40 protein-coding genes are annotated in these 49,648 nt (G+C 36.7%); 8 read left to right on the forward strand and 32 right to left on the reverse strand.

The features are described 5' to 3' along the window. Positions 1–534: 534 nt before the first annotated feature. A complete protein-coding gene (locus ACE1OF_RS14065; protein WP_448895277.1) occupies positions 535–1,080 on the forward strand; it encodes a gamma carbonic anhydrase family protein in 546 nt (181 codons plus the stop codon). Between the two features lie 51 nt (positions 1,081–1,131). On the opposite strand, the gene ACE1OF_RS14070 is transcribed toward ACE1OF_RS14065, so the two are convergent. From ACE1OF_RS14070 to ACE1OF_RS14110, 9 genes are all read right to left on the reverse strand, one after another. Next, positions 1,132–1,362 (reverse strand): hypothetical protein, encoded by a 231-nt coding sequence (locus ACE1OF_RS14070; protein ID WP_448895278.1) that lies wholly within the window; start codon positions 1,360–1,362, stop codon positions 1,132–1,134. Positions 1,363–1,374: 12 nt separating this feature from the next. After that, positions 1,375–2,184, reverse strand: a complete 810-nt coding sequence (gene aroE / locus ACE1OF_RS14075; protein ID WP_448895279.1) for a shikimate dehydrogenase — start codon at positions 2,182–2,184, stop codon at positions 1,375–1,377. 115 nt (positions 2,185–2,299) lie between these two features. Continuing rightward, positions 2,300–2,971: an OmpW/AlkL family protein gene (locus ACE1OF_RS14080; protein WP_448895280.1), complete on the reverse strand. Its 672-nt coding sequence runs from the start codon at positions 2,969–2,971 to the stop codon at positions 2,300–2,302. A gap of 195 nt (positions 2,972–3,166) precedes the next feature. Further along, on the reverse strand, positions 3,167–3,721 hold the full coding sequence (locus ACE1OF_RS14085; protein WP_448895314.1) for a Sua5/YciO/YrdC/YwlC family protein: 555 nt from the start codon (positions 3,719–3,721) through the stop codon (positions 3,167–3,169). Positions 3,722–3,815: 94 nt separating this feature from the next. Further along, positions 3,816–4,319 carry a 5-(carboxyamino)imidazole ribonucleotide mutase gene (gene purE, locus ACE1OF_RS14090; protein WP_448895281.1) on the reverse strand — a complete coding sequence of 168 codons (504 nt, stop codon included), beginning with the start codon at positions 4,317–4,319 and terminating at the stop codon, positions 3,816–3,818. A gap of 58 nt (positions 4,320–4,377) precedes the next feature. Beyond that, a complete protein-coding gene (locus ACE1OF_RS14095) occupies positions 4,378–4,968 on the reverse strand; it encodes a DNA topoisomerase family protein (RefSeq protein ID WP_448895315.1) in 591 nt (196 codons plus the stop codon). A gap of 103 nt (positions 4,969–5,071) precedes the next feature. Then, complete coding sequence (locus tag ACE1OF_RS14100) at positions 5,072–5,545, reverse strand: DUF494 family protein (RefSeq protein WP_448895282.1); 474 nt, start codon at positions 5,543–5,545, stop codon at positions 5,072–5,074. Positions 5,546–5,576: 31 nt separating this feature from the next. Further along, entirely contained in the window at positions 5,577–6,695 is a 1,119-nt protein-coding gene (gene dprA / locus ACE1OF_RS14105; RefSeq protein ID WP_448895283.1) for a DNA-processing protein DprA, read from the reverse strand. A 45-nt stretch (positions 6,696–6,740) separates the two neighbouring features. Beyond that, positions 6,741–7,844 carry a LysM peptidoglycan-binding domain-containing protein gene (locus ACE1OF_RS14110; RefSeq protein ID WP_448895284.1) on the reverse strand — a complete coding sequence of 368 codons (1,104 nt, stop codon included), beginning with the start codon at positions 7,842–7,844 and terminating at the stop codon, positions 6,741–6,743. A 127-nt stretch (positions 7,845–7,971) separates the two neighbouring features. Here ACE1OF_RS14110 and def point away from each other — a divergent pair, with 127 nt between their 5' ends. The 4 genes from def to trkA are packed head-to-tail and all read left to right on the forward strand — an operon-like array spanning position 7,972 to position 12,281. Then, the gene (def, locus tag ACE1OF_RS14115) at positions 7,972–8,487 is read left to right on the forward strand and encodes a peptide deformylase (protein WP_448895285.1); all 516 of its coding nucleotides are present in this window, start codon (positions 7,972–7,974) and stop codon (positions 8,485–8,487) included. A gap of 23 nt (positions 8,488–8,510) precedes the next feature. After that, entirely contained in the window at positions 8,511–9,506 is a 996-nt protein-coding gene (gene fmt / locus ACE1OF_RS14120; RefSeq protein WP_448895286.1) for a methionyl-tRNA formyltransferase, read from the forward strand. Continuing rightward, entirely contained in the window at positions 9,507–10,856 is a 1,350-nt protein-coding gene (gene rsmB / locus ACE1OF_RS14125) for a 16S rRNA (cytosine(967)-C(5))-methyltransferase RsmB (protein WP_448895287.1), read from the forward strand. 48 nt (positions 10,857–10,904) lie between these two features. Further along, on the forward strand, positions 10,905–12,281 hold the full coding sequence (gene trkA, locus ACE1OF_RS14130) for a Trk system potassium transporter TrkA (RefSeq protein ID WP_448895288.1): 1,377 nt from the start codon (positions 10,905–10,907) through the stop codon (positions 12,279–12,281). Between the two features lie 45 nt (positions 12,282–12,326). Here the strand turns inward: trkA and ACE1OF_RS14135 are convergent, their stop codons facing one another. From ACE1OF_RS14135 to ACE1OF_RS14150, 4 genes are all read right to left on the reverse strand, one after another. Next, positions 12,327–13,778 carry a TrkH family potassium uptake protein gene (locus ACE1OF_RS14135; protein WP_448895289.1) on the reverse strand — a complete coding sequence of 484 codons (1,452 nt, stop codon included), beginning with the start codon at positions 13,776–13,778 and terminating at the stop codon, positions 12,327–12,329. A 41-nt stretch (positions 13,779–13,819) separates the two neighbouring features. Further along, on the reverse strand, positions 13,820–14,440 hold the full coding sequence (locus ACE1OF_RS14140; protein WP_448895290.1) for a YigZ family protein: 621 nt from the start codon (positions 14,438–14,440) through the stop codon (positions 13,820–13,822). A gap of 5 nt (positions 14,441–14,445) precedes the next feature. Next, positions 14,446–15,777 (reverse strand): Xaa-Pro dipeptidase, encoded by a 1,332-nt coding sequence (gene pepQ, locus ACE1OF_RS14145; protein WP_448895291.1) that lies wholly within the window; start codon positions 15,775–15,777, stop codon positions 14,446–14,448. A 129-nt stretch (positions 15,778–15,906) separates the two neighbouring features. Continuing rightward, positions 15,907–17,841, reverse strand: a complete 1,935-nt coding sequence (locus tag ACE1OF_RS14150) for a transglycosylase SLT domain-containing protein (RefSeq protein ID WP_448895292.1) — start codon at positions 17,839–17,841, stop codon at positions 15,907–15,909. A gap of 101 nt (positions 17,842–17,942) precedes the next feature. Between ACE1OF_RS14150 and tusA the strand changes: the two genes are divergently transcribed. Next, positions 17,943–18,188 (forward strand): sulfurtransferase TusA, encoded by a 246-nt coding sequence (gene tusA, locus ACE1OF_RS14155; RefSeq protein WP_448895316.1) that lies wholly within the window; start codon positions 17,943–17,945, stop codon positions 18,186–18,188. 42 nt (positions 18,189–18,230) lie between these two features. Here the strand turns inward: tusA and ACE1OF_RS14160 are convergent, their stop codons facing one another. Further along, positions 18,231–18,482 (reverse strand): YdcH family protein, encoded by a 252-nt coding sequence (locus ACE1OF_RS14160; protein ID WP_448895293.1) that lies wholly within the window; start codon positions 18,480–18,482, stop codon positions 18,231–18,233. A gap of 227 nt (positions 18,483–18,709) precedes the next feature. On the opposite strand from ACE1OF_RS14160, the gene lepB reads away from it, so the two are divergent. Further along, the gene (lepB, locus tag ACE1OF_RS14165) at positions 18,710–19,381 is read left to right on the forward strand and encodes a signal peptidase I (protein ID WP_448895294.1); all 672 of its coding nucleotides are present in this window, start codon (positions 18,710–18,712) and stop codon (positions 19,379–19,381) included. A gap of 65 nt (positions 19,382–19,446) precedes the next feature. Here the strand turns inward: lepB and glyS are convergent, their stop codons facing one another. The 7 genes from glyS to ACE1OF_RS14200 form a co-directional block, all read right to left on the reverse strand. After that, entirely contained in the window at positions 19,447–21,510 is a 2,064-nt protein-coding gene (gene glyS, locus ACE1OF_RS14170) for a glycine--tRNA ligase subunit beta (protein ID WP_448895295.1), read from the reverse strand. After that, positions 21,510–22,460 (reverse strand): glycine--tRNA ligase subunit alpha, encoded by a 951-nt coding sequence (gene glyQ, locus ACE1OF_RS14175; RefSeq protein ID WP_448895296.1) that lies wholly within the window; start codon positions 22,458–22,460, stop codon positions 21,510–21,512. The genes glyS and glyQ overlap by 1 nt, the downstream gene beginning before the upstream one ends. A gap of 379 nt (positions 22,461–22,839) precedes the next feature. Continuing rightward, positions 22,840–23,217: a hypothetical protein gene (locus ACE1OF_RS14180; RefSeq protein WP_448895297.1), complete on the reverse strand. Its 378-nt coding sequence runs from the start codon at positions 23,215–23,217 to the stop codon at positions 22,840–22,842. 276 nt (positions 23,218–23,493) lie between these two features. Beyond that, positions 23,494–24,258, reverse strand: coding sequence for a metallophosphoesterase (locus ACE1OF_RS14185; protein WP_448895298.1), 765 nt, complete (start codon positions 24,256–24,258; stop codon positions 23,494–23,496). 132 nt (positions 24,259–24,390) lie between these two features. After that, the gene (locus ACE1OF_RS14190; RefSeq protein WP_448895299.1) at positions 24,391–24,621 is read right to left on the reverse strand and encodes a hypothetical protein; all 231 of its coding nucleotides are present in this window, start codon (positions 24,619–24,621) and stop codon (positions 24,391–24,393) included. A gap of 97 nt (positions 24,622–24,718) precedes the next feature. Further along, entirely contained in the window at positions 24,719–25,105 is a 387-nt protein-coding gene (locus ACE1OF_RS14195; RefSeq protein ID WP_448895300.1) for an exonuclease domain-containing protein, read from the reverse strand. Between the two features lie 462 nt (positions 25,106–25,567). Next, positions 25,568–25,873 (reverse strand): antitoxin Xre/MbcA/ParS toxin-binding domain-containing protein, encoded by a 306-nt coding sequence (locus tag ACE1OF_RS14200; RefSeq protein ID WP_448895301.1) that lies wholly within the window; start codon positions 25,871–25,873, stop codon positions 25,568–25,570. A gap of 762 nt (positions 25,874–26,635) precedes the next feature. On the opposite strand from ACE1OF_RS14200, the gene ACE1OF_RS14205 reads away from it, so the two are divergent. Next, positions 26,636–26,947, forward strand: coding sequence for a DUF6957 family protein (locus ACE1OF_RS14205; protein ID WP_448895302.1), 312 nt, complete (start codon positions 26,636–26,638; stop codon positions 26,945–26,947). Between the two features lie 34 nt (positions 26,948–26,981). On the opposite strand, the gene ACE1OF_RS14210 is transcribed toward ACE1OF_RS14205, so the two are convergent. The 11 genes from ACE1OF_RS14210 to ACE1OF_RS14260 all read right to left on the reverse strand — a co-directional run bounded on the left by ACE1OF_RS14210 (position 26,982) and on the right by ACE1OF_RS14260 (position 49,563). Beyond that, entirely contained in the window at positions 26,982–27,314 is a 333-nt protein-coding gene (locus tag ACE1OF_RS14210) for a hypothetical protein (RefSeq protein ID WP_448895303.1), read from the reverse strand. Between the two features lie 267 nt (positions 27,315–27,581). After that, a complete protein-coding gene (locus ACE1OF_RS14215; RefSeq protein WP_448895304.1) occupies positions 27,582–28,241 on the reverse strand; it encodes a hypothetical protein in 660 nt (219 codons plus the stop codon). 230 nt (positions 28,242–28,471) lie between these two features. Further along, positions 28,472–29,014, reverse strand: coding sequence for a hypothetical protein (locus ACE1OF_RS14220; protein WP_448895305.1), 543 nt, complete (start codon positions 29,012–29,014; stop codon positions 28,472–28,474). Positions 29,015–29,035: 21 nt separating this feature from the next. Continuing rightward, the gene (locus ACE1OF_RS14225; protein WP_448895306.1) at positions 29,036–34,414 is read right to left on the reverse strand and encodes an RHS repeat-associated core domain-containing protein; all 5,379 of its coding nucleotides are present in this window, start codon (positions 34,412–34,414) and stop codon (positions 29,036–29,038) included. Beyond that, on the reverse strand, positions 34,411–35,415 hold the full coding sequence (locus tag ACE1OF_RS14230) for a hypothetical protein (RefSeq protein ID WP_448895307.1): 1,005 nt from the start codon (positions 35,413–35,415) through the stop codon (positions 34,411–34,413). The genes ACE1OF_RS14225 and ACE1OF_RS14230 overlap by 4 nt, the downstream gene beginning before the upstream one ends. A 118-nt stretch (positions 35,416–35,533) precedes the next feature. Continuing rightward, positions 35,534–38,323 (reverse strand): hypothetical protein, encoded by a 2,790-nt coding sequence (locus tag ACE1OF_RS14235; RefSeq protein WP_448895308.1) that lies wholly within the window; start codon positions 38,321–38,323, stop codon positions 35,534–35,536. A 154-nt stretch (positions 38,324–38,477) separates the two neighbouring features. Beyond that, positions 38,478–41,294: a hypothetical protein gene (locus ACE1OF_RS14240; RefSeq protein WP_448895309.1), complete on the reverse strand. Its 2,817-nt coding sequence runs from the start codon at positions 41,292–41,294 to the stop codon at positions 38,478–38,480. A 357-nt stretch (positions 41,295–41,651) separates the two neighbouring features. Beyond that, entirely contained in the window at positions 41,652–44,603 is a 2,952-nt protein-coding gene (locus ACE1OF_RS14245) for a chitinase N-terminal domain-containing protein (protein WP_448895310.1), read from the reverse strand. 386 nt (positions 44,604–44,989) lie between these two features. Next, the gene (locus ACE1OF_RS14250) at positions 44,990–46,849 is read right to left on the reverse strand and encodes a hypothetical protein (protein ID WP_448895311.1); all 1,860 of its coding nucleotides are present in this window, start codon (positions 46,847–46,849) and stop codon (positions 44,990–44,992) included. A 40-nt stretch (positions 46,850–46,889) separates the two neighbouring features. Next, positions 46,890–47,903: a fibrinogen-like YCDxxxxGGGW domain-containing protein gene (locus ACE1OF_RS14255; protein ID WP_448895312.1), complete on the reverse strand. Its 1,014-nt coding sequence runs from the start codon at positions 47,901–47,903 to the stop codon at positions 46,890–46,892. 115 nt (positions 47,904–48,018) lie between these two features. Then, positions 48,019–49,563, reverse strand: coding sequence for an Ig-like domain-containing protein (locus tag ACE1OF_RS14260; RefSeq protein ID WP_448895313.1), 1,545 nt, complete (start codon positions 49,561–49,563; stop codon positions 48,019–48,021). Positions 49,564–49,648 lie beyond the last annotated feature (85 nt).

Below are 49,648 nucleotides of genomic sequence, written 5' to 3' on the forward strand. Positions count from 1 at the left end.
ACCTTCTAAAGAAGGCAAGTAAGAATCGCATTCGTTCGTTACTTCGGCATTAACCTTGACTTCGTTGCTGTAGCCCCGAAGCAGGATGCGTATCATACGCTTCCGAGTTTTGATGTCAACGTTTTTTTGAATATATTTGAAAGTTTTTTTCAAACTCCCACGTTTTTCATTTTGAAACGTTAAGTTAGCTTATCTACTTAAATAAGTAGCGATATAACTTATCAAAACATCCAGTTGATTAAGCTTTTTGGCTGAACCCCTTGGAACTGGAGCGCATTGTAGAGATTTATATGCTGTCGTCAACTCTTTTTTATAAAAAAAACGTAATATTTGTTTAATTGCTTAGCATTCATACAAACCTTATCGTTATTGCCGTTTAATCAGGCTATTTCCCTAACGTTTCATGCTTTTCTTTTGTTTTAATACATAGTAATTATTAATAAGATTCTTGCTGTTAATTATAATTCTTCTTATATAATGGTATTTTCATCACAGTTCTTTTAGTTTTTATTTAAAATTTGAGCAAGGTATTTTATGGAAGTTGCTAATTTAAGAAAATATAATGATATATATCCTACTTTAGGAAAAGCTACCTATGTTGATATATCTTCAGTACTCATAGGTGATATAACATTGGATGATGATGTCAGCATTTGGCCTTTTGTTGCAGCTAGGGGTGATGTTAATACTATTACTATAGGCGCGGGAACTAATGTTCAAGATGGTACTGTTTTACACGTAACACGTAAAAGTACCAACAACCCTTCAGGAAACCCTTTAATTATTGGTGCAGATGTAACAATTGGCCATAAATGCATGTTGCATGGTTGTACGCTAGGCGATCGAATTCTCGTTGGCATGGGGGCTATTATTATGGATGGCTCTATTGTTGAGAATGATGTATTCATTGGCGCAGGAAGTTTAGTTCCACCCAATAAAACACTCATTAGTGGTTATTTGTATGTTGGTAACCCTGTAAAACAAGTAAGAAAACTAAAAGAAAGTGAGGTAGCATTTTTAAAACAATCTGCAATAAATTACATTGATCTAAAAAATGATTACCTAAATCAAAACGATTAAACCATATGCTAACTTATGATGATTCCACGCTTATTACTTTGTGTCGAATCATCACGTTTTTATATGAATAACATTACTTTCCAATTCGTTATTTTCTAACCAAATCTCGACAGTTTCTTCTAAGTCAAACTTAGTGAAACTATCAATGCTCGTTAGTTTGTTTAATTGTTCTGAATGAAAATAAATCGTAATAAGCTGCCCTGATATCAGTGCAGTAAAACACCAAGCATTTTGTTGTGCATCAAAAGTTAAATCTTCATTAAATAGTATTGCTTGGTTCAAACTTTTTCCCTATCAAAATGACGACTTTAATTTCAATATTACAGAGTCAACATTTGGTTTTATACCTCTCCAAATATAAAAACTTTCGGCGGCTTGTCCAACAAGCATACCTAGCCCATCAATAACTTTTTTAGCATTTAATGCTTTTGCTTTTTGCAAAAACGGGGTTAGGTCTTTGCCATAAGTCATATCATAACAAATACTATTAGTAGTAATAAGGCTTTCAGCAATAGGTAAACCTTTTCCTGTTAAACCAGCAGAAGTCGCGTTAATAATTATATCAAATACCTGTTCATTAGCCTCATCAAATGAGCAGGCTGAAAGCGGTTTATTTGTGTATTGCTCAACTATCGATTGTGCTTTAGAAACAGTTCTGTTGGCAATAGTTATAGATTCGGGGTTTTGATCTAATAAAGGCAAAACTACACCTTTGGATGCACCACCCGCCCCGAGTAATAATATTCGCTTGTTTTCAAGCTTAACGTTATTAGCAAGTAGGTCATTTACTAAACCCACACCATCTGTCGTGTCGCCATATATTTTTCCATCTTTAAACGTTAGTGTATTGACCGCGCCAGAAAACTTAGCATGCGCAGTTAATTCATCACACATAGCCATGGCTTGCTCTTTAAAAGGTGCAGTAACATTAGCACCCTTACCACCTTGGTTAATAAATTTTGCTACAGCCTGATTAAAACCATCTAATTCAGCAAACTGCGTTTCATAATTTAGTAATTGACTTGTTTCTTCAGCAAAACATTGATGAATAAATGGGGAACGTGATTGTTTTATAGGGTTACCAAAAACACGATATTGATCCATAAAATTTACCTAAGATTATTATTAATTGTAGATTAACTGAATTGACGATTTAAGGACATAAAAAAAGCAGTAAATAATTACTGCTTTTTAATCTGAATTATACTTTAAAATTGTATTAGAACTTATAACCAACCATTAGAGAGTAAACCATAGGATCTACATCTACTGTTGCTTTACCAATATTATCACCCGCTACATCAAATGTTGCATCTGTAGAAATATCTATATATCTAGCAGAGAAATTCACCGACCAATTTTTATTAATTTCATAGTCAGCACCTAGTTGAACGGCAAGCCCAAATGAACCATCTAACTTTAAGTTAGTTAATCCTAAACTTTTTGGTGCTGCCTCAAATTCTTCTTCAAAAAAGACTGTGTAATTAATACCCACACCCACATAAGGTTTAAACGCCGAATTTGTGTCAATGTAGTAAAGAGCGCTTAGTGTAGGCGGTAAATGCGTTACTTCTGCAAGCTTAGCACCATCAACACCTAATACTGCATTTGGATCGTGAATAGTAACTTCATGTGTAAAGGGCGTTGCTGCTAATAGTTCTACAGCCCAATTACTGTCATAAAAATAGACAAGGTTTAAACCAAGTTGAGTATTATCATCAACAGAAAGTGACATTGTAGAATCAGCACCAGAAAGTAAAACGGCTGTGTTTTCACTATCAGGATTAACCGATGTTGCTCCACCTCGGACTAAAATATCACCAGCTTGATGAGCAAAAGCAGCTGTTGAAAGAGTAGATAATAATGCAATTGTTAGTAATGATTTTTTCATAATAATTATATCCCTAGAAAATTTGTGGATATAATAAGCTTATTAGCGTTGAAAAACTTGATTTAGCGCAATGTTTTCAAGTTAGTTAATTAGCGAACGTTGTAATATTGATTTAAATCAACTTATTTCAATCTTTACTAGCCGTCCTATTAAAAAAGACCTTAATATTTTGATATTTATCACAAATATCATTAATTAACATCGTAATATTTTTCCTGTTAGACCATTGATAATTTTTGAAGGTTTTAGCAAACCAGACGTTTTACCTTTAATAATAAAGTCTACTTTGTCTCCAAGCTGTGATTTAACTTCCTGCCATGTTTTAGCTGGACTTTGACCTGCTAGATTAGCGCTGGTTGAAACAATAGGTTTGTTGGTTTGTTGGCATAGTGACACAACATCTACGTGGTCAGTAATACGCACGGCAATAGAATTAAAATCACCACGAAGTAAAGGTGAAGTGCCTTTTATAACAGGTAACACCTGAGTAATTGCATTAGGCCAACGTGAAAGAATAATTTGTCTTTGAGTTTGACTCAAAGCAGCATCATTAATATAAGGAAGAAGTTGTGAGTAGTCTGCAGCTAATAGAATTAACCCTTTATAAGCTGGTCTTTGCTTTATCGTTAATAAGTTTTGAAGTGCTAAATCATTATCTGGATCACAACCTAGACCAAAAACAGCCTCAGTTGGATAAGCAATAATACCGCCCCGATAAAAAACTTCTGCAGCAGTGTGAATTGTTGAGATAAGTGTCATGAAAATTCCATTTCAAAAAATAATAAATATAAAGTGAGTATTCAAGTTGATAAAATCCATGAATACTCACCTAAAATAATAATGATTACTTTAATTTAGCTTGCATTGCTTCGTCTTTAGCTAATAAAGCTTCAGCATTTGATACTCGCTCTGCTTTAACCTTATCGGCCATGATTTGATCTGCTACACCTAAAATTTGAGCGGCTAAATAGCCCGCATTTTTAGCGCCTGCTTTACCAATTGCTACTGTTGCCACAGGAATACCACCTGGCATCATAACCGTTGAAAGCAACGCATCATGCCCTTGTAGAGGCCCACAATCAACAGGAACGCCAATAACAGGTCTTGTCGTCATACCAGCAACAGCACCGGCTAAATGTGCGGCTAAACCTGCAGCACAAATAAACACTTTACAGCCACGTTCTTCTGCATCTTTAACATAAGCTTTAGCAGCGTCAGGGGTTCTATGAGCTGAACGAACTCGCACTTCATGTGTAATATCAAACTGCTTTAAAATATCAATAGTCGCTTGCATTACAGGTAGGTCTGAATCAGAACCCATTAAAATGGCAACAAATGGTGAAGTCATAATATTTCTCTTTCTGTAGGTTTAAGAATAAAAGGTTAAAATTAAATTAGAATAATATTTATAGTATTTTATGTTTATAATCGCATTGTTTTTGTGGGCAGCTCAACACTTCGCCACTTGCCATAATACGTTTAACTAATACGGGCCATTGACACTGTGGGCAAACATGATCTACAGGTTGGTAATTTAAAACATATTTGCATTTAGGGTATTGATCACAAGAATAAAAGGTTTTTCCGAAGCGGTTAGTTTTTTCTTGTAATTGACCAATATTACCTTTGCTTTGACAAGCAGGACAGCTTACATCTAGCTTCTCATGCGGTTGACCTTCTTCTATATGATGACACTCAGGATAATTAGTGCATCCAATAAACATGCCGTATCGGCCTTGTTTTACTGCTAATTCGTGCCCACACAAGGGGCATACACTTCCAGATAAAGGCGTATCCTCTACCCTTTCGTGTTCAACAACTGATCGAGTATATTGGCAGTTAGGATAGTTGGAACAACTAAAAAAGGCACCTGTTTTTCCACGTTTTATTGTGAGCTCAGAACCACAATCAGGGCAAATTTCATAAGCTTTTTCTAGCGCATGCTCATGCCGAGTAAATAGAGGCTTCCCTTTATTGGGATCAAATGAATCTGACATTAGTTGTACAAAAGCACGAATAAGTTGTGACATATTATGCCACAACTTACCTTTAAAAAACTAGTACCTAAATTTTGAGCTTCAGAAAACTTAAATGCATAACTTAATGTAGCAACCCTTCTTGCTCATCAAAAATAAGCTCTTCCATTTGAGAATAAGCATTTTCTTGCCCTGGAACATTAAATAGTACCATTAAAATAACCCACTTTAGATCATCTAGTGAGAAATGATTGGTATCTAGCTCCATAATTCTGTCAATCACCATTTCACGCGTAGTAAAATCTAGCACATTTATTTGCTCTAAGAATAAAATAAAGCCTCGACTTTGAGTGTCAAGCAACTGCATTTCATTTTCAGTATAAATGCGAAAAGATTTGTTACCAACACGAGTCAAATAAGGATAAGCATCAGAATCTTGTAGTGCACTTAGCTTCTCTAACCAACTCAGTGCTTTGTATATTTCATCTTGATGAAAACCTGCCCGTGTTAACTCATCAGTTAAGATGTCATGATCAACCATAACCTCAGCTTCACTATGTATATAATTTTCAAATAAATACATTAATATATCGAACATAACTAGCCCCTCATTCACCTTGGATATGTTACTATAACCTAAGGTAGCCTCCTGGTACTGCAGCTACCAAACCATTCAATTCCAATATTGTAAGCCGAGTGAGCACTTCTTGAATTGGAAGTTTACTTCTCAGAACAACAGTATCTACGGGTGTGATTTCAAACCCCACACTATCCAACAATTCATCATCACACAAGTCCTTATTTAAGCTTTCTTCATCAATTTCTTTATTTATGCCCGATTGAGCTTTTTTCTGTTGTGTTAAGTGTAGACCAGAATTATCTAAAAAAATTAACTCTTCTATTATATCGGCAGGTTCTTCAACAAGTTTAGCACCTTGTTTAATTAACCAATGACATCCCTTTGCTTGTAAGTTACCGATACCACTTGGTATTGCAAAAACATCACGATTTTGTTCTAGCGCACAGCGGGCTGTTATGAGTGAACCACTTTGCAAGGCTGCTTCGACTACCAATACACCAGCACTTAATCCACTAATTATTCTATTTCTTTTTGGAAAATGCCCTGCTTTTGGTGAAGTACCAGGCAAAAATTCACTGATGATAGCGCCATCTTTTTCAATAATATTTTTAGCTAAAGTTTGGTGTCTTGCTGGGTATACTTTATCTAGCCCTGTCGCTACGACTGCAATAGTACTAGCATTACAAGTTAATGCTCCTTTATGCGCAGCAGCATCAATACCTAACGCTAAACCACTGGTTATCACTAACCCTACATCAACTAATTGCTGAGCAATATGAAAAGCTGCCTCTCTACCATTAATACTCGCAGATCGGCTACCAACAATCGCTAATTGATTTTGATTCAATAAACTCTTGTTACCTTGTACAAATAGCACCAAAGGCGGATCATAAATCTGTTTGAGCATAAGCGGATAATCTACATCATCAAAACCAATAATTTCACTATGACATCGTTTACTATTGTTAATTATTTCATCAATTGCTTGCCAATTAGGTTGATTAATGGCTAACACTTGTTTTGCGGTTAAATTATTTACTGAGGTTAATTTATTAGAAGAAAAAAGCGTCGTTAAACCATAATGTTCAACTAATGCTAATTTTTTATGAATGGCTAACCGTGGAACAAGCTTCAAGGCTAACCAATAATGAATGTTACTTTTTTGCACTTGTCTTCTCCCTAAGACAGGCTCTTTAATAATGTGGTCTAACGCTTATTCTGGGGCAGCAACCAAATCATGTAATCGCGCTGGTTTTTCTGTTTTTAATATCAACGCCATACTGGCTTTTGGGTAAACTTTGAAAACCACCAATTCACCTAAATATTCTTCTGGCATTTTATAATCTGATCCTTCAGTACTTAACATACGATACCACCTAGAGGCTTCGTTGGTATACTTTGGTCCAGTACTGGTTTCAACTACACTAGGACTCAAACGTTTAATTGACATAACATCACCAGCTGTGACTTGATGTTCAATACCACGGTTAAGCATCACAATCTCTAATTTGCCAAATTCGCGCCCTTCACTAACCGCTTTTATAATTGTGCCACGAAATGTTTTATCAACGGCTTTCATGCTGAAAATTGATGGTAGTAATTGTCCTTCATGTACAGGAACAACATAATCACCTGAATGTATTTCACGTTTTGCTGTACTAATTTTAAGCGTTGCTGGCTCATTACTCTCCATTTTTCCAGCTTTAATAGCTTGACCTGTGGCCACAATATCAACATAAAAACCTATCGACTCTTCTGTTTCGGGGTCAATAATTTCTTCGCCCTTATTATAGATCGCATACGTTTTAGATAATTCTAGGTTTTTATTAACATAAACTTTAAACCCTGTAATACTTGATCTATAACCTTCATCACTTCCAATAACATAAGGTAATTGTTCAAGTTGTTCGGCGCTAAACAAATGATCGTATTTAATGAATGGCGCGATCACCTCTAAAGGTAATAATTTTATTGCAGAATCTTCTTTATTTTTTTGACGAATTTTAGGTGACCATTTATAGCTAGGCTTTGTTTTAACCGATTCAAGTTCCAACATTGGTATGCCATTTTTATCATAAACTAGTGATATAATATCACCTGGATAAATTAAATGAGGATTATGAATGTTAGGGTTTAAACGCCATAGCTTAGGCCAAAGCCAAGGTTGATTTAAAAAAACTGATGATATATCCCAAAGGGTATCACCTTTAACAACGACATATTTTTTAGGTGCATCATCATTTATTTTAAGTTGATCAGCCAACGAAATAGTAGAACACACCAATAAAGAGAGTGTTAACAATATTTTTTTTAGCATGTGTCTAGTTCCTTTACGATGGTTTTTCATGCTTTTATAGAAATGCTGCGTTATAAGTTGCTATAATGACAAACATAACACTCTAAAAGCATTATCGCTAATTCTTTTATCAAACATTTATAAGATTATGACTATTTTAACTGTATTGCGTTTTCCAGATCCTCGTTTAAAAACAATAGCTAACCCTGTTACTGAAATTACAGAGGCAACATTAACAATTATAAATGATATGTTGTCAACCATGTACGAAGAAAAAGGAGTTGGTCTAGCTGCCACTCAAGTTAATATTCATCAACGCATAGTGGTGATGGACGTATCAGAAAATGGTGACCAACCTATTGTGCTAATAAACCCAGAAATTATTGCTAAAAGTGACGAAACGGTAATCAATGAAGAAGGTTGTTTGTCGGTGCCTGGGATTTATGCAAAAGTTGACCGCCACACTAGTTGTACAGTCAAGGCTCTTGATAAAAATGGCAAAGAATTTACATTAGACGGTGAAGGATTATTAAGTATATGTATTCAGCACGAACTCGACCATTTAAATGGCGTGTTATTTGTCGACTATTTATCGCCACTAAAACGTCAACGTATTAAAACCAAATTAGAAAAAGAAGCACGTTTAGATCAAGACAACAATTAGTACTTACTTTTAGGATAGCTCTTTTGTCAAAACCATTAAATATTATCTTTGCTGGCACGCCTGATTTTGCCGCCCAACATTTGGCCGCCCTTATTAATAGTCAACACAATATTGTTGCTGTTTATTGTCCTCCTGATAAACCTGCAGGGCGAGGGAAAAAACTCACTGCATGTGCCACCAAATTATTAGCCATTGAACATGATTTACCTGTAGAGCAACCCATTAACTTTAAAAATCAGAACGACCAAGCACAATTAACGCAATACAAAGCTGATCTCATGATTGTGGTTGCTTATGGTCTATTACTTCCTGAAGTAATACTCAGTGCACCGCGTTTAGGGTGTATTAATGTTCATGGTTCTCTGTTACCCAAATGGCGAGGGGCTGCTCCTATTCAACGTGCGTTAGAAGCTGGCGATCAAAAAACTGGCGTAACTATTATGCAAATGGATAGAGGGCTTGATACGGGAGATATGATTTTAACGGCTGAATGCCCCATTGAAACTACTGACACAAGTGCTAGTCTTTATGAGAAACTCGCTCAACTCGGCCCAAAAGCATTAATCGACTCCTTAGCATTAATAGCAAAAGAAAATTATAGTGCAACCAAGCAAAATAATAATTTTGCTACTTATGCGCACAAACTTGATAAAACTGAGGCTGAAATAAATTGGCAGCTAACGGCTAATGAAATAGATCAAAAAATTAGAGCTTATAATCCTTGGCCAATAGCACAGTTTACATTTACAGAAGATACTCAACATAAAAAACAACATAGAATCCGCATTTGGCAAGCCTCAATTATCAAAACAAACAGTACAGAACCTGTTGGTACAATTATATCGGTAGACAAAGACGGTATTGTTGTTACCACTTCAAACGGTGCTATTTGTTTAGAAATTTTACAATTACCAAGCAAAAAAGCATTACCTGTGCAAGATATATTAAATGGACGGTCAGAGTGGTTTTCTCTCGGTGGTAATATTAATGGTGCTTTTATCAAGAGTGATGCTAGCTAAATGACAACTGTAACTTTTCAAAACAACAACCAAAAGCAAATTAATGTTCGAGCATTAGCTGCTAAATGTTGCTACAGCGTAATAGATCAAGGACGCAGTCTAGGTGATGAATTACCAAAACAACAAGATAAAGCTTCAACAAAAGACAAAGGATTATTACAAGAAATTTGTTACGGTGTTTTACGTTTTTTACCTGAATTAGAACATGACGTTCGCAGTTTAATTCAAAAACCCTTAACAGGAAAACAACGCGTATTTCACTTTCTATTATTGGTTGGTGTATACCAAATTAAATATATGCGTATTCCTGACCATGCTGCCGTAAGTGAAACTGTCGGTGCTACAGGAGTACTTAAAAACAGTCATATGAAAGCGCTAATTAATGGTGTACTCCGAAATTTTTTACGCGCTAAAGAAAACGCTATAAAAAACCCCAAACCTACATCTTACTTACCTCTTTCAATACAATATAATCATCCCAGTTGGTTTATCAAAGAAATACAGCAAAGCTATCCCGAACAATGGCAACAAATACTCAATGAAAATCAACTCAAACCACCAATGTGGTTAAGGGTTAATCAACAACATCATAGTGTAAATGATTATAAAAAACTGCTCGATACTGCTAAAATACCAATTAGTTCTGTCGATCCATTAAGTCAGGCTATTGAATTAACACACCCAACAGATGTATTAAACTTACCTGGTTTTGAACAAGGTTGGGTATCAATTCAAGATGGTGCTGCACAACAAGCCGCTCGCCTTCTAAATTGCCAAAAAAATGATGTTGTGCTTGATTGCTGCGCAGCACCTGGTGGCAAAACCTGCCATATTTTAGAGCTAACGCCTAATATTAAATCAATGACAGCTATTGATATTGAAGCAAAGCGCTTAGAAAGAGTAGAAGAAAATTTAAAACGTTTAGGCTTAAAAGCAACCGTAATAGCTGCTGATGCAACCAATGCAAAAACTTGGTGGCAAGGGCAACACTTTGACCGTATTTTACTTGATATTCCATGTTCAGGCACAGGTGTAATTCGCCGTCATCCCGATATAAAATGGTTACGTAAAGCCTCTGATATAGAGGCGCTAATTATTTTACAGCAGCAAATAATAAAAGAGATGTGGTCTTTGCTTAAACCTGGTGGTACTTTACTTTATGCTACCTGTAGTATTTTGCCACAAGAAAATAGTGAGCAAATAGCGCATTTTATAGAACATAATTCTGATGCACAGTTGTTACCTATTGATAATGTTAAGCATGATAATACTATTGGTTGGCAACTATTACCTGGTAAAAATAACATGGATGGTTTTTATTACGCTAAGCTATTAAAAATAGAAACTTAATATGCAATTCAAGATGTACACACAGAACTTGAGAACAAAAATAACAAAATGAAAATAATCATAGTCGGTGCAGGCCAAGTAGGCGGGACATTAGCAGAAAACCTTGTTGGTGAAAATAATGAAATATCTGTTGTGGATATTGACGGAGAAAAACTACGTGAATTACAAGACAGAATGGATCTTCAAGTAGTTACAGGCCAAGGTTGTTATCCAGATGTGCTAAAAAAAGCGGGTGCTGAAGATGCAGATATGGTGATTGCAGTTACCTCAGATGATGCAACGAACATGATTACTTGCCAAATTTGCTCTTCTTTATTTAATACGCATAAAAAAATTGCTCGTATTCGTTCAAACCAAATTTTAAAATATTCAGAGCCCTTATTTCATAAAAACCAAATTCCTATTGACCACGTTATTGCACCTGAAGAGCTAGTTACTCGCGACATAGCACGACTTATTGACTACCCAGGAGCACTTCAAGTATTAGAGTTTGCTAACGGTAGTGTTAGTTTAGTGGCAGTAAAAGCCTATTATGGTGGCTTGTTAGTTGGTCATGCTTTATCTACTTTAAGAGATCATATTCCTAATGTAGATACACGTGTAGCCGCTATTTACCGTAATGGAAAGCCTATTAGGCCATTAGGTACAACAGTGATAGAAGCAGATGATGAAGTATTTTTCATTGCTGCTAGTATTCATATTCGTGCCGTCATGAATGAATTACAAAAATTAGAGGCTGCTTATAAACGTATTATGATTGTTGGTGGAGGTAACATAGGTGCTGGGCTAGCACGTATGTTAGAAAATAATCATCAAGTCAAATTAATAGAACGATCTCCTGAACGGGCAACTCAACTCACCTCTGAGTTAAATAATACCTTGGTTTTCAATGGAGACTCTTCTGATATAGAGTTATTAACAGAAGAAAACATTGAACAATTTGATGTGTTTATTGCCGTTACCAATGACGATGAAGCCAATATTATGTCATCATTACTTGCTAAAAAGCTTGGTGTTCGCAAAACTATGGTGCTTATTCAACGAGATGCATATATTGAATTAGTGCATGGTGGCACTATTGATATTGCAATATCTCCTCAACAAGCCACAATTTCAGCGCTGTTAACTCACGTAAGACGAGGAACAATAGATAATGTTTATAGTTTGCGTGGTGGTGCAGCTGAAGCAATTGAAATTGTTGCTAAAGGTGATGAGAAGTCTTCAAAAGTGGTTGGTCGAGCCATCAAAGATATTAAGCTACCACCAGGCACAACAATTGGAGCGGTAGTTCGTGGCACAGAAGTATTAATCGCTCACTCTAATACCTTAATCGTTGAAGAAGACCATGTTATTTTATTCTTAGTTAATAAGCGTTATATCAACGATGTTGAAAAATTATTTCAAGTCAGTGCTATTTATTTTTAGTTTTTTTTAAATACGATAAACCTGATATAAATCATTAAAATTTAATCAGGTACGCCAGAATCCAGGAGTAAACAACACTAACAAGGTAAATATTTCTAATCGACCAAATAACATTGCCATAATTAACACCCACTTACTATCATCACCAATATTTGAGAAATTAGCAGCAACTTCACCTAAGCCTGGCCCAAGGTTATTAATTGAGGCGGCTACCGCAGTAAAAGCAGTAATATCATCTATACCTGTAGCTAAAAGCAATAACATGCAAATAACAAACACCGCGGCATAGGCAGAGAAGAACCCCCAAACAGCTTCAACAACACGATCTGGTAGCACTTTTTTTCCAATTTTTATACTAAATATAGCTTTAGGATGAACTAATTTATTTAACTCACGGATACCTTGCAAGTAAAGCAACAGCACACGAACAACTTTCATTCCACCCGCAGTACTTGCCGCACACCCACCAATAAAACTAGAAAAAATCAATAATATAGGTAACAACGTAGGCCAATCAGCAAATGAGGTAGTTGTAAAGCCAGCAGTGGTGCTTATCGATACAGATTGAAATAATGCCTGATCAAAGGCTTTATCAGAATCTTGATAGGTACCTGAAGTCATCAATACCGTAAAGCAAATCAGTGTTAGCATGAGCTGAATTGCGATAAAAACTTTAAATTCAGGATCATAAAAATAATTTTTGAGGGATTTACTTTGTACCACAGCATAATGCAATGCAAAATTAACACCCGAAATAATCAAGAAAAATACACAAATAAAGTTAATAGCTGGGCTATTAAAATACCCCATACTGGCATCGTGGGTAGAAAAGCCACCAATAGCTATTGTGGAAAAAGAATGACAAATAGCATCAAAGCCTGACATTCCCGCTAGCCAATAAGCTGTAGCACAGGCAATAGTTAATGATAAATAAATGTACCATAAATGCTTAGCCGTATCGGCTATTCTCGGTGTCATTTTTGAATCTTTAACAGGCCCAGGGATTTCTGCACGATATAACTGCATACCACCAATACCCAACATGGGCAAAACAGCAACAGCTAAGACAATAATCCCCATACCCCCTAACCACTGTAATTGTTGACGATACCACAATACTGCATGAGGCAAACCTTCAATATGTGTTAAAATAGTAGCGCCAGTGGTTGTTAATCCAGAGAATGATTCAAAAAAAGCATCTGTTATAGATAACGAAGGTTGCTCAAGAAGAATAAGAGGAATAGCAGAAAAACTGGCTAATACTAACCAAAATAGCACAACAATCAAAAAGCCTTCTCGGGCTCTTAAATCTGTTTTTTGATTTCTATTCGGGTACCAAGCTAAAAAACCTGTGAATAGACACCATAAAAACCCCATTAAAAATGGTACCCCACCGCCATCACGGTAAATAAGAGAAACTAAAGCAGGCGGTAACATAGTGACACTGAGTAATGCCACTAATAAACCTAAAATTCGAATAATGTTTTTATATTGCACGTTTTATTTTCATTGTTATTTTATTTCAGCTACAAACCAAGTTACAAATTATCCGACGGGGTTAACGATAGCTCTCCTGCTGATAATGTTTGCAGCTTATACTCTATCCAAATCAACTTTGCTTCAGGTAAAGAAAGCTTAAATTGCACTTGCTGTAAATATTCTTGCTCAATAACCTGCCCATCTACTTGGCTAATTATGTGTAATACATCATCAACTTGGTTATATTGACATGCTAAAGTTTTTGTCGCCATCGCTATTTTAGTTTTCGATTGCAGAAAAACTAAAGCTTGGCGAACACTGTCACCATAAGCTCGCTGTAAACCACCTGTACCTAACTTGATCCCTCCAAAATACCGTACAACAACAGCACAAACCTGCCCAATTTCTCCGCCTTGTAAAACGGCTAACATAGGCTTACCCGCTGTACCACTAGGTTCACCATCATCAGAATAACCATAACCTAAACTATTATCAGCAGCCTTTGTTAAAAAAGCATAACAATAATGGCTTGCTTGCGGGTGTAAAAGCTGACATTGCTTTACTTGTTCTTTAGCTTCTTCAATACTCTCACAAGGCTCTAAGTAACAAATAAAGCGACTTCGGTTGACAATAGTTTCATGTTCAACTTTATTAACAGCTATCTGATAAGGTGTAATCATTACAGTTAATCTAACCCTAGGTCACGAGTCATATTTTCATTATGAGATTGATGAACGATGATATTATCTTCAATACGAATGCCACCATAATCACGCATTTCATCTACTTTAGGCCAATTAATTTGGTCACTATAAGCTGATTCTTTTAATGTTCTCAATAAAGAATCAATAAAATATAAGCCAGGTTCAATCGTAAACACCTGACCAGCTTCAACGGTTCTTGAAGTACGTAAAAATGGGTGATTATCTGGTGCATTTATATGGGTACCTCGTTCATCCGCCATAAATCCCCCCATATCATGCACCTGCAGACCTAAATGATGTCCTAGTCCATGAGGAAAGAAAGTACTAACAATACCTGACTCTACTGCCGTTTCAGCACTCACAGTAATAAAATTAAATTCAGCTAATACTTGCGCTATTTCTTCGTACGTTACTATATGCAAATCAACATAACTCACGCCTGGTTTCAAACCATTAACAGCATTTAACATTAATGTATTCATACGTGATATTAAGTCTGCAAATTTATCTTGTTTGAAAGCATAAGTACGTGTGATATCAGCTGCATAACCATTAAAATTTGCCCCCGCATCAATTAAAAAAGACTTGTGCATTTGCGGTGGAGTTTTATCTAAGGCCATGTAATGTAACACTGAACAATTCTTATTTAATGCAACAATATTTCCATAAGGTGTTTCATCAGAGGTATAGCCTATTGCACTCAAGTAAGCATTTTGGATTGTATATTCAGTACCTCCACTTAAAAAAGCAGCTTTAGCGGCGGTATGGGCTTTAACAGCCAAAGCATTTGATTGACGTAAACAAATTTGCTCATAAGCCGTTTTATAGGCACGATGATAATGGATATAATTAAGCAGCCGTTCAGGGTTGATATCTTCAAAACCTAACGCTTTTGCTACTTCAATATGACTACCAATATAAGCAAAATCTTTTTTATCATAGGGAAGTAACTTATCAACCCCACTTGCTTGAGTCAGTACTTTTATATGAAAGAATTCATGCCAATAATCATCGGTCAAAGGGATTACCTTATGCCAAAAGTCAACAGGTTGATAATATATAAGAGTTGGTTTGTCTTCACCATTCACTATCAGCCAACAGTTGGGCACATCAATTAAGGGTAACCAATGTTTAAAATGAGGATTAACTCTAAAAGGGTATGCATTATCATCAAGAAATGCTTTTATTTCTTGACCTGAATGAATAACAACACCTTCAATTTTTTCATAAGACAAAGCTTGCCTTATTCGCTGTTGTAAACAATCAATATGTGCTGAATATTCTTCTTTCAACTTGTTAGATAATGTATTCATAAACCCTCCGAAAAATTTTCGATATCATAACACACCCTTTTATTGGCAAGCCATAATAGCATTATGACGCTTATATTAAGTTGTGCAGCATTTTTTACACTTTGTTTTCTTTTATAGAAAATACTGATACTAACCGCCAATACTCATATTAATGACATTTTCAAAAATCTGACTAACCTGCCCTGGTTTATTCTCATAAATTTCTTGGTAGGCAAGAACACTTTTAACATAATTCCTAGTTTCTTTATAAGGAATTGTTTCAATCCAAATATCAGCAGGCACTGCTTGAACACTATCAACCCATGTACCAACCCTATATGGCCCTGCATTGTATGCTGCTGTTGCAAGTACTGCATTACCTTTTGTTTTGCCAAGTAATATTTTCAAATATTTAGTGCCTAATTTAATATTGTTTTTTGCATTTAATAAATACCGTGTATTTATTTTACCTTTTTGCAAGTGTTTAGCTGTATTAGGCATTATCTGCATTAATCCTTTCGCGCCTACGGGTGAATTAGCATCATGCATAAAAGAACTTTCTCTGCGCGCTATAGCAAAAGCCCAAGAAGGTGCTATTTTTTGTGCCAAAGAGTAATAATGTATTTCTTCATTGTAGGCTTTAGGAAAACGTAGCCCTACATCATCTAGATAGCCAACATTTGCCAAGGTAAAAATAGTGCGATCAAACCATTGATTTTCATTAGCGACTTTGGCTGCAACTAATTTTTCACGATCATTCAATTGAGCAATTAAATAATTCCATTCTGACCGAGCTTGACGAAATCGCCCTAAAGAATAAAATTCAAATGCTCTTTTTGCAGCAGGATAGTTAATAAGATTACGCTTTTCTTCCAATGTAAAATCTAAGGGCCTATTTTGTAAATTTACAGGGATTTTTAAATAACCTGCAGCGAGAAAACCATAATAATGACGCTCATTAGCCAATTGCTGCAATAAGAGCTCACCAGATTCATCCATGTTGGTTGCAATTAAAGCTCTTGCATACCAATACTTCCATTTTAAATCGTCTTTATGCTCATTCGGCAATTGTTTGATTTCACTAATCAAACGCTCCCAATCCTGCTGTTTTAATGCTTGAGATAAGCGCCATTGCAATATATTTTTACTAAGCAAATTATAATCTAACTTATCTAACCACTGTTGAGCAGCATGATGATTTTTTGCAGATAAAGCTAAGGCAAATTTTTCAGTTATTTGTTGATGTTGTTGTTGAGTAAAATTAAACTTAAGTTGTGCTTTTTTAAAACTACGTAATGCGCTATCAGGGTAGCGCCAAATGAGCCTATTTAAGCCATAGGTTAATATTTCTGTTTCTCTTGCAGACTTATTTGGGAAATTTTTTAATTTACTGACAATTGAAGGATCACGTCTAACTTTATGCCATAACGTTCCTAAATATTGCTGTTCTGTTGGTAATAATTTAGTTAAATATGGAATGAGTGTGTGTTTTCCACCATTTGCAGCCAAACCTAAACGCTGCCAAATACGTTCATTTGTTTGATATCCAGCTTTTTTCCACCTTTCAAAAAGGGGATCACAAGCTTTATCTTGAGATTTACCTACAACCCACAGTTTTGTAACCTGCGGTAAAATATCACTTTCAGGTACTCCTGACTGTAATTTGAAGTTGAGTTGATGGCACGTCAATTTAACATTTGCAGTAGGCTTAAATGCTTGCAAAAACAATATGCCTTGTTTCCTGCTTGCAAGAAAATTCAACCATTTTTTTCGCAATGGCCAATCAAGTGGCGTACCTTGGTATTTAGCTAAAAAAGTGTTTATTTCTGTTGCATCAGAAAGTTGCATTTTATACATCAGTCTTCGCTGATCTAAATAAGGTTGTAAAGGGTAATAATGAAGTTGATTATAGAGTGTTTGAAATTGGACCGAGTTACTTTTGTGCATTAGTTTCTCAGCTTTTATAAAACTTTGTTGTTGAGCTTTATTTACACTTAGTTTTATCGGCTCACTCGCAGGCGAAATTGAGCTATAAATCACTATTATTAGCGCTAATACTCGTTTCAACACTAAACTAGTTAACATTAACTTCTCTATTCGCAAAACACATTCATTACTCTAGAGTATAAATAAAAATGATGTAAAATACGATGACAATAGCAATTTCATCTAACGAACTTATTTTTATGCTTAACGACATTTTTCAACAAACAGATCATTCTCTCGATGCTATAGGACTACGTTGCCCTGAACCAGTCATGATGGTTCGACTAAAAATACGAAAAATATTAAGCGGAGAAACCCTATTAATAACGTGTGACGATCCATCAACAACACGTGATATCCCCAGCTTTTGTCAATTTATGGAGCATGAACTTGTTGCTAAAAAAATAGATCAAAAACCCTATTTATATGTTATTAAGAAGAGCTAACATAGATAGCCCTCCTCCAAGTTTATCTACTTCTCTAAATATTTAAGCTGGTAATTCTGCCTTTTTCAACATTACAAATAGTTCATCTTTAAATTGAAGCCGTTCCTTTTTTTTCTGCTCTAAATATTCATCGCTGGTGTTCTCTACTCCTTGTTCTATTCGTACAATTTCCTGGTTAACTTCATGGTAATCATTAAAAATACGAGCAAAATGATTATCATTCATTTTCAGGTGATGAATTTCAGCTTCAAATTCTGGGAATTCGTGATGAAGGTCATGTTTTTCTATAATCATAGTATTCTCCTGTATGCCGTTAATATCTTAATATTTATGCTCTTTTCATCTTTACTCTACTCTTATATTCTCGGTAGTAATTGATCTAGCTCAAAGCTATCAGGGTTATCTTAATCTTATCACAAAACCAGCACCGTAATTAGTTGTAAGTAAGTATGTATTACTGGAACTTTAGGCTAGTAAAAAACTCTATACCTAGGTCTTTTTACTATTTGGATAATCTATTTATGCGTTTTTTCACAAAATTTTGGCAAAATAACAAATCATTTATACTTTTTATTTTATTAATGTCCGTTTTTCGAAGTGCCGTTGCCGATTGGTACACAGTACCTACTGGCTCAATGCTACCTACCATTAAAATCGGTGACAGAGTCATTGTTAATAAAATGGCTTATGATTTAAAATTACCTTTCAGCCAATATTCTTTGCTTACAATAAGTGAACCACAACGTGGTGAAATAGTCGTGTTTGAATCAGAGGCTGCCGACAATCGCCTGATTAAGCGTATGATAGGATTGCCCGGTGATGTGATTGCAATGAAGAATGAAAAGCTTTATATCAATGGTAAGCCACTGAATTATCAAGTTACCGAGCAAACCAGCAAGCAAAATGCTCAGCAGTTATTTGCTACCGAGCAAGTTGATACCATCAGCCATACCATTCGTATCGATAAAAATAGTAGTAATGAGCTTAGTAATTTTGGACCGATAACAGTACCTGACAATCACTACCTTGTTCTTGGCGATAATCGCCGTAACAGTGCAGACTCGCGTGTTTATGGTTTTGTACCTCGTCATGAGATCAAAGGTAAAGCCACATCTGTTGCATTTTCGTTCAATTATGACAATTATTATTTACCACGAGACAATAGATTTTTTAAAGATATTTATTCTATTTGATTTTTGGATAACAAAAAGGGCATATTGCTATACCCTTTGTCTTTCATTTTACGATACAACTATTTTTATAGTTGAGAAATATCCGCAATAGCAAAGAAGCTATTTCGTATTTCATTCAGTAATGTTAAGCGGTTTATTTTTACCGCTTCGTCATCACTCATCACCATAACGTTATCAAAGAATGTATCGATGGGTGTTTTTAATTGTGCAAGTTCAGATAAAGCGGCTTGATAGTTTTTATCCGCCATTAATGGAACTACTTTTAAATTTACCGCTTTGAATATAGTTGCTAGGTCTTTCTCTGGCTCTTCAGACGCTAACTCAATTTTAAACTCATCAAAAAGTTGTCCTTCAAACTTGGCAAGAATGTTACCGACACGTTTATTGGCAGCCGCTAAGGTTTCTGCTTCTGGTAATTGACCGAAATAACTTACCGCTTTAATGCGTTTGTCAAAATCTAGTGGTGCACTTGGCTTTTTAGCAAGTACCGCTTGAATAACATCTACAGCAATACCTTGCTCTTGATAAAATGCACGGAAGCGACCCATTACAAAATCAAGTACGTTCTCTGCTGTATTAGCATTACTTAACTTATCCCCAAATAAAGCAATACTTTCGCTAATAAGCGTAGCAAGGTCTAAATCAAGCTGTTTTTCAATAATAATACGTATTACACCAATTGCTGCTCTTCGTAGTGCAAATGGGTCTTTATCGCCCTTAGGTGGCTGATTAATACCAAAGATACCAACAAGCGTATCAATTTTATCACTTATCGCAACTGCACAACCAATATTAGCCTCTGGTAAACTATCACCAGCAAACCTAGGACGATATTGATCTTCTAATGCTTGGGCTATAGTTGAAGCTTCACCATCATTGATAGCATAGTATTTGCCCATGGTGCCTTGCACTTGTGGGAACTCTAACACCATGTCAGACATCAAATCTGTTTTACTTAACAAACCTGCACGGTAAGCATCTTCACTGTTCTCGCCTAACTGTTGAGCAATCACTTTACTTAGTTCCGCAATTCGCTCTGATTTTGCTTTTAATGTACCAAGTTGTTTTTGAAATAATACTGATTCTAACGTTGATAATCTTGATTCCAGTGTTTGCTTTTGATCTGTTTTAAAGAAAAACTCTGCATCGGCTAACCGTGGGCGAATAACTTTTTCATTACCAAAAATAACTTGCTGAGGATCTTTAGACTCAATATTACTAACAAAAATAAACTTGTTTACTAATTCACCATCATTTGTTGTTACTGGAAAGTATTTTTGATGATCTTTCATTGAATAAATTAACGGCTCTGCGGGTACTTTAAGAAAATCACTATCAAAGGTACCCACTAACGTTACTGGCCATTCAACTAATGAGGTTACTTCTTCTAATAAGTCTTCATCAATTAAAGCTACCGCTGAAATATCTGTTGCAACCTGCTTGATTTGCGAAACAATTTTATCTTGGCGAGCTTGATAATCAACGACCACAAAGGCTTTTAATAATTCAGCTTGATAGTCATTAGCATGATTTAAAGTAATTAAACCTTGGTGATGAAATCTATGCCCTTGCACTTGATTACTTGAGTTAACGCCAAGTGCTGCACCTTTAATAATTTTATCACCAAACATCATTGTTAAGGTATGAACTGGACGAATAAATTGGGTACGTTCTGCTCCCCAACGCATAGGTTTTGCAATGGGTAATTTATGTAAAGCGTTTGCAACCATATCAGGTATTAGTTCACTTATGGCTTTACCAGCAACTGTTGCTTTATATAGTAACCACTCACCTTTTGGTGTAATTAAACGCTCAGCTTGTTCTACTGTAATACCATTAGAGCGTGCCCAACCTTCTGCTGCTTTACTCGCTTGACCTTGCTCATCAAAAGCTACGTTAACTGCTGGGCCGCGCTTTTCAACTATTTTATCTTGTTGTTTAGCTACTAAATCCAATACTTGTACAGCTAAACGACGAGGCGTAGCAAACCATTTAATGTCAGAATAGCTTAAATCACCACTGTCTAGCTGGTTTTTAATATTATCAAAAAATGCTGTTGCTAATATTTTTAATGACTTCGGTGGTAGTTCTTCTGTTCCAAGTTCAATAAGGAGAGTTTCAGTCGTCATTATTTTTCTCCTTTTATTGCGGATTCTTTTGCTTTGTTATCTTTAGGAATATCATTCTTACACAATGGAAAACCTAACTCTTCACGTTTGGCGTAATAAGCTTCTGCACAGGCTTTAGATAAAGTTCTAACACGCAAAATATAACGTTGGCGTTCTGTTACTGATATTGCATGACGTGCATCAAGTAAATTAAAAGCATGTGACGCTTTCATTACCTGCTCGTATGCCGGTAATGGTAAATTAGCTTCTATCAATTTTTGGCTATCTTTTTCACATTGGTCAAATTGTGAGAACAAAGCATCTACATCAGCAAATTCAAAATTGTATGTAGATTGTTCAACTTCATTTTGGTGGAATACATCACCATAGTATACGGTACCCATAGGACCGTCAGTCCAAACCAAATCATAGATACTATCAACATTTTGAATGTACATAGCTAAACGTTCTAAACCATAGGTAATTTCGCCTGTAACTGGCGTGCATTCTAAACCACCTACTTGTTGAAAATAGGTGAATTGTGTTATTTCCATACCATTAAGCCAAATTTCCCAACCTAAGCCCCATGCGCCTAGCGTGGGTGATTCCCAATTGTCTTCAACAAAGCGAATATCATGCACGAGCGGATCAATACCTAACTCTTTTAATGAATCAAGATATAAGTCTTGTATGTTTTTGGGTGAAGGTTTTAGCATTACTTGAAATTGATAATAATGTTGTAAACGGTTCGGGTTTTCACCATAACGACCATCTGTTGGTCGTCTACAAGGTTGCACATAGGCACTGCTAATAGGCTCTGGTCCTATTGAACGTAAAAATGTCATTGGGTGGAATGTTCCGGCGCCAACTTCTAAGTCTAACGGTTGAACGATAACACAACCTTGTCGTGACCAGTAATCTTGCAACTGCAAGATAAGTCCTTGAAACGTTTTACAATTGAAACTTGTCATGGGTATTGAAATTCACTATGAGTTATAAATTAACACGCATTAATTACGTGCGGTTTTAAAGTAGAAATGCTCGGTTTTGATGACCGAGCATATTATTCATATTAATGAAAATCAACTTCTCTTAATACGTCTACTTTTTGTACTTGTGGGATCTCATAATTCGTGAAACCACACTCCTCTATTTTTATTGCCTGTGGCATGAATTATGAGACTTTATTTTGCCCAGAAAATTTCATAATTCATGGCACCATCACCATGAAATCTCACATTTCATGAAATACCAACTAAAACAGTAGGTTACCTATTTACCTATAATGGTAAGGGAGAATTGTACATTACATCAACGATTTGATCTATGCTAGCTCTACGCTTCGAGTATTTATTTTTCTAATTCCTTAAACTTTTTAGGTTTTAATAAGTAATACTCACCGTCACATTCTAAAATCAAACGATTTAAAGGGTGTTTAGGTGAAATTACTTGTTTACAAATAGAAGTGTATTCTCTTAGAAAAGTAGTTTTTTTCGTAAATTTACAACTTAAGTTGACCATTACTATTCTATATTTAGACGGTTTATTAAATGACATCACATCATCAACCTCAGCGTAATCGCCATATACTTTTTTCGGCATAAGTAAAATACTCTCACCTGTTTCGTCATCAACTTCTAATGTTGTACTATGCGGGAGGTTACCCAAATCAGCAGGCGTAATTATGAATTTATTTTCAATCTTCTTAAAAAATGATTTTGTGTTCATCTATTCACTTTCCTTATATTAATAATGATCTTCCCAAATAATATAATGGCAACCAAAATTCATGTTTCTATCTATCTGTACTTAGGTTTGGTACATAATTCTCTAATGCCTTGTTTATCGAAAGAGTTCGAAGTTCAAAAAACGATTCATATGACAAAGCGATGAAGTACATCTTATTGGAAACACTAGGTTGCTGTTCCCTTGAAAGATAGGGCTCAAGTTGCGACATGCTTATATTTCCTTATCAAATGACACAAAGTTAAAATAAACCTTGAGTTAAATTTCAACGATATAGCTTTCATTAAAGTTTTTAATGCGCTCTTCAGGCACATAACCTCGCTGATTTGATATAACACGCGATTTCCCTACATGATAATCAACGTTATAATGAGTATGCCCATGTATCCAAAGTTGTGGCTCAAATTCATGTAAAATATCATCTAAGTTTGAACAATAAGCTGGTGACAATTTATCTAATTTATAATCAGGCATAATTGATTGTGCTGATGGTGCGTGATGGCTGACAACCACAACATCTTGATTATGTGTTTTTGCTGAAGCTAATTGTTGCTTTAAAAATAAAATAGCCTCGCTATGTAACCTAACAGTATCTCCAACCGTTAGTTTTCTATACCGACCACCTTGATTAAACCGAATAACACGATAATCATGCATTTTATCTTTTGCAAATAAAGCGCTTGTTGCTTTGGTGTGACACAAATCAAAATCAGTCCAAAGGGTTGAGCCGATAAATTTAGTCCCATCAATAGTAACTTCCCTGTTATTTAATAAATGAACATTTGTATTGTCAGCAGCAGCTTTCATTTTTTTAAGGACGGCTTGGTAAACACCTTTATAATATTCATGATTACCAGGCACATAAATGACAGGTTGATGAAAGGTTTTAGTCGCCCACAAAACGCCTTTATCGCCCACGTCAATATCACCTGCAAGTATTACAACGTCGGCTTGCTTAACTGATTCAGGTGGAACCCAAGGCGTAAACTCATTGTGTAAATCAGAGAAAATAGCCAGCTTCATCGTATCCTCTTTGCCTTATCTAGGTCACATGCCTCAAATAACGCGTTAAGTGATTGCTCTAAAACCTGCCGCTCTCTATCAAACATGTGTGTTAGCTCATTGTACATATGCCCTTTTTCTTTATATGTTTTCTTATTTCGTTTCATGCTGTACTCGAATATCTATATAAAAATCATACAAAGGCTTGGATACCTCACTACACTTGAGTGCCACTGCATCTAACCACGCAAGGTATTTTGCTAACCGTAGTTCATCCCAATCAGGCAATGCATTGGCACCGGAAATAATATTCTTTGCATCATCTAAAGCCCGGTGTGCTTTTCCTTCAATGACTAACCCAGCCAAATTCATCGCACGCCTCATTCCAGTCGAGGCTTTACCTTTTGCGTTTTAGAAAAGGCCTTTTTCAAATCCAACTTTAAAGGAATGTTCAATGGCGCAACATGGTGAAACGTACAATCTAATGCCAACTGCACACTGTCATATGCGCCTCACGAACAAAACAGATAATCATCATATTGATTAAGCCAATCCAAAAATGAGTTAAAAACAATTGTAAACTCATGGGCTGCATCAACATCAACTTGCTCAATTCTCTGCAAAAAACGGTTGATTTAGGATGTTGTACAGATTTTATTAAGAACTGAAATTCATCAACAACCTGTAACTGCTTTGTGCAAACCAATAACGCACCTATTTCAATAATCTCTAATTCATTACTCGCAATAGAGCCATCTTCTGTGCATGTTGTTTCTATGTCGACAATTAACAAATTACTGTGTTGTTGGAGGAGTTTTTCAAGCTGTGAATAATCTATATTATCGATGGTTGTCCATTTCCTTCTCACTCTCTTAACAACAATAAAAAGCTATCGCTATTCTCTGTGCATGAACATCACTACTTGTATTTAATAGGCTAAAAAGTGTAGACCTTATTTTCATATCATGAAGATTAATGGATGATTTTCTGAGTCTTGAGTTTTCTACCTTACATGCATTTCAATTTCTGTTATTGAGACAGTAGAAACAAGCCTGTTAACAACCTTATAAAATAGATACGCACCACTAACAAAAGTATCAGACTAATTTTTATTGTCAAGATAAAGCCGTCATAAAAAGACCATCTCATAAGTGTTTATGGGTTAGTATGTACTTATAACATATGTTCTGCGTATAAATTATGTTAACCGGATAATAAATGGGCATGAGACTCAATATATTAAGTTCGGTGACATTGAAGCACCAAATGACATGACTTAATGAAAAAGTATTATTAATATGACCAAACATTAGATAAAGCGCAGTAAATGCTATGTTTTATTTTTCATCGCTACTAAGTATTTTTCAACTTTCCCTAAACCGTCAGGTGTTGCTATTAATTGAAGTGGCTCTCCCTTCAGGGAATTGTTATGCGTCACCATCCAATGCTGCATAAATTTTCTGTCGCCACCAGCAATTGAAGATAAGGCACGAAGTGCGCTCAGCAATAAAAGTTGGCGCTGTTGTTGGGGAGAGTTAGAATAAAAGCCATTCTCAATTTGCTGATGATAACAAGAGGCAGAAATAAAAGCTTTCATGATGACTTTTGACGATTGACTTGAAATGTTATTACTCACAATTGTAAATTAGCACATATTAAAAGTATTCTCAGTATACCGCATACCCCACGGCAATTTCACTCCGAAATAGAATATTCCCACTCGAACTTTTCGAGCAATTAACTCTTGGATTAAACAACCACTTGCAACTTAAAGTTAAGTGTCACTATCTAACTGAGTTTGTTGTATTTAAATATCAACTTTTTGGTACAGATGAATGCTCTGATGTGTAGTGCACCACTTTCGCTGAGTTGAGCGTGCTCAATGTTTCATATTATTAAGGCTGTAAATTTCGCTGTTCGGGTAAAGTTATCATATTGGCCGAAGTAATATTAAGTCAAAACCACTGGAAAATACTGATGTAAATGCCTGTCATAACCACCACCAAACCAAAATTTTTTTGCCTCTATGCTTTTTTGAATGTGCCAGCCTTCCTCTGAGAAGTTGCCAGCAAGAAGGTAAGCAAAGATAAGAAAGTCAGCTGTAAATTCGCATCCATTTGGCACTTAAATATTTAAGACTGACATACCTCAAACTTTTTGACTGAAACAAGAGTGGCACCACAATGAAACAGCTTTAATTTCACGTTAATAAAATCAATTAATTTACGTAATATTAATAAGTTGCTTATGTTTGCAATGTGCAATGCTGAATTTAGCAGATGCTATAGTGAAAGACCAATTTGTATTGAATTTTACCCATTATATTTCTTAAAAATCTTGGCAATATTCCGCGCTAACTTTTAATATAAATGCTTATTGTTTGGTTGGGGATGATGCCATGAATACGGTTGTAAAAGATTGGATTATTGTCTCTGTTTTAGATAACGAGCAACTGATCGGTGAGGTTTTATATGGCACCGTTATTGATGACATGACTTGCCGATTCGCTACTGGCGATTATGTTAGCACTTCACAGATAATGAATTTTAATTCCTCACTAATTACAACCGCTACAGGTAGCCTTTATCAAGTCCTCGGCAAAGGCCGCAGGGCTATCATTGACTTTGATGATTTCGAGTTACTTCGAAACGGTTTTAGCCCTGAGATGATCAACCAACTCAATTTGGCACCAAACGACTATTTTCACTAGACGGTAAAACCAAACGCAAAAAAAGAAAATCTGATTATGTAATAACCATTTCAGAAATATCTTCTAGAGATCCCAACTCAACATAAATTGGATGTAATGGCTTATTTAATCGGTATTTTGGTCTTAATACACATCTGTGCTCTTTTTGGTACGCATAAGCAAAATGTTTCCAGAACTCTTTGTCTTTATCTTCCAAAGCATCATCATAAGGGTCGTAGTAATAAACGTTTCTTTCCAGAAATTGCCAGTTAGGAAGTGTTTCTCGTAAAGCTGATTTTAGTTTGTTTAAAAATAATTTTTTGTCTCTAATTATCAAAGCGGCATCCGATGTAGTAGCTAACCATTTCTTTTGGGTATTGATGTTCATTTTACTTTCTCCTATTTTGAATAGGGAGAAAGCATAATGGTTAGCAGTCGTTAATGTTAGGTGTGGTTTATCTGACGCTTACAATAAAATCAAAGATTCTGATTTAGCAATAGGTGAAAAGCAACAAAAGTCATTCTCCTGCGACTATAACATCCGTAGGAGAGTGGCTAATTTCAGTCCCTTTGGCTTCAAAAGCAGCCAAAAATAAAGCCCTTTGATGCCAAACAACAAAAGCCCCGCAGGGGGGACTTAGGATCGCTACATTACTTAACACTTTTCGTAATTAGGAAACCACTCTGTAACTTTGACATTTTTGAGCATTCCATTGGCTCCCTCTTGCTGCCAGATCCAATACATTGCCATTATCGTTCTTTGATGACCATGAGATGAAATAAAGTAGTCACCAAACCTATTCAGAGTCAACTCGCCCTCTGATCGTGTTTTTCTATCATTATTAATTCGTTTATGGGGTACTTGATTACTCTTGCATAAATTACTCGATAAAAATTTGAGGGAATCTATATTAAGACCACCACCATGCAGACATTTAAACAGAATGTCTTGGTAGCTCAATCCGGGGTGATAATTGTTTAGGTTATTTGTTGTTCCTGCTCCGATTATCTGTAAAACAGGCACATCAGCTTGGTACGTGGTGTAGTTGCCACCTTTATACTTTTTAAAATCTACAGGGCTTTCGTAGCCTCTAGCATCAAAATTGTGATATTCAATTAATGTTCGATTTGAAAAAGGTGCGGGATTAGACTGTTCGTTGTCCCGAAGAAGCTTTATAGCCTCAGACTCTTCAGTTCCATAATAAACATACCTTGTTTTTTGCTCTTCAAGCTCTTTTTTCCAGACATGATGATAAGCTTCGACTTCAGTTGTTTGGCTTGGAGTAGTGAATTGCTGTAAAAATTTTTTAATCAAATTATTATCCTCAGTTAATTAATGTAAATACTAGATATTTCAAAATATAAACATTTTAAGAGTTACGACAAAAATAAGATTATGCCTTGAAAAGGCTTTGACAAAAATTATTCACAATAAAGCCCCATACTCGGTCAAATTTCGATGGTTTATTTCAATCCCTTTGGCTTCAAAAGCAGCCAAAAATAAAGCCCCGCAAGGGGCTTTTGATTTAAATTGATTACCTAACTTTACTCTTTCAAATCTAATGATGGATGAGTGTCTAATGCAGAAGCAAGTCTCCATCCTGATCTCATTTTTTCAAGTGCATCTGGAAGTACATAATTTCCAGTACCGACTTTCTTTGAAAGTTTAGTTATAGTCTTCTTATAAAGTTTAAATAATTCTTTTGCTACTTTAGTTTCGCCAGTAGTTCTTAACGTAGTGGCAACTATAACTTTTGGGGCGGCTTCTCCGCCAAGTAAAATTTCAATCGTGTCAGGATTGTAATTTTGATCTATTATAGTTTTTACACCAGAGCCATCTTTCATTTTAATCTCTCTAGAATTTAACGATAGAGACTCCTCAGATAGTAAAAAACGAGAAAGTTGGTTTGGCTTATCGTAAGTAACTAAAAATCCCGAAAGACCTAGTGGCTGGGTAAACTGACAATTCTGCTCATTCAACTTACTAGTTACTTCAGTAAAGTTATGTGGGCCAACCTTTCCTAAAGCACTACAAAGATCACTTAAATCATCTTTTGATAAATATAAATTAATTGTTGAACCACTCATTACTTTAATCTCTCTATACTTTTAACATGACGTTTTTGAAATACAAACTACAGGTTGGTTTGAACGTTCTGCAATAACTTTTGCTGCTGTTGACTCTCGATTAGTCATCGTACCATTTGCTTTTGTATCAACAGTTTGAACTTGGAATCCATTGTTATTTGCATCGACAGCACTACCATCAGAAAAGCGACCTCCTTTATTACCAGGTCCACTACTAGGGAAATGCGATTCTTTACCGCCAAATCCTGCCGTAGTATTTCCTCCTTTAGCAGTTATATTATCACCTATAGCTTGGTTTTGTGCCCTTGTATCAATATTTCCTTTACGACCACCAAATTTTCTACCTAATGCAGCTAAGCCGTTTTTCGCTGCTTTGATATCACTCAAATCAACAGGTGAAACTAAAGATATTGCCGATTCGATTCGATCCATAGGAGTTGAGCTTGGAGCAAATACTGTAACAACATCACCTGCTACATCAAATGCTGCTTCAATAACATTTCCATTATGATGATAAGTCTGCTTAATAAATTTAGTGACAGCATTTCTGCCATCAGGGTCTACATATTTATAAGGATTATTATTTGCATAAGCATAACGGTTAAAGTTGTGAACGTTTGAGAAGCCCGCAGGATCATTCGAATAAAAACGCCCGATAACTGGATCATAGTATCGTGCCTGCATATAGCTTAATCCTAAATCAGTATCAAACTTATGCCCAGTGTATCCAATATCATCTTTTGACTCTTCTATACTATCACCAAAAGGTTTGTAGTTCATGATACTATCGCCTGATGGAACAACCCCTGTCCCTTCTTTGGCAACAAGCTTACTACCTAAGAAAATATAGTTTATTCCGCCTCGTGGTGTTTCACGGTATAACAGCTTTCCTGACTGGCTATACATACTATAGCTAGTCCCTTTGCTGTCTTTAGTTTTCACCCGGCGGTTATAACCGTCATAAACATAGCTGTTGCCACCCGCATTGGTCATTTGATTGGCAAGGTTATAGTTGAAGGTATTGATGCCTTCGCTGTTACCGTTACTTTTAACATTACCACGGGCATCGTAACTGCTTGTTGTAGAGAAATTACGCACCAGCTCGGTTGTGCCGGTAACTTTAACGTCTTTTAAGCGGTTGCTGGCAGCATAGTCGTAGGTTAGATCACTAGGCTTAAACAGACTGGTATTTTTATAAGTGCGAATATTGCCCAAACCATCATAAGTAATGTTACTACTACCAATGCCTGAAGCACCATTTGTACATTTGCTACCGCTATAAGTACCACCCGAAGTAGATACTAAGCGGTCAAGTCCATCATAAGTTAAGTCACATAAGCTATAATTACCTTCATCTTGCGTATTATAAATTGATGTAATGTTACTGTTATTATCATAGGTATAATTTAGGTTAACTCTATCTGCAGCACCAAGTTTATCGGAAATTTTAGTCGGCATACCTCGGTCATTGACTTCAGTTTTATGCTCAACATTATTGCCATAAGTAAAACTATCAATCACGCCATTAGGGTAGTAATTAGCCTTGTTGTTACCACCTTTTACAAAAATATCTGTGCTTCCATCTTCATAAGTTCGAATGGCCTTTCTGGGCTGACCAAAAGCATTGGTTTCAAAATTGACAGGAGCAAGGCCGTCAGGATAAGTTAATGATGATAAATGCCCTAGCGGAGTATAAGCATAATCTAACGTTAGTATTTTTCCATCTATAGTCAGTGATTCATCTTCAAGCAAACCTAATGCATTATAATTATAATGCTGAGCATACCCTGTTGCGGCAATATCAGTGATAGCGCCATTACCATCGTATGTAAAGGTACGTGTAGGCGTATTATCACCATAACTAATAGCACGTTGGCTTCCTAGGTTATCGTAGGTAAAACTCACTTTGTCTGCTGTGGTTGCAGTTGCATTACATACTGTATTACTTGACGCCGTTTGTCCTTGTGCTTGCCATTGAATTTCACCTAGTGTGTTTCGATTGATAACTGTTGTACCAACATCACTACGCTTAATTTGGCATAAACGTTGTTGCGCATCGTATGCGCGATATTCAGTCTGGCTTATAGCTGAACCATCATGCAACCCTGATTGCTTAATTGAAGCTGTATTACCAAAAATATCAATAACAATATCAGTCGTCACACTTTCTGGAGATACTATTTTAATTGCTTGCTCATAACTGGGTGAGCCATAGGCTAAATAGGTTGTGGTGGTAGAGTGTTGTACATTATTAATATTCTTTCCTGCGTCAGTAACTTCAATTTTATTCCCAGCCAAATAATCATAGGTAACAGTTCCACCGCTACTTTTTGCTATAGTTTTCGAGCGCTGTAAAGCATCATAGCTATAACTAACGCCTTTAGTTTCATCCTCTTCTCTAGAAGGATATGACTGAAAAGTTAATTGATTATCTGCATTATACGTAGCATTTTGATATACCGTATTCGTGCCGTCAGATGTTTTCACTAACACTGGTCTTAAAAGACCATCATAAGTTGTGGTAGTCGTAAAAGCTACCGCGCCACTACATGTGCTAGTCGCGGAATTAAGCGTACAGCGCTCTTCTTTTCTAACGGGTTGATTAGCTCCGGTACCACCGTCATATGTCCAAGTAAAAACCGTATCAAGCCAGGCTATATCATCTTCATCAACAGCAGGTGACTTTATTGATGCGAGACGGCCATTGACATCATAAGCATATCCCGTTGTAGCGTTATTAAAGTCGGTAATAGAAGTGAGCCAACCGTTATCATCAACAACACGAGTCGCCTTCATTTCACCTGCTCCTAAGCGCTTTGGTACCTTAACTGTTTGCGGTATTCCTCTTTTATAACTTTCAAAGATTTGATAGCGATTTTTACTCGTATCTCCAAAGGTTAACTTTTCATTGTATTCAATTTTTTTAACGTTGCCATCATCATGGTATTCGGTATAACGTTGACCCCATCCCCCAAAAACACTTTCTTCGTATGGCAAAGATTTATAACCGCTTGTAGCACTATGATACTTAGTCCTAGAGGTTTCAGTATAATCAACACCGTCACTAGATACTTGAGTATAACTAGGCAGGCTAATTAACCAATTTTCAGTATCATGGTAATAAAAATTTTTGATATAACGCGCTTTACTGTTAAAGCCATTATTCTCGTGAATTACTTTTGGTATACCATAAGTATTAAAATCACTAAACGTTTGAGTATATGTGTCAGCAACTTTGTTAGCATCATAAAGTAACGTTTTTATACTGTTATTAAAAACTTCATACTTTTGCGGTTTTGAGTTTGGAGCAACCGGGCTTCCCCCCTCTCCAGATGGCCACTCTCCAAAGCCGAGAGGTAAACCACCAAGCTTATTACGGGTAATGTAAGAATATTGCACTTCTTTTAACTTCGTTACCCCGTCGATATCAAAAAACTCAGTTGCAAATACCTTACCTTCAAGAGCTTCATCATGTCTACGATTGTAATAATGTTTTTGCTTGCTACCGTCAGGTGCTATAACCGCAGTGCTTTTATACATTACATCATCAATGTTAGACGGAGTATCCCCAGCGAGTTTCATTTCATCTGCAATATTGTACCCATAACCATTCATAAATGGAGAAGATAAGTTAGCAAACTTTCCCCAGTTTTGTGAATATTTGTATTTCCAGATTAAATTGGATTGATTAGGCATCGAAATAATCTTATGAGTAATAGCCTTAACCAAACTACATCGAGGAGAGATGGGTTGACCAACTATCAAGGTTTGGGAGAAATTTCCTAATGTAGCGTCAAAACCAGTCAACCTTTCTCCTCCATAATTAGGATTAACCGCGTTAGGGTATTGACGATATAAACTCCATGATTGTGGCACTTCCGCTCTTCCCATCAGCTTTGTATCGTACAAAAACGCAACTTTTACTCCAGCAGGTGAAATAATATAGCTATATTCCGCTTTACCATCATTTAAATAAGAGTTAGACCAACTACTTGCATCACCATTAAGGTAGCTAGCTAAACTACTAGCATCATATATATCATCTGAATTATAACGTTCTTTATATGAACAATCGTTTGCTTCACTGCCAGAAAGACCAACAGCACTGGCATTAGGCAATGCGTACATGTCCAGAGATAAGTTATATTTCCAAAACCTGTTATCGGGCTGTGTCACTTTTGTCAGTCGATCATAGTGACCGCCACTTGGGATAGTGTGCAGTTGACCCGGTATTGCAGACGTAATATCACCAACGGTTTCATAATCATAAGTCCAGATTCGATTATTGGCTGTTACCGTTTTTATTTTAGAAAAACGTGTAGAGTAAGGAGCGTAGTAATCATAAACAACATTAGCTAAAGGATTATCTACTAATAAGTCTCCTGAGTTAAATAATTGGATATGTCCCGCAGCTAAGGCTCGTTGACGCTGTTCTGTCACGTAAGTTAGTTCAATCAGTCTTCCATCACTACCCTTAATACTCTCCAAATCACCATCTGCAGAATAAGAGTAGACAACATTATTGCCAAATCGGTCTTCCACACGAGTCACCAGCATTTCTAATATTACATCATGAGATAACCAATCACTCCAAATTGGGCCACCTTCAAATATTTCTGGTAATGAATCACCCTGAACTGCGCCATAATTTAGAGAGCGTATTATGCGTAACTGACTAAAGGTATAAACCACCCCTTTCGGTGAGGTCACTGTAAAGCCTTCTCCAGATAAGTTATCACCGATAAAGCCACCTGACGTTCGGTTAAAACATTCAATCTTCCAGTCTGGCTTTATAAACCTTGAGTTGCCATCTTTTACTAAGATAGTGGCATCTATCACATTTGGGATCGATAGAGTATCTCCTTGCCAAAAGCTTGAAAAATCTAATGTTGTATTCGTTTCACTAACGTCGTTGTCAGGCCAAAACTCACCCGCTGGATATGTAAAATGCTTAGTAGCTTCATTACCATAGGAGGAACATTCGGTGCCATCTCCCCAACTATTTGCAATAGTGCCATTGCTCATCTTTGCCTTGGCTGTGATTTTTGGTGTATCTAAAACCCAATCACCAAAATCACGTGCTTCGAACCGCCTTTGACGGGAGGCACTAGAATAAGTGCGAGAAATGGTCACTGGTAACAATGAATTACCTGGTAGTTCAATATCTACTTGCGTTTTATAAAATTGTCCATTTTGAAGGTTTATACTCCCTTCAAAGTTTTCAACACTGTCAATTTCCCTTATTGCCTGGTTCAAATCAACCTTAAAGCTTGTATCAAACCCTCCATCAGTACCGTCTTCTGCAAGTACCTTAATGCTATAAAACATGCTTATGATTAGTATTATTCCTAAACATAAAAGTAAAAAAGGAGTACGATCGACTCTATACATACTTATCATTGTAACTCTCCTTGTTCGTTTGTTTCTGCTACGGGCGATCCTAATGAATCCGTATGGATAAAAATAATTTTTCTCTGTAAATTAGGTGTCTCATGGCTGTAGCCTGTTTCAGTTTGATTAAAAACGACTTCTGTTGAGGTGCTGCTATTTGTCATTTTAAAATCGTGTAACTCATCACCAATAAACTCGATATCGTAATCACTTTCTGTAAGCGTGTAATTATCCCATTCAGATGGCGTTGGAAATATTTCAGTAACAACCCAATGTCCAGTGGTTTCATTTAGACTAATTTTCAAGTATTTCCCTCCCAAACGGCCTAAGAGTTTCACGTATAGATTATTTTCGAATGTATAAATGACGGGATTCTCCTCCGCTGCAACATAAACGACATGAAAAGGAATGTTTTCTTCACTTTCGTCATCACCACTCGTCGCTTTAATTGCTAAGCTGTAACTACCTACAGCCAATGCACCAAAATCATGAAGATAATAACCATTTTCGACAGTCGCAGGTTGCTCACTAGCAATAACTACACCTGTACTTGTATTATTTAGTGTAAAGACAACCGAAGGTGAACTCGCTCCTTCACTTACCTCTACCGTTGAGCGAGCAACAAAATTTAAATTGGAGGCAATCGATGCTGTTTGTGTTGCGGAGTAGCTGTAGTTAACGTTAATTGTACTTGCACGTTCAGTAACCGAGTCCAAAGAACAATCATTGGCTGATGTAATATCTATAGGCTGATTACTTTTTTGTGCTACATACAGTAAATCATATAAGCCCTTAGTGGCATCTGATTCCACAGACCATCTTTGTGGATTAGGTGACGTCACACAACCTGCAATTTCTGTTTTATCATCTTCTGTTGTGAAATATACGATATCACCCTCCACAATTAACGAAGTAATATAATTTGCAGAGAAGGCTTGTGGTGATAAGGCTGCGATGGTAAATAACAAACAATTTCTCCATCGCTTTCTAGTGGTTTTGATATGTTCCATGGTGTAATTCTTCGTCCTATACAATGTTACTTACGCCCTAAAAATACTAATAGCGTAAATTCAAAATCAGTTAATATTTTATAAAATTAACGTACCTATTTTTCCAGTACATTAGCCTTTAGTTATTTGTATTCATTTTTAACGCGGTACCGAGTAATTCAGTTTCAATATTTATTAAGTGTAACGGCTTAGTGGTGTCTTTAAGTTGAAAAAATTCACTGTATTGCCGAGGGTTACAACTATCACTAAAACAGTTTCGTAAGTAATACCAAGTGTCGCTATCTGCCGCATTGTAAATGAATTGGTCATCAAGGTTTTGTTTGACTCCTAGGTTATTAGGAGAGTATCCATATTGTTTCTCTGGACTTTTAACTAGTAGACTAGATACTGCGAGCTGTTGACCACTCCAGGTAATTTGGTATTGATTTTCAGAGAGCTTTTCTATCGCGTTAATAGAGATTGGTGGCAAACTGGCAATACTGCGACTAAACCCCTGAGTCACTTCAGTGTACTTACCGTAGTTATCATATACAGTAGCTCTGATATAGTACTTTCCAATGTGGGAGCCATTAAAGTACCTAGAAAAATCCGCTTCGTAAGGGGCTTCTTTTACAATAATATCTTTTGGCGATATGCCTGGCCCCGAAAGTTTAAAAATCACCCTATCTACACTACCATCATCATAAGGTGTAGCTTGTAAGATAACAGGCTCCACAATACTGATAGTGGAATTTATTATTGGCCAATCTATGGTTAAAGTGGGTGGTGTTCCACCTTTATTTTTATCTCCCCAATTCACATCAATTTGGTTACTCATATTTGAATACCTTATGGGTGAAGATTGTATTGCAGGCGATCTCATGCCTGCATCAACTTTGAATGAAATAACACCTGTAATAGCGTCTCCTGGAACGCCAAAGGTATACTGACCGTCAGCCCAATTAACGTATGACTGTTTCATCCACAAATAACCATTAGCCGTATTGTAGCCAATGAAGAAATTATAATATTCCGCTTGTGGTACGGCATCCCAATATGCCGTGTACTTATAATGATTGCTTAAATCACTTACAACGGAAAGTAACTCAGGTGTTGCTAGTTTTCTGTCTGAACGGCCTGTGACTTTATGCTGCTCGCTCGTTCCGTCAAATTTGTTAACGGTGATATAAAAAGTCAGTAAACCGTTGGCGACTTGATCTGAAATGGTTTCAGTAAATTGTAACTCGTTTAGTGTAATAGGCTTATTGACTGTAATGGTATCGCCAGTTAAGTTTTGGTATTGATACGTTAGTTGATAGCTGGCTTCCTGTTCATGTGAAAACTCGAAATTAAAGGCGCGATTGTCACTTGACGCATATAACTGACCATTAGGCACAACATTATTTAACCAGACTTGGCCAACAAGAGTATTTTCTGGCTCTATGGTGATAGTGTTAGATTTGCTTTCATGACACACTTCAGCTTTGCAGGCTTTTAAATAAAAGCCATGAGCCTCAACTTGATGTCGGTATAAAGTTACTAAGCCACTGCTCGAATCAATAGCAAGCTCTTGTGTTACACCTGCTATGGTTTCGTACAACTTAAACTGCACATCGCCTTTAGGTGGTATCCAAGTTAATTCAATTTTACCTAACTGAATATCATGAGTTGTTAAGGCTATTTTTAACTCAGAAGATGATATGTCAAATTCATAGACTTTTGCTGAGCGTTTTGGGTATGCACTGCCTGACTGCGTCGAATGGTACGCACCGAATATGCCGCCACTGTCGGTAAAAGTAACGGGGGAATTTCCGTAAAAGGTTTCAAACATCTTCTGCCAATCGCCAAATGAGTCGCGCTTGTAATGCCTAGCCCTTTTCGGACTACCTAACAGTAGGCTATTGTTTTCGAGCGCAGCCGTTAAGCCTACATGTTCAAAGCTGTTGCTATCTTCGAAAATCTTATGTACTTGCTGCCACTGATTATTACTATGCTCGTAAATGTAAGCAGCTCCTGCATGCCAATTTGGTTTTAAATCGCTTCTTCTTTTACTTCGGTCTGTTACTACTATAGTATTACCATCAATCGCAATGGCATTACCATATCGCTTAGGGTTTTCCGATGGTTCAGGCACCAAAGTCGCTTCTAACACCCAGTCACCGTTTGTATTATCATAAATATAAACTCCTTGAATATTTCCAGAGGCTGCAACTTGAGTGCTTGCTATAGCCATTTTATTGCCATCGATAGCCAAGCCCGAAAAACCAAAATCCACATCATTTACTGGTGATTTGAAAATATTCTTTTCTATCCACTGATCCCCTTCCAATTTATACATATACACAGAAGAGCTATAATAATTTCCGGAGAATTCACCTGAATAATGATACCCCCCAACAAGCAGGGTATTATTTGACATATCCATTGTCATACCAAACAAACCTTCATTAAAATATTGTCCTTCAGACGGCAATAGCTCCTGATGTAATAGCCATTCATCTTCCGCTGAACGCTTATAAATGAAGACCACACCCTTTGATTTTATTCCATTAACGCTGTACTGAGGTGAAGAAACAATAGCAAAATTATCTGATAACAGTACTTTTTGACCAAATAATGAATTATTATCAGCACCATCCACTTCAAACCTGACTTCTTTTATATAATCACCGTCACTTGCTTTCTTATATAAATAAGCTCCTCCGCTGGTTGTATACTGATTATTAATTTCTTTTGACACGCCAACCAGTATTCTGTCGTTATAATAAGCAATTGATGAACCAAATGCGTCTTTCCATCGAACAGCATCGGGGCTTAACTCTTGTTTAAATACAGGTTCGTTGGCATGGGTAAGGGTTGAAAAAAATGTGGTAAAAAAGAACGCAGTACAACAACCAAAAATAACCGCAGTTCTAGATAACTCAAACATCCACATTTCCTAAGGTAACTTTCCTTTTAATATCAAGCAAACAACCAGAGGGTGGCTCTTGACAATATAACGGCATAGACTACTAAATAATAAAAACAATGTATACAAGCAGTTAAAAATAACAGGCATTGTTTAACATCTTCTACTACAACCATTAGTTATTTGCATTTAACACTGTACCGAGCAGTTCTGTTTTAATATTTATATTCTTATTAACAGTGACGCTAACAGGCACTGATTCACTGCAACCAGCAGTATTGCAAGCATCAAGCCTAAAGCTATATTCTCCATTTACAGGTCTATCAATTACAAGCGATGATACATCGCCTGAAATACTCTCTGGCTGGCGAACAAACCTTGAGCTAGTTGATTGATATAATTGATAATAGTTTACGTCCTCAGCCATCGTCCAAGATAATTGAATATTTCCTTGAGATTTATTTACCTTTTCAACTGTTAATATTGGCGTTTGGGGTATGCTTACCAAGTCATAAGAAACAATGTCAGACCAAGCAGAAAAGTATCGTACACCATTCAACGTATCTCGGGTTTTAACTCTAAATTCATAAAAAGTATCCTCTTTTGGATTAAAAATCACTGTACTAAAGTTAACGGTATTAGTGAGCTCTTCCCATGGTCCACCATTTAGCCGTTTTTCTAAAAAGAAATGTCCATTAGTTGAAGGTGATTGCCAGCTAATGCTTAAATGTTTAGTATTGCCTGTATAGGATACAACCTTCAGTGAATGAGGTGGAGTGATTTCATTTGACTGTTGTAGAACCCGTATCGGTCTGCTCATGTGTTGGTAAGGAGTATGAATACCATCTCTACTCGCTCTTACCCTATAGTAATGTGCTCCAGGGGTTGTATTCGAAAGATTAACAGACGTGCTACTGCTGAACTTCACTGTCCCCCAAATTTTAAGGTTAATGTTCAGCTTTTGTATTTCATAAGTAGCCCCAGCATTTGCACCTAAATTTGCTAACGTCCAGTTTACATGCATATGCTCACTGTTGGGGTTAACTATATGGGCAGCATAAACACCCGAAGGCATAGCCAGTGTGTTTTTATTATTATCCACAGTGATGAGCGGCCCATTAACCCAACCAGAGAATTTGCGCGAATCATTTGAACGCGCACTTACGCGAAACAGATAAGTACCACTTAGTGGCTGAAAAAGTGGATTACTTTTATTTGCGGTATTAGAAAGCTCTTGCCATTGACCACTGTTATAGCGGTACTCTATGTAATACTGAACATCGGTTTCTGTTGAGTCCCAATTGACAGAAATGAACGGGTTACTACCCGATGACCAATATTGCGTAGTGACATTGATTACCGGACTGGGCACCGCATCAATAGTAAAAGGTACGACGTTAAACTGAGAGAAGTTACCTTGTTCATCTATCGTTCTTACTTTAACTTTGTAATTACTGTCGTGTAAATCGCGGACATCTATTTGTAGGTTTGAGGTGATTTTGTTAACCATTTCTTTGCGATATAAGTCGGTAATTATTACCTGATACTCTTTAGCATTAGACACAGCATCCCAATAAACATAAAGGTTATTGGCATCAAGGTGCGTGTTTACGACGGAAGGTGACGGAACGGAGCTAACGCTATTTCCAATAGGGTAATACTCACTCAATTGCCAATCAGAATGGTAACCTTCAGGGTCATATTTTCCCTCCGTTCTCACTCTAAAACGATACAAACCATCATGTAGTTTATTATTAGTACCTAGCGTTAAGCCTTCCACCAGAGAATCCCATGATAATCGTAATGATATTTTGCGACCATAATATGCAGGAAACCAATCTCCATTATTAACTTGAATTTCAAAGCGGTATTGTTCTACAGGATTTTGACCATTAACGGGTCCTTTATATTCAGCAATTAGAAAAAAACCACTATCTACTAACTCAAGAGGTTCGACAACTAGCGATTTAGGTATTGGTAATCCTGGCAGTGGTCTCAGTATCACTTCCTTACTATAACCCCACTCTGAATAGGTACCCTCAGCCGTGCGTGCCCTCACACGTATCCAGTATCGATCTAAATTTATACCAAGGGAGTTTAATACAGTGACTGAAGGCTCTGAATAACTTCTCGTATTTTTTTCGTAAACTCTTGTTTTTTTAGGGGCTAATTCATAGAAGTATTCGGTTGCCCCAAACACAGGCTGCCATGTTACTTGGTAACCTGCGTAAATTATTGGTTCTAGTAAAACGTTAGTTGGTTTGCCTAGTGGTATATTTGCTAAAATTTTAAAACGGTTACTTTTGTCTATCCATTTGCTAAAGGCACCATTTCTAGTAGAGCGTAAACGTAAATAATACTGTTCGGGCAACAAGTCTTTTATTTCTAATCGATTTTGGTTCTTATTAAGGGTTATTTGTTCGACTGGTAAACTTTGCCAGTTCCCATTTCCAGAATGGAATTGCAGCTCAAAACCATCCGTACCAAACATACGCTTCAAGTTAACGTAAGTTATATTACCTGTGGCATTTACGGTAGATTGTACGATTAAGTCTTTTCTAGGTAAAAATGGCGCAATAAGTGGTACCTTAACCACAAACCAACTACCACCACCTCGGCGAATCCTTACTTCAGTAATGGCCTCGCCTATTCCATAACGGCAGCCACCGTTAAAATACTCATCAGGAGGATTACCATAATTATTGGAGACTTCAAAATGATTGTTATAATTACCTTCATCACCGCTACCACAAGATTGCCAAGGGTTTTGGCCGTTACGTTTTTCAATCTCAAAGCTATATTCACCGCTTCCTTGCCAGATGAGGCTTATTCCTTTATTTCCTTTTTCAAAATATTGTCGAACTACGTTGTGGTCCATATACCTATATACAAAATGCTGATTCCCACCAACACCATGGGTTCCTAGAAAAGCACTGTTAACGGTGTTAGCCGATGCATTGCTTATACAACAACTTTGTGCAATTAATAACACTAGCAATAACCTAAGCTTATTCAGACTATAAAAAGTAGTTTTTGCGTGTAAAAAAGAAACAAGAGAGCAGTTTGTTAGGTAATATTTTCGAGCGGTGAAAAACCCGAGTATGGTAAAAATTACGCTTGCAATCGAAGCTATGCGCACATCAAAAACTACTTTCACCCTTGTTCCTTGTATATACAATGCAAATATGTCCTGCGAAGACCAAGCCCTAGTCTTCAAAATACTTGTGCCGTAATCTATCAATTTATGCTTGCTATTACAACCCGTATATTCAATTGAAATATATAAATTTTTCGTCAAATAAGCACAAGGATATGTGATATCAAATTGATTTTAAAAATTCACTTTTATTCAATAGGGACTACCCACCGCTGTGCCAAGTAGTTCAGTTTTAACTTTTATTTTTGTAACTATTGTTATGTTAACAGGCACTGATTCACTACATCCTGCAGTATTGCAGGCTTTTATTTTAAAACGGTACTCTCCGTTATCAGGTCTATCAATTACAAATGACGTTGCATCTCCTGAAATTCCCTCAGATATAGGCGTAAATATTGCGCCATTAATCGACTGGTAAAGGTTGTAGCTATCAATATTGTCAGCCGAAGACCAAGATAATAGAACGCTCTTTTGACTGTTACTTATTTCTTCAGCGCTTAATACAGGTACTTCAGGTTTGATGACCAAATTATAGGAAGCAATTTTTGACCAAGCTGAGAAGCTGCGCACGCCACCAACACTTTCTTGTGTTTTAACCCTAAACTCGTAAAACCCACCCACTTCTGGATTAAATAACAAGGTGTGAAAATTGGCCGTATTATTAAACTCTTGCCAGGCTCCACCATTCAACCTATGTTCAATATAATAATGCCCTCTCGATGAATTCGATTGCCAGCCCAACCGAATGAAATCTGAGGCTGAATTACGCTGATACCATTTTATTTCAAGGCTATGGGGCACACTAATATCATTTGACTGGGGCAAAAGCTCGATAGGTTTAGCCATATTAACAAAAGGGGTGGAAAAATTATTCTTTCTTGCCTTAACTCGATATAAATACCCCCCTGGCTCAACATTATTAACGTTTAAATGAGTTGCTTGTGTAGAGCCAACGCCATGCCAGCTTGAGCTATTGAAGTTATACTTTTGTACCTCGTAGCTTGCTCCAGCATTACTTACTGGATCATCTATTTGCCAACTAACTTTAACATAGGGAGTAGCTGTGTCTTGCTCATAGCTGGCGCTTATCAAGGAGGGTGATGACAAGTTGTTTTCATCATTAATAACTGAAATACGCGGCCCTAACACCCAGTTAGAAAACTTACGGGTTGTGTTAGAGCGTACTCTTATTCTAAATTGGTAAGAGCCAGTAAGTGGCTGAAAAAATGGGCTACCAATATTCGCTGTGTTGGTAAACGGTTGCCAATAACTATTATTAAAATGGTATTCCAAGTAGTACTGGACGTTTGTTTCGCTTGATTGCCAATTAATGGTGAGATGATTATTACTGCCGGCATTACTATAGTGAGTCGTGACATTACTAACTATATTAGGCACAGCATCTATGGTGAAATTTTGCCCTAAAAAGCGAGAATATTTTCCTTGCTCATCGATCACTCTTACTTTAACCGAGTAATTACCATCCTCTAAATTAGCGGTGTTTATCTGAGTATTAGAGGTTGAGCCATTATAAACTTCTACCGCTGGATATCTCTCAGTAACTATCACCTGATATTGCTCTGCATCCGCCACTTTAGGCCAATGAAAATATACATTATCAACGTCAATATAGGTATTTAGCTCAGACGGTGGTAATATTTGGCTTACTTCCTCCCCTCGAGGGTAGTAGTCGCTGTAAGTCCATGCTGAATGATATTTTTCTGGTGAATGATAAGCCTCTGTCCGAACTCTAAATCGATACAGTCCGCTATTGATTTTACCATTTACTCCTACGGGAACACCGTTAACTTGCGCTGTCGAGAATAAATACGCTTGACCCCCTCCAGTTAAACGAACAAAATGCCACTCACCATTGTCTATTTGTACTTCGTATCGCCACTTATTCACAACTTGGTTAGAAAAGTTATCGGTCGACAAGATAAAACCTTTATCTTCTGTTTGATAAGGCCCTATGCTCAAATAAGGTGGTGTAGGGGTTAGTGGCTTTTCAGTGATATTAATTTCATTACTGTATGCCCACTCTGACCTTTTGCCATTAGCCGTTATTGCCCGCACACGCATTTGATAAGGCCCTGTTGCAATGCTATTTTGTGTGCTTACTGATGTTTCTGTAGTGGTAGGGTAAATACCCGTGTGCCAAAAATTATTCTTTAACTCGTTATAATCATATTCATACTCAACCGCACCAAAGGTAGCTTGCCAATTGGCATTATAACCACCATAGATTACTGACTCTAATACAAATGGTGCAGGCTTAGCCAGTGGCACATTAGCATAAATACCACCTACCCAGTTACTCACTTGCCCATTTTTTGTTGAGCGCACACGAATATCATAAAAACCTGGTGTTATATCTTTAATCTCTAAACGGTTTTGTGGTGGATTATAAATAAGTTGCTCAGCCGGTAAGTTCCGCCATGGCGTTGCCGATGTTTTAATTTGCATTTCGACTCCATCATTGCCAAGCATACGAACTAAATTAATGTAAATGCTATTTCCTTCAGTATTGACGGTCGATTGAACTCTCTTGTTTTCTTCTGGTAGAAAGGGTGCAATTAGAGGGACTTTCACCACAAACCAACCACCACTGCCGCGACGTACCCTGATTTCGGTAATTGCTTCACTACTAGTATAATTACAGCCTCCATGAAAATATTCGTCTGATGGGTTTCCATAGTTGTTAGTTACTACAACCTGAGAATATGAGTTTCTTTCATCTCCCCCGCCGCAAGACTGCCAAGGTCCTTGATTATTACGTTTCTCAATTTTAAAGGTATACTCACCACTTCCCTGCCAAAACAAACCTACTGACTTATTCCCTTTTTCAAAATATTGCCTAATAAGGGAATAGTCCCTGTATTCATAAATATGATTACCTGCCTTTGTTCCTAAAAAGGCATGAGAAATTGTTGTGGCTGATGCATTACTGACACAACAAAATTGTGCTATTAATAACACCAGTAATAGATTGCGCTTCTTAATACGAAAAAGAGCTGACTTTGCTCGAGAAAAAGAGAGGTTTGCATTAGTTGTTCGTACTTTGTTCTGAATTGGTGATAAATCGAGCGCTGTAAAAGCCACATTTACTATTGAGGCAATACTCATATTAAAAAATACTTTCATCCTTTTTCCCTGTGACTTTCAACATCCATAAAATTTACTTGTAACTTTCAAACACTTGGTGGCTAAACTATCAACTTATTTACTTTTATACAAGAAGCTTTCTTTCTTTAAAAAAGTAATTAAGTGGTAAAAAACTATTTAATTGCTGTACCAAGTAACTCCGTGCTAATAAAAAGCTTCTCGGGCTGATTTGTTGGAGTGAGTAAAAACAGTTCGCTTTTTCTGACTTCACAGTCTTTATTATATCTATTATAAGCACAATGATTGGCTTGTGAGTTATAACAACCAGTACCAAAGCACGTTTCAATATAATACCAATCTTCATTATTACTGTTTGAATTCACGGTAAATTGAGCAGGTTCAATGTCATAATCGACTACGCTAACCTAATTGGGATTAATTTGCCTATAAAGACGTTTAACGTCCGCATGTTGATAGCCATCCCAATCAATAAGGTATTCATTGTTATTTGCAGTTTCGGTAATGTTATTTATTACAGGGTTGCTATAGCTACCCGCTTCGCGAGTGAATGTAATTAACTTAGTTATATTATGACCACTGGTATTTACTACATTTATAAATAAGTTATAGCGACCTGTCTTAGCGGTACTGCTAAGAACAAATAAATCATTAAAGCTTTGAAAATAATCTAAACCAGCATCAGTTACCTTGTAAGAAAAGTCAACTCCTGGCCCTTGTAAGGTATATTCAACAAAGTCAATACCTATACCGTTGTCATTGCTGTTACAGCTACCACTAACGCCCTTGTCACAAGCAAAAACGTTGGCTGTTATATTGTCGTCAAGTAAAAAGACTGTACTAGGTATCGGTGATATAACATTAACCGCTAATTGGTTGCTACCTTTTCGCCAAGCAAGTGTTTTAGTTGCTGTTAAGTTAGACATTATTTGCAACTGCACAGCGCTGGGGTAGCTTTCTGGTCGTAGGGCTTGGCCTTTAACATGTACGGCACCTGTTATTGGTGTTGCACCATTTTTATCCGCCAAAAGATTAAGGTTAAACTCAATAACAAATTCACCACCTTCTTCTGTTGGTAATGGGTAATTGGGCGATGATTGGTCTGCATCATAATACAAAATGCTTCGGTATCTTTGTTCATTGCCGTTTTTTACCGCTGAATAACTAACAAAAATTTGATATCGGCTAGCTTGACTTATATTTTTGAATTTCACCTTGAAAAAATGGTCACAGTTGCCAGTGGTATCGCACTTACCTGTAATATTCGAAAAATGACTGATACTAGGCCTAGCAAGCTGCAATTTTATTAAACCATTAACTTTGAGTGAATTTATTGCATTATTTTCTCGATAAGGGATAAGATAAAAACTCACTAAGCCGTTACGTACCTCTTTTGGCAGTACAACGCGATGAGTGAATGCATTACCTGGTAAATTGTTAATAGATTTCTCTACCAACTCGCCGGTATCTAAGTCACTAAAGCCATAAATGATATCGTAACTGTCAACATTAGTTTGTTGCTGCCACTGTAAATCAAATACACCATCAATATTGGCGTAACCACCTTCCCATTGAACTACATTCGTTATTTCAAGACCTTGTTCTAAAGCAGACTGTACTTGGTAAGAAATAAGATCAGAATATTCACCGCATACTTCATCTATACAGCCTCTTATCCTATAACTATTGGACGTAGCTGAAGAGTTTAGTGTGAATTGATCATCTACTTCATAATTAGTAACACTAACCTCTCCATTTAGATGCGCTTCTACTTGGAAGTGTGTTAACAATAAATTGTCAGTGCTTAGCTGTAAATCAAAAAAATATCGGCCTTTTTCCCAAAACTGCTCAGGTAAGGAAATGTTCGTTATTTTGGCTGGGGCAATTGGTGACAGTACCTGCAAAGCATGAGATAGCGAACTCTCTGAGCAGTTTTGGCTTTTACAAGATTGTATTTTTAAAACATACTCACCATGAGTTAAACCTCCCACAGAATAACTAGTCTCTGGAGCAGCAATTATAATAGGCTCTTGGCTTAGCCCTATTAATTTATAATGGGTCGAGTGACTAACCTCGCACCAGCTAATAGTGAAATCTTCTTTATAGTTCACTTTAATTGGTGTATTTATGCAGTCTGGGGCTGATAACTTAAATACATGGGCTTTGTTAATCTGATCCGTAATAGGAGTTAACCAACCTATTGAAGACGCGTAAGCATTACCAAACAAACAAGCTATAAAAAAAGCCAAATAGCGATAAATCATCATTTATTGAAATCCCAAAATGAGAAGTTGAATGGATTATGGGTTATTTCACCCAAAGCTCAAATGATGAATGTGCAGCATTAAGCATATATTGACCATTCACATCGCCATAACCATCAACGGTACTCACAAAAGCATTACCTACCATCCACATTGCATTTTGCCAATTGCTATTACGCGGGGTTTCTTCTGTTGAAGTCGTAATAAAACGCACAAAATGTTGAGTGTTCCGGCTATCATATAAATGGAAAGTGTCGCTTAATCCTCTACCATAGTCCATAGCTATTATTTCTGAGTAATGATTATTATAATTATAGTTTATCGGTTCTCCCCAGTTGATATTCCCATACGAAACCCTACAGGCTCCTGTGGCCACAGAAGTATGATTATAAACGCACGTAGGCTTGAAATAACGTTGACCCATTGCCGTGGTTACCCGATACGCAGAAGATACTAGTAAGTTAATGGTGGTATCAGCAAATTTAAACGTACCTTCATTAGGGGCTGAACCATTTTCAAGACGGATATCAGCTGTTGTTTTATACCAGTTGCTTACTTTACTCCCCTCCTGCCCTCTCATAACCAATGTCCAACCGCCACTAACATCCATATCACAAAGAACATTAATCGCCCCTGCGCCGTTAGGTCTTATTGAGTAAACACCATCTTGAGCACTAGCGTCATTTTTTACAATTTCATCACAAGAAGCATGAATACTACCATCGATTGGAGTTAAACCTTCAGTGCCAAAACTGAGCTCTTCTGGTGCTTCAACCCCTGTTACTTCACAATAGTTAGCAGGGTTAACTGAAACAGGCGTTTTACTAGCAATAGCAGTAACCAACATAGAATAACGCGCTCGTCCAACATTACCATCTAAAGAAAAGGCCCACAGGTTAGCATTTTCTCCTGCTCCGCAACTGGGGATGGTATGTTGTTTTGCATTGGTGGTGGAAAAATAAACCGCATCATTTTTTATACTTAAATAGCTGATATTTGAATCAGCAAAGCTGTTTAAAGCTATAACTGCAAATAACAAAGGAAAATTCTTTAACATTTTAAACTTCTCGTAATTCATTTTGGTTAATTTATATTAGGGTTTTAACATGCATGACTAAAACACCGATCTATGTCATTTTTACTTGTTCATTAATTTATTTTTTTCTAAAATTTTAATCCTTAACAATTCCCAGCAACTCCGTATTTATATGAATGATAGATTGGGTGCTTGACCAATCCTTTAACTGAAACTCATCACTATCTTTTCTAACCTCACAATTGATGCCATAACAACTTTTTATAAAAAACCTATTCCTACCCTGTAGTTCCTCACCTCTAGTCAATAATCGAGTAAAGCTTGGGGCATTTAAGACTTTATGAGTTATTGTGTACCACCTTCCTTCACTGTTTATTTGCATTAAGTTGTTTGAAGTTGCGCCGTTGTTTTCACCATTCCAAGAGACTTGAAAGTTGTTCCCATCCAATCGTTTAATTTCAGTAATTTTGGGGCGAGGGATAGCGTCAATACTGCGTGTAAACTTAATGGATTTATGTATTTCTTTACCATGATTATCTATCGCAATAATTTTGATATCAAAACTGCCAATATTGTCATCCCTTAAAGCATCGGTGATATCGAATTGATAAAGGTTATCGTCCGTTGGAGTAAATTGATCCTTAACTCTAGGGCCGAAGCGATTACCTTGTACCTGCATGATGACTTTACTTACTGCGCTATCGTCAGTAATAGTCGCTGAAATAATGATTGGCTCTAACAATGAATAAGTATTGTTATCAACTGGACTATTAATCGATATTTCCGGGGCAAACCCACCGGTATCAGAAGTTCGCCAAGATAGAACATATGGGTCACTACCTATTGAACCTTCTAGCTGATTATTATTGCGGGCTGCTTTTACCTGTGCGTATATGGTCCCAGCCTTTGGGAAAATGCTAAGTGAAGAGAGAGAAAATTTACGTGTTAAGTCTGCTGTATTAGAAAAAGAGATACTAATCAATGAGCCATCTGCCTCACTAAGGTAAAACATTTCCACTTTATAGGTATCAGCCAAAGGTACTGGCTGCCATTTAACAGTAAATCGCGTGTCATTAGATTGACTATAGGAAAATTCGGTAATGGTAGGAGCAGCAAGTTGGCGCCGCAGCTGTCCTATCACTTTAGCCGAGTACAACGGTTCCCCATCAACAATAGGCATGAGATAAAAGGTGGTTTGGCCATTTTGTGCATCTTCAGGTAGCAAAACATGAAAAGACTCGGCTTCTGACCCTAAGTTCAGCTCCACATTATGAGACTGCCCATCAAAAGTTTGATAGGCATATTTTAATAAGTAACTATCCTTTGACTCGGGTACATGCCAGTTTAAGTAGAAATTCAAATCTGTGCTTTGAGGCAAGTTATTATTGTTTTTAGGGTTTTCTAAATAAATAACATCGGTGGCTGCGGCCTGCACATTGGTTGTCGCGGCTTCTGAAAATTGACCACAACCAGATTGGTTACAGGCTTGTACTCGGTATGTGCGTTCACCAGGGGTAGAAAAGAACTGCGCTATATCCTGAGCGGTCATTATTTCAATGACTGATTGACCGTTTTCTGTAATCTCTAACTGGTAATGTTCAATATAACCTTCTGCTGTCGACCAATCTAACTGGTAGGCAACAGCTGCATATTCTCTCCAGCTTTGATCACCCAATTGCATTAACTTTGATCGCTTATTCTCATTAAGCTTTGATCACTAGTATCACTTGTAAATGATCACTTTTGTGCTCTTAATGATTTTGCCG

It is taken from the genome of Colwellia sp. E150_009 (assembly GCF_053543955.1).

Coding starts and splice junctions, on each gene's coding strand:
- ACE1OF_RS14245 (WP_448895310.1), bottom strand. CDS start 44,603: ATGAAAGTATTTTTTAATATGAGTATTGCCTCAATAGTAAATGTGGCT.
- lepB (WP_448895294.1), top strand. CDS start 18,710: ATGCGTTTTTTCACAAAATTTTGGCAAAATAACAAATCATTTATACTT.
- ACE1OF_RS14065 (WP_448895277.1), top strand. CDS start 535: ATGGAAGTTGCTAATTTAAGAAAATATAATGATATATATCCTACTTTA.
- glyQ (WP_448895296.1), bottom strand. CDS start 22,460: ATGACAAGTTTCAATTGTAAAACGTTTCAAGGACTTATCTTGCAGTTG.
- ACE1OF_RS14100 (WP_448895282.1), bottom strand. CDS start 5,545: ATGTTCGATATATTAATGTATTTATTTGAAAATTATATACATAGTGAA.
- ACE1OF_RS14220 (WP_448895305.1), bottom strand. CDS start 29,014: ATGAGTGGTTCAACAATTAATTTATATTTATCAAAAGATGATTTAAGT.
- ACE1OF_RS14095 (WP_448895315.1), bottom strand. CDS start 4,968: ATGTCAGATTCATTTGATCCCAATAAAGGGAAGCCTCTATTTACTCGG.
- pepQ (WP_448895291.1), bottom strand. CDS start 15,777: ATGAATACATTATCTAACAAGTTGAAAGAAGAATATTCAGCACATATT.
- rsmB (WP_448895287.1), top strand. CDS start 9,507: ATGACAACTGTAACTTTTCAAAACAACAACCAAAAGCAAATTAATGTT.
- ACE1OF_RS14180 (WP_448895297.1), bottom strand. CDS start 23,217: ATGAACACAAAATCATTTTTTAAGAAGATTGAAAATAAATTCATAATT.
- ACE1OF_RS14190 (WP_448895299.1), bottom strand. CDS start 24,621: ATGAGGCGTGCGATGAATTTGGCTGGGTTAGTCATTGAAGGAAAAGCA.
- ACE1OF_RS14250 (WP_448895311.1), bottom strand. CDS start 46,849: ATGATGATTTATCGCTATTTGGCTTTTTTTATAGCTTGTTTGTTTGGT.
- ACE1OF_RS14080 (WP_448895280.1), bottom strand. CDS start 2,971: ATGAAAAAATCATTACTAACAATTGCATTATTATCTACTCTTTCAACA.
- ACE1OF_RS14110 (WP_448895284.1), bottom strand. CDS start 7,844: ATGCTAAAAAAAATATTGTTAACACTCTCTTTATTGGTGTGTTCTACT.
- aroE (WP_448895279.1), bottom strand. CDS start 2,184: ATGGATCAATATCGTGTTTTTGGTAACCCTATAAAACAATCACGTTCC.
- trkA (WP_448895288.1), top strand. CDS start 10,905: ATGAAAATAATCATAGTCGGTGCAGGCCAAGTAGGCGGGACATTAGCA.
- tusA (WP_448895316.1), top strand. CDS start 17,943: ATGCTTAACGACATTTTTCAACAAACAGATCATTCTCTCGATGCTATA.
- ACE1OF_RS14140 (WP_448895290.1), bottom strand. CDS start 14,440: ATGATTACACCTTATCAGATAGCTGTTAATAAAGTTGAACATGAAACT.
- ACE1OF_RS14205 (WP_448895302.1), top strand. CDS start 26,636: ATGAATACGGTTGTAAAAGATTGGATTATTGTCTCTGTTTTAGATAAC.
- def (WP_448895285.1), top strand. CDS start 7,972: ATGACTATTTTAACTGTATTGCGTTTTCCAGATCCTCGTTTAAAAACA.
- ACE1OF_RS14235 (WP_448895308.1), bottom strand. CDS start 38,323: ATGTTTGAGTTATCTAGAACTGCGGTTATTTTTGGTTGTTGTACTGCG.
- ACE1OF_RS14225 (WP_448895306.1), bottom strand. CDS start 34,414: ATGATAAGTATGTATAGAGTCGATCGTACTCCTTTTTTACTTTTATGT.
- purE (WP_448895281.1), bottom strand. CDS start 4,319: ATGACTTCACCATTTGTTGCCATTTTAATGGGTTCTGATTCAGACCTA.
- ACE1OF_RS14185 (WP_448895298.1), bottom strand. CDS start 24,258: ATGAAGCTGGCTATTTTCTCTGATTTACACAATGAGTTTACGCCTTGG.
- ACE1OF_RS14150 (WP_448895292.1), bottom strand. CDS start 17,841: ATGTTAACTAGTTTAGTGTTGAAACGAGTATTAGCGCTAATAATAGTG.
- ACE1OF_RS14230 (WP_448895307.1), bottom strand. CDS start 35,415: ATGGAACATATCAAAACCACTAGAAAGCGATGGAGAAATTGTTTGTTA.
- ACE1OF_RS14160 (WP_448895293.1), bottom strand. CDS start 18,482: ATGATTATAGAAAAACATGACCTTCATCACGAATTCCCAGAATTTGAA.
- glyS (WP_448895295.1), bottom strand. CDS start 21,510: ATGACGACTGAAACTCTCCTTATTGAACTTGGAACAGAAGAACTACCA.
- ACE1OF_RS14255 (WP_448895312.1), bottom strand. CDS start 47,903: ATGTTAAAGAATTTTCCTTTGTTATTTGCAGTTATAGCTTTAAACAGC.
- ACE1OF_RS14260 (WP_448895313.1), bottom strand. CDS start 49,563: ATGCAATTGGGTGATCAAAGCTGGAGAGAATATGCAGCTGTTGCCTAC.
- ACE1OF_RS14210 (WP_448895303.1), bottom strand. CDS start 27,314: ATGAACATCAATACCCAAAAGAAATGGTTAGCTACTACATCGGATGCC.